The sequence below is a fragment of the Stappia sp. TSB10GB4 genome, assembly GCF_900185745.1.
Lineage (GTDB): Bacteria > Pseudomonadota > Alphaproteobacteria > Rhizobiales > Stappiaceae > Stappia.
In genome coordinates this window covers 56586-106197 of sequence record NZ_FYAV01000022.1, presented here as the reverse complement: position 1 = coordinate 106197, position 49612 = coordinate 56586, and the positions used below count along the sequence as shown (strand labels likewise).

General features: G+C 69.4%; 55 protein-coding genes (1 of these 55 running past the window's edge). 27 read left to right on the top strand and 28 right to left on the bottom strand.

The features are described from left to right. The first annotated feature begins 923 nt into the window (after positions 1–923). Both TSB10GB4_RS01960 and TSB10GB4_RS01955 read left to right on the top strand, forming a co-directional pair. Positions 924–1850, top strand: a complete 927-nt coding sequence (locus TSB10GB4_RS01960) for a sulfite oxidase heme-binding subunit YedZ (protein WP_186394336.1) — start codon at positions 924–926, stop codon at positions 1848–1850. Between the two features lie 169 nt (positions 1851–2019). Continuing rightward, the gene (locus TSB10GB4_RS01955) at positions 2020–2442 is read left to right on the top strand and encodes an organic hydroperoxide resistance protein (protein WP_186394335.1); all 423 of its coding nucleotides are present in this window, start codon (positions 2020–2022) and stop codon (positions 2440–2442) included. A gap of 8 nt (positions 2443–2450) precedes the next feature. Here the strand turns inward: TSB10GB4_RS01955 and TSB10GB4_RS01950 are convergent, their stop codons facing one another. Next, on the bottom strand, positions 2451–2975 hold the full coding sequence (locus TSB10GB4_RS01950) for a cyclic nucleotide-binding domain-containing protein (protein ID WP_186387594.1): 525 nt from the start codon (positions 2973–2975) through the stop codon (positions 2451–2453). Between the two features lie 186 nt (positions 2976–3161). Beyond that, a complete protein-coding gene (locus TSB10GB4_RS01945) occupies positions 3162–3845 on the bottom strand; it encodes a response regulator transcription factor (protein WP_186394334.1) in 684 nt (227 codons plus the stop codon). 165 nt (positions 3846–4010) lie between these two features. Here TSB10GB4_RS01945 and TSB10GB4_RS01940 point away from each other — a divergent pair, with 165 nt between their 5' ends. The 6 genes from TSB10GB4_RS01940 (at position 4011) to TSB10GB4_RS01915 (ending at position 10006) form a co-directional block, all read left to right on the top strand. Beyond that, the gene (locus TSB10GB4_RS01940; protein WP_186394333.1) at positions 4011–4583 is read left to right on the top strand and encodes a L,D-transpeptidase; all 573 of its coding nucleotides are present in this window, start codon (positions 4011–4013) and stop codon (positions 4581–4583) included. Positions 4584–4723: 140 nt separating this feature from the next. Further along, positions 4724–5641 (top strand): pirin family protein, encoded by a 918-nt coding sequence (locus tag TSB10GB4_RS01935; RefSeq protein ID WP_186394332.1) that lies wholly within the window; start codon positions 4724–4726, stop codon positions 5639–5641. 232 nt (positions 5642–5873) lie between these two features. Next, entirely contained in the window at positions 5874–6782 is a 909-nt protein-coding gene (gene dapF / locus TSB10GB4_RS01930) for a diaminopimelate epimerase (protein ID WP_186394331.1), read from the top strand. Then, positions 6779–8065 carry a tRNA (N(6)-L-threonylcarbamoyladenosine(37)-C(2))-methylthiotransferase MtaB gene (gene mtaB, locus TSB10GB4_RS01925; protein WP_186394330.1) on the top strand — a complete coding sequence of 429 codons (1287 nt, stop codon included), beginning with the start codon at positions 6779–6781 and terminating at the stop codon, positions 8063–8065. Before dapF ends, mtaB begins: the two co-directional genes overlap by 4 nt. Before the next feature lie 4 nt (positions 8066–8069). After that, positions 8070–9362: a signal recognition particle-docking protein FtsY gene (gene ftsY, locus TSB10GB4_RS01920; protein WP_186394329.1), complete on the top strand. Its 1293-nt coding sequence runs from the start codon at positions 8070–8072 to the stop codon at positions 9360–9362. Beyond that, positions 9362–10006, top strand: coding sequence for a septation protein A (locus TSB10GB4_RS01915; RefSeq protein ID WP_186387587.1), 645 nt, complete (start codon positions 9362–9364; stop codon positions 10004–10006). Before ftsY ends, TSB10GB4_RS01915 begins: the two co-directional genes overlap by 1 nt. A 28-nt stretch (positions 10007–10034) precedes the next feature. Here TSB10GB4_RS01915 and TSB10GB4_RS01910 read toward each other — a convergent pair whose 3' ends face one another. The 4 genes from TSB10GB4_RS01910 to TSB10GB4_RS01895 form a co-directional block, all read right to left on the bottom strand. Next, a complete protein-coding gene (locus TSB10GB4_RS01910) occupies positions 10035–11285 on the bottom strand; it encodes a S9 family peptidase (RefSeq protein WP_186394328.1) in 1251 nt (416 codons plus the stop codon). A gap of 87 nt (positions 11286–11372) precedes the next feature. Continuing rightward, positions 11373–11579 (bottom strand): DUF1737 domain-containing protein, encoded by a 207-nt coding sequence (locus TSB10GB4_RS01905; protein ID WP_186387585.1) that lies wholly within the window; start codon positions 11577–11579, stop codon positions 11373–11375. Between the two features lie 23 nt (positions 11580–11602). Beyond that, complete coding sequence (locus TSB10GB4_RS01900) at positions 11603–12496, bottom strand: CoA ester lyase (protein ID WP_186394327.1); 894 nt, start codon at positions 12494–12496, stop codon at positions 11603–11605. A 42-nt stretch (positions 12497–12538) separates the two neighbouring features. Then, positions 12539–13468 (bottom strand): DMT family transporter, encoded by a 930-nt coding sequence (locus TSB10GB4_RS01895; protein ID WP_186394326.1) that lies wholly within the window; start codon positions 13466–13468, stop codon positions 12539–12541. Between the two features lie 188 nt (positions 13469–13656). Between TSB10GB4_RS01895 and TSB10GB4_RS01890 the strand changes: the two genes are divergently transcribed. Next, a complete protein-coding gene (locus tag TSB10GB4_RS01890; protein ID WP_186394325.1) occupies positions 13657–14118 on the top strand; it encodes a GNAT family N-acetyltransferase in 462 nt (153 codons plus the stop codon). Between the two features lie 17 nt (positions 14119–14135). Here TSB10GB4_RS01890 and TSB10GB4_RS01885 read toward each other — a convergent pair whose 3' ends face one another. After that, positions 14136–15179: a DUF2125 domain-containing protein gene (locus TSB10GB4_RS01885; protein WP_186394324.1), complete on the bottom strand. Its 1044-nt coding sequence runs from the start codon at positions 15177–15179 to the stop codon at positions 14136–14138. Positions 15180–15335: 156 nt separating this feature from the next. Between TSB10GB4_RS01885 and TSB10GB4_RS01880 the strand changes: the two genes are divergently transcribed. Further along, complete coding sequence (locus tag TSB10GB4_RS01880) at positions 15336–15887, top strand: gamma-glutamylcyclotransferase (protein ID WP_186394323.1); 552 nt, start codon at positions 15336–15338, stop codon at positions 15885–15887. A gap of 9 nt (positions 15888–15896) precedes the next feature. Here TSB10GB4_RS01880 and ureG read toward each other — a convergent pair whose 3' ends face one another. Genes ureG through TSB10GB4_RS01830 form a run of 10 tightly spaced genes read right to left on the bottom strand, consistent with a single transcriptional unit; the run spans position 15897 to position 22515 of the window. After that, positions 15897–16526 (bottom strand): urease accessory protein UreG, encoded by a 630-nt coding sequence (gene ureG, locus TSB10GB4_RS01875; protein ID WP_186387579.1) that lies wholly within the window; start codon positions 16524–16526, stop codon positions 15897–15899. Positions 16527–16549: 23 nt separating this feature from the next. After that, the gene (locus TSB10GB4_RS01870; RefSeq protein WP_186394322.1) at positions 16550–17299 is read right to left on the bottom strand and encodes an urease accessory protein UreF; all 750 of its coding nucleotides are present in this window, start codon (positions 17297–17299) and stop codon (positions 16550–16552) included. Then, positions 17289–17864 carry an urease accessory protein UreE gene (locus tag TSB10GB4_RS01865; protein WP_186394321.1) on the bottom strand — a complete coding sequence of 192 codons (576 nt, stop codon included), beginning with the start codon at positions 17862–17864 and terminating at the stop codon, positions 17289–17291. The genes TSB10GB4_RS01870 and TSB10GB4_RS01865 overlap by 11 nt, the downstream gene beginning before the upstream one ends. Continuing rightward, a complete protein-coding gene (locus TSB10GB4_RS01860) occupies positions 17861–18469 on the bottom strand; it encodes a glutathione S-transferase family protein (RefSeq protein WP_186394320.1) in 609 nt (202 codons plus the stop codon). Before TSB10GB4_RS01860 ends, TSB10GB4_RS01865 begins: the two co-directional genes overlap by 4 nt. A gap of 42 nt (positions 18470–18511) precedes the next feature. After that, on the bottom strand, positions 18512–20224 hold the full coding sequence (ureC, locus tag TSB10GB4_RS01855) for an urease subunit alpha (protein WP_186394319.1): 1713 nt from the start codon (positions 20222–20224) through the stop codon (positions 18512–18514). 9 nt (positions 20225–20233) lie between these two features. Continuing rightward, positions 20234–20551 carry an antibiotic biosynthesis monooxygenase gene (locus tag TSB10GB4_RS01850; protein WP_186387574.1) on the bottom strand — a complete coding sequence of 106 codons (318 nt, stop codon included), beginning with the start codon at positions 20549–20551 and terminating at the stop codon, positions 20234–20236. A 3-nt stretch (positions 20552–20554) separates the two neighbouring features. Next, complete coding sequence (locus tag TSB10GB4_RS01845) at positions 20555–20983, bottom strand: lysozyme inhibitor LprI family protein (protein WP_244296410.1); 429 nt, start codon at positions 20981–20983, stop codon at positions 20555–20557. A 20-nt stretch (positions 20984–21003) separates the two neighbouring features. Beyond that, the gene (locus tag TSB10GB4_RS01840; RefSeq protein ID WP_186394318.1) at positions 21004–21309 is read right to left on the bottom strand and encodes an urease subunit beta; all 306 of its coding nucleotides are present in this window, start codon (positions 21307–21309) and stop codon (positions 21004–21006) included. A 15-nt stretch (positions 21310–21324) separates the two neighbouring features. Then, entirely contained in the window at positions 21325–21627 is a 303-nt protein-coding gene (locus tag TSB10GB4_RS01835; protein WP_158194080.1) for an urease subunit gamma, read from the bottom strand. Between the two features lie 39 nt (positions 21628–21666). Further along, positions 21667–22515, bottom strand: coding sequence for an urease accessory protein UreD (locus TSB10GB4_RS01830; RefSeq protein ID WP_186387571.1), 849 nt, complete (start codon positions 22513–22515; stop codon positions 21667–21669). A 440-nt stretch (positions 22516–22955) separates the two neighbouring features. Here TSB10GB4_RS01830 and TSB10GB4_RS01825 point away from each other — a divergent pair, with 440 nt between their 5' ends. Next, a complete protein-coding gene (locus TSB10GB4_RS01825) occupies positions 22956–24374 on the top strand; it encodes a D-alanyl-D-alanine carboxypeptidase family protein (RefSeq protein WP_186394317.1) in 1419 nt (472 codons plus the stop codon). A gap of 46 nt (positions 24375–24420) precedes the next feature. After that, positions 24421–25644, top strand: coding sequence for a GTP-binding protein (locus TSB10GB4_RS01820; RefSeq protein WP_208984350.1), 1224 nt, complete (start codon positions 24421–24423; stop codon positions 25642–25644). On the opposite strand, the gene tesB is transcribed toward TSB10GB4_RS01820, so the two are convergent. Further along, positions 25645–26520: an acyl-CoA thioesterase II gene (gene tesB, locus TSB10GB4_RS01815; protein ID WP_186387569.1), complete on the bottom strand. Its 876-nt coding sequence runs from the start codon at positions 26518–26520 to the stop codon at positions 25645–25647. Between the two features lie 128 nt (positions 26521–26648). On the opposite strand from tesB, the gene TSB10GB4_RS01810 reads away from it, so the two are divergent. The 9 genes from TSB10GB4_RS01810 to TSB10GB4_RS01770 all read left to right on the top strand — a co-directional run bounded on the left by TSB10GB4_RS01810 (position 26649) and on the right by TSB10GB4_RS01770 (position 33762). Beyond that, positions 26649–27878, top strand: coding sequence for a ubiquinone biosynthesis hydroxylase (locus TSB10GB4_RS01810; protein ID WP_186394316.1), 1230 nt, complete (start codon positions 26649–26651; stop codon positions 27876–27878). Between the two features lie 44 nt (positions 27879–27922). Next, on the top strand, positions 27923–28801 hold the full coding sequence (locus tag TSB10GB4_RS01805; protein ID WP_186394315.1) for an SDR family NAD(P)-dependent oxidoreductase: 879 nt from the start codon (positions 27923–27925) through the stop codon (positions 28799–28801). Between the two features lie 42 nt (positions 28802–28843). After that, entirely contained in the window at positions 28844–29041 is a 198-nt protein-coding gene (locus tag TSB10GB4_RS01800) for a twin transmembrane helix small protein (RefSeq protein WP_186394314.1), read from the top strand. A gap of 38 nt (positions 29042–29079) precedes the next feature. Further along, entirely contained in the window at positions 29080–29655 is a 576-nt protein-coding gene (locus TSB10GB4_RS01795) for a cob(I)yrinic acid a,c-diamide adenosyltransferase (protein WP_186394342.1), read from the top strand. 84 nt (positions 29656–29739) lie between these two features. Then, positions 29740–30438, top strand: a complete 699-nt coding sequence (locus TSB10GB4_RS01790; RefSeq protein ID WP_186394313.1) for a rhomboid family intramembrane serine protease — start codon at positions 29740–29742, stop codon at positions 30436–30438. 218 nt (positions 30439–30656) lie between these two features. Further along, positions 30657–31406, top strand: coding sequence for an electron transfer flavoprotein subunit beta/FixA family protein (locus tag TSB10GB4_RS01785; protein ID WP_186387563.1), 750 nt, complete (start codon positions 30657–30659; stop codon positions 31404–31406). A 25-nt stretch (positions 31407–31431) separates the two neighbouring features. Beyond that, positions 31432–32373, top strand: coding sequence for an electron transfer flavoprotein subunit alpha/FixB family protein (locus TSB10GB4_RS01780; protein ID WP_186394312.1), 942 nt, complete (start codon positions 31432–31434; stop codon positions 32371–32373). Between the two features lie 215 nt (positions 32374–32588). Continuing rightward, positions 32589–33470, top strand: a complete 882-nt coding sequence (locus tag TSB10GB4_RS01775) for a 3-hydroxybutyryl-CoA dehydrogenase (protein ID WP_186387561.1) — start codon at positions 32589–32591, stop codon at positions 33468–33470. A gap of 91 nt (positions 33471–33561) precedes the next feature. Beyond that, positions 33562–33762: a hypothetical protein gene (locus tag TSB10GB4_RS01770; RefSeq protein ID WP_186387560.1), complete on the top strand. Its 201-nt coding sequence runs from the start codon at positions 33562–33564 to the stop codon at positions 33760–33762. An 87-nt stretch (positions 33763–33849) separates the two neighbouring features. On the opposite strand, the gene TSB10GB4_RS01765 is transcribed toward TSB10GB4_RS01770, so the two are convergent. Then, positions 33850–34467 carry a TlpA disulfide reductase family protein gene (locus TSB10GB4_RS01765; protein ID WP_244296416.1) on the bottom strand — a complete coding sequence of 206 codons (618 nt, stop codon included), beginning with the start codon at positions 34465–34467 and terminating at the stop codon, positions 33850–33852. 106 nt (positions 34468–34573) lie between these two features. Here TSB10GB4_RS01765 and argH point away from each other — a divergent pair, with 106 nt between their 5' ends. The 4 genes from argH (at position 34574) to TSB10GB4_RS01745 (ending at position 40360) form a co-directional block, all read left to right on the top strand. Next, complete coding sequence (gene argH / locus TSB10GB4_RS01760) at positions 34574–35971, top strand: argininosuccinate lyase (protein ID WP_186394310.1); 1398 nt, start codon at positions 34574–34576, stop codon at positions 35969–35971. Between the two features lie 150 nt (positions 35972–36121). Then, a complete protein-coding gene (locus TSB10GB4_RS01755; protein ID WP_186394309.1) occupies positions 36122–36319 on the top strand; it encodes a lipoprotein in 198 nt (65 codons plus the stop codon). A gap of 71 nt (positions 36320–36390) precedes the next feature. After that, on the top strand, positions 36391–37665 hold the full coding sequence (gene lysA, locus TSB10GB4_RS01750) for a diaminopimelate decarboxylase (protein WP_186394308.1): 1275 nt from the start codon (positions 36391–36393) through the stop codon (positions 37663–37665). Positions 37666–37771: 106 nt separating this feature from the next. After that, positions 37772–40360, top strand: coding sequence for a TIGR02302 family protein (locus tag TSB10GB4_RS01745; protein ID WP_186394307.1), 2589 nt, complete (start codon positions 37772–37774; stop codon positions 40358–40360). 177 nt (positions 40361–40537) lie between these two features. Here TSB10GB4_RS01745 and TSB10GB4_RS01740 read toward each other — a convergent pair whose 3' ends face one another. Genes TSB10GB4_RS01740 through TSB10GB4_RS01730 form a run of 3 tightly spaced genes read right to left on the bottom strand, consistent with a single transcriptional unit; the run spans position 40538 to position 42531 of the window. Further along, complete coding sequence (locus tag TSB10GB4_RS01740) at positions 40538–40933, bottom strand: response regulator (RefSeq protein ID WP_186387554.1); 396 nt, start codon at positions 40931–40933, stop codon at positions 40538–40540. A 30-nt stretch (positions 40934–40963) separates the two neighbouring features. After that, a complete protein-coding gene (gene hpt, locus TSB10GB4_RS01735) occupies positions 40964–41506 on the bottom strand; it encodes a hypoxanthine phosphoribosyltransferase (protein WP_186387553.1) in 543 nt (180 codons plus the stop codon). Then, positions 41503–42531: an MJ0042-type zinc finger domain-containing protein gene (locus TSB10GB4_RS01730; protein ID WP_186394306.1), complete on the bottom strand. Its 1029-nt coding sequence runs from the start codon at positions 42529–42531 to the stop codon at positions 41503–41505. The genes hpt and TSB10GB4_RS01730 overlap by 4 nt, the downstream gene beginning before the upstream one ends. 242 nt (positions 42532–42773) lie before the next feature. On the opposite strand from TSB10GB4_RS01730, the gene ftsE reads away from it, so the two are divergent. Then, entirely contained in the window at positions 42774–43433 is a 660-nt protein-coding gene (ftsE, locus tag TSB10GB4_RS01725; RefSeq protein ID WP_186387551.1) for a cell division ATP-binding protein FtsE, read from the top strand. Beyond that, a complete protein-coding gene (locus tag TSB10GB4_RS01720; protein ID WP_186394305.1) occupies positions 43426–44448 on the top strand; it encodes an ABC transporter permease in 1023 nt (340 codons plus the stop codon). The genes ftsE and TSB10GB4_RS01720 overlap by 8 nt, the downstream gene beginning before the upstream one ends. Positions 44449–44581: 133 nt before the next feature. On the opposite strand, the gene rplS is transcribed toward TSB10GB4_RS01720, so the two are convergent. From rplS to ffh, 6 genes are all read right to left on the bottom strand, one after another. Beyond that, positions 44582–45043 carry a 50S ribosomal protein L19 gene (gene rplS / locus TSB10GB4_RS01715; RefSeq protein WP_208984349.1) on the bottom strand — a complete coding sequence of 154 codons (462 nt, stop codon included), beginning with the start codon at positions 45041–45043 and terminating at the stop codon, positions 44582–44584. Between the two features lie 280 nt (positions 45044–45323). Next, positions 45324–46019, bottom strand: a complete 696-nt coding sequence (gene trmD / locus TSB10GB4_RS01710; protein ID WP_186394304.1) for a tRNA (guanosine(37)-N1)-methyltransferase TrmD — start codon at positions 46017–46019, stop codon at positions 45324–45326. 612 nt (positions 46020–46631) lie between these two features. Continuing rightward, entirely contained in the window at positions 46632–47228 is a 597-nt protein-coding gene (rimM, locus tag TSB10GB4_RS01705; RefSeq protein ID WP_186394303.1) for a ribosome maturation factor RimM, read from the bottom strand. Between the two features lie 134 nt (positions 47229–47362). Then, positions 47363–47758 (bottom strand): 30S ribosomal protein S16, encoded by a 396-nt coding sequence (gene rpsP / locus TSB10GB4_RS01700; RefSeq protein WP_186387547.1) that lies wholly within the window; start codon positions 47756–47758, stop codon positions 47363–47365. A gap of 36 nt (positions 47759–47794) precedes the next feature. Then, entirely contained in the window at positions 47795–48112 is a 318-nt protein-coding gene (locus TSB10GB4_RS01695; RefSeq protein ID WP_186394302.1) for a chorismate mutase, read from the bottom strand. Continuing rightward, on the bottom strand, positions 48109–49612 hold the 3' portion of the coding sequence (gene ffh, locus TSB10GB4_RS01690; RefSeq protein ID WP_186394301.1) for a signal recognition particle protein. It continues 71 nt past the right edge of the window; only the last 1504 of its 1575 coding nucleotides appear in the window; the start codon falls outside the window, past its right edge — the gene reads right to left on this strand; the stop codon is at positions 48109–48111. The genes TSB10GB4_RS01695 and ffh overlap by 4 nt, the downstream gene beginning before the upstream one ends.

Here is a 49612-nt window from a genome sequence, read left to right as displayed (position 1 = left end):
CCACGCCGGCCGGGCTTGAGGGAGCGGCAAGCCGAGAGGGAGATGGAGCGTTCGATCGATCACGTGAGGCGGACACGCCGTGCGACCCGACCGGCCGTCGAGGCCGTGGTTCCGTTAGGCGCCGCCCACGCGCAACCCATCTTGGGCCATGGCGGTTCACCATGCCGCCGAAACAGGCCGGACATACGAACCGCTGTCGATCCGAGCGAGCCTCAACTAATCGCTTGCCCTCAGGGGGCCGTCCACATACGGGTCGCGCTTCGCTTGCCCGGGAGGACGCCGGGGGAGGTGTGCGTCTGGGAGGAAGACGGGAGGGTGCGCGTCGTCGCCACCGCTCTGGGAACGAATGGGCCCCGGCGCGCGGCTTCGCCTTGGCCGGGGTGACGGCCGAGGGGATGTGAGGCGGTGCCTCCCTCTCGGAGGTCATCCCGGTCCAGCGCAGCGCAGAACCGGGAACCATTGGTACCCTTGGCGGGCATGAGGCGGAAGCGCATCGCCACCTTCCCGGCTGTCACGCCTGCGCAGGCAGGCGTCCAGCATCCGCTGGGGCGGATAGTGGCGCGAAGCTAGCCGCCACCGGCGTTCCGGCGGCCGTCGGCGGCGCCGAGGCTCGACTCGAACCGCTCGTGGTTACTGGTTCCCGGTCTCCGGCTGCGCCGGAACCGGGATGACATCTTGCGGGTGGGGCGGACGTCGGAGGATCGCTTCCGCCGTTCCTGCGCTCCACCCTTTCCTGGCGCTCTACCGGCGGGTACGAGCGGGGCTTTTCCTCACGGCGGTGCAGGGCGGCTTCACCAAAGCTTGAACAGGCGTGCCGCGACCGGCACCCTGCAAGGGGATATGTCTCCCGTGACAGGCCCCGGACATGGGCCCGGGGTGGGGCTAGAGGCAAGCGGGTGGACGCGGCGCGAATGGACAGGCAGATGCAGGCTCCACACTCTGGCGACCGAGGATCGCAGGTCCAACGGCCGGGGCGGCCGCGATACCAGATCTCTCTCCCGTGGCGGGAGCGCAACGGGCGCTTCTCGCCGCTGGGGCTCGTCGTGCTGCTGGCGATCCTGCTGCCGGGCGCGCATCTCGCCTATGGCCTGCTCGCCGGCACGCTCGGCGCCAAGCCGGTGACCGCGGCGCTGCACGGGGCCGGCGATTGGGCGATCCGCTTCCTGCTGCTGTCGCTGCTGGTGAGCCCGCTGCGGCGGGTGACCGGCTGGGGGAAGCTCATCGGCATCCGCCGCATGCTGGGCCTTGCCGCCGCCGGATACGCGCTGGCGCATCTGAGCCTTTATGCGGCCGACCAGTCCTTCGATCTTGCCAAGGTGGCAAGCGAGATCGTGCTGCGCGTCTATCTCACCATCGGCTTCGTCGCGCTGGTCGGGCTGCTGCTGCTTGCCGCGACCTCGACCGACGGGGCGATCCGGCGAATGGGCCAGAGCTGGCACCGGCTGCACCGGCTGACCTACGGGATCGCCGTGCTGGCGACGGTCCATTTCTTCCTGCAATCGAAGGCGGATGTGACCGAGGCGGTGCTGATGGCCGGCTTCCTGACGGCGCTGTTCGCCTGCCGCATCGCCCACAGGCTGGGCTTGAAACTGACGTCGCCCTTGGTGCTGGCGGGGATCGCGGTCTTTGCGGGGCTCGCCACCGCCGGCATCGAATACCTGTGGTACGCGCTGGCAACGGGAATTCCGGCGGAGCGGGTGCTCGCCGCCAATCTCGACTTCCGCTACTCGATCCGCCCGGCCTGGTGGGTGTTCGGCGCGATGCTCACTGTTGCCGCCCTGCCCTTGGTGCTGAGGCTCGGGTCCTGGGCACGGCAGGCGGCCGCGCCAGGCGCGGCGGGGCGCGGCTGATCCTTCGCGCGGCGGATTTTCGTCATTTTTCCCGGAAAGGTTGCGAGTGGATCGGGTCAGAAAAATAAATCGTACACAATTATATTGTGCACGATCTAATTTGCGCCTATATAGGGGCGGCACCGAGCCACACTCGGCGACGCAGCAACGCACACGCAAGGAGACCGATATGGCCATTCTCTACACCGCCCACGCTTCCGCCACGGGCGGGCGCACCGGCAATGCCAAGTCCGACGACGGCCGCCTGGAGGTGACCCTGTCGACGCCGAAGGAACTCGGCGGCGACGGCGGCGCCGGCACCAATCCGGAGCAGATGTTCGCGGCCGGCTATTCGGCCTGTTTCCTCGGCGCGATGAAATTCGTCGCCGGTCAGCAGAAGCTGAAACTGCCCGAAGAGACGCAGGTCGCCGCCGATGTCGGCATCGGCCCGCGCGACGACGGCACCGGTTTCGGCATCGCCGTGACGCTGACCGTCACCATCCCCGGCCTCGACAAGGCCGAGGCGCAGGCTTTGGTGGAAAAGGCGCATGTGGTGTGCCCCTATTCGCACGCAACGCGGGGCAACATTCCGGTGACGCTCAACGTCGCCTGAGCGCGACCTCAGGTCCCGCCGTTGCCCTCGCCGTTCTGCGCGGCGCGGCGGGACTCGCGAAAGGCGCTGTGCTCGCGCTCCAACTGCTCCAGCACCGTGCCGACACGGGCCAGCGCCCCGGCGGTCGCGCGGAAGCGGCCCGCCCGCGCCTCGAACAGGCGGCGGGCGATCTCGGGAAATTCCTGCAACATGCGCTTGAACAGCGCCCGGCGGATGCGGATCACCTCGGTCGGGCCGACGGCGACCGCGCGGGCCGGGCGGCGCGTCTCGACCAAGAGCGCCGTTTCGCCGATCAGGCTGCCGGGGCCGAAGCTGCCGAGCTCCTGGCGGTCCTCGCCGTCGCCCTCCAGCAGCACCGCGCCGCTGGCGACGACCAGGCCGGCATCGGCGCGCTCGCCGGCGATGAACAGCACCTCGCCGTCGCGATAGGAGACATTCTCGGCCGAGAAGGCGAGCAGGCGCATCTGCTCGTCCGGGAATTCGGCGAGCAACGGCACCTGGCGCAGCAATTCCATATCCCGGGCGAGACTCATGTCTTGAGCATTACGCCGAAGCCGGCAATCTGCACAAGCCCGGAAACCGCTTCGCCCGGCGGCTGACCGGGTGGCCGGTGGACAGCCGGCCGGTGGACCGTGGGCCGGTGGACAGTGGGCGGGTGAACTGTCGGCCGGTGAACTGTCGGCCGGTGGACAGTCGCGCGGCGCGGCGTCCCGCGACGATCAGGGAACCAGCTTGTAGCCACCGGCCTCGGTCACCAGCAATTCGGCATTGGAGGGATCGCGTTCGATCTTCTGCCGCAGCCGGTAGATGTGGGTTTCCAGCGTGTGGGTGGTGACGCCGGAATTGTAGCCCCAGACCTTGGTCAGCAGCACGTCGCGGGTCACCGGTTGCTCGCCGGCCCGGAAAAGGAACTTCAGGATCGAGGTTTCCTTCTCGGTCAGGCGGATCTTGCTGCCGGCCTCGTCGGTCATCAGCTTCTGCGCCGGACGGAAGGCATAGCGGCCGATGGTGAAGACCGCGTCCTCGCTTTGCTCGTGGCTGCGCAGATGCGCCCTGAGGCGGGCGAGCAAAACGGCGAACTTGAACGGCTTGGCGACATAGTCGTTGGCGCCGGCCTCCAGCCCGAGGATCGTGTCGCTGTCGGTGTCGTGGCCGGTCAGCATGATGATCGGCGCCTTGAAGCCCTTCTTGCGCAGCAGCTTTACCGCCTCGCGGCCGTCGATGTCGGGCAGGCCGACATCCATCAGCAGCAGGTCGGTGTGGCCGTCCTCGGCCAGCTTGATGCCGGTGGCGGCATTGGACGCCTCGCGCGTCTCGAACTCCTCGTAGAGCGAGAGCTGCTCCACCAGCGCCTCGCGCAGATCGTCGTCGTCGTCGACGATGAGGATTTTGCGTGCGGGCATGGACGTGTCCTTTCCTGAGCGAAGGGCATGGCGCGGAATCTGCACCGGTTTTCCTGACATAAGCAAGCGGACACGATTGCGCGAGGGCGGATTGACGCAAAGCCCGGCTTGCGCCAACACATCCTGCTCACGCAACCTTGAGACCCGTGTGAGGACGCATCCGCCATGACGCTGGATCTTGTCGCGCCGCGCAGCCGCCCCGCCCTGTCGCGGGAGGGACAACGGGGCGAAACCTTGCGGGTCCGCACGCTTTCGGCGGGTGCGACGCGCGGCGTGCTGCAGTTCGGCGGGATCGTGGTGCCGTGTGCAATAGGGCGCGGCGGGATTTCCCGCTTTAAGCGCGAGGGCGATGGGGCAACGCCGGCCGGCCGCTTCGAGCTGCTACAGGTCTACTATCGGCCAGACCGGGGCGGGCGGCCGCGCTCGGCCCTGCCGGTGGCGGAGCTGCCGCGCGCCGGCTGGTGCGACGCGCCGGGCCATCCGCGCTACAACCGGCTGGTGCCGCTGCCCTGTGCCGCCTCGCACGAGGTGCTGTGGCGCGACGACCCGCTCTATGACATCGTCGTGGTGCTCGACTGCAACCTCAATCCGGCGGTCGGCGGCCTCGGCAGCGCCATCTTCTTTCACCTGGCGCGGCCCGGCTACACGCCGACGGAAGGCTGCGTCGCGGTGGCGCGGCCGGATATGGAGATCCTGCTTTCCGCCTGCGGTCCGGGCGCGGCCATCGAGATCGGCTGAACGGCGGGGAGCGATTGGTCTCCCAAGCTTGAACACTGCGTCCAGCGGCCGGGCACTGTTACGATGGGGCAGGGCGCCTATCTTTGGCGAAACGATCCGCAACGCCCGCCTTGCAGAGGGCGGGAGAAAGGCGAAGTCCCATGTCCGTCAGACCCGTGACCCATCTGGAGACGGCGAAGCCGACGCTGGAAGGCGCCGGCGTCAAGCTGCACCGCGCCTTCGGCTTCGGCGATCCGACTGCGCTCGACCCGTTCCTGCTGTTCGACGATTTCCGCAACGAGCGGCCGCAGGACTACCGGGCCGGCTTTCCCTGGCATCCGCATCGCGGCATCGAGACCATTACTTATGTTCTGGCCGGCACCGTCGACCATGGCGACAGTCTCGGCAACCAGGGCACGCTGGGGGCGGGCGACATCCAGTGGATGACCGCCGGCAGCGGCATCATGCATCAGGAGATGCCGAAGGGCGACGCCAAGGGGCGGATGCACGGCTTCCAGCTCTGGGCCAACCTGCCCTCCGCGCTGAAGATGACCAGCCCGCGCTACCAGGACGTGCCCTCGACCGAGATCCCGGAAATCACCGACGACGACGGCACCCATGTGCGCGTCATCTGCGGCGAGTTCTGGGGCAAGCGCGGCCCGGTCGACGGCATCGCCGCCGACCCGAACTATGCCGACATCTTCGTGCCGGCCGGGCGCACCAAGCGCTTCAAGGTCGACACCTATCGCAAGGCCTTCGCCTATATCTTCGAGGGCTCGGGCACGTTTCGCGATGCCTCGCAGCCCTTCGGCGTGCTGCTGGAGAAGGAGGTCGACGGCGAGGAGGTGCATGTGCGCGACGAGAGCGGCGACCGCACCCTGGTGCGCTTCGGCACCGGCGACGAGGTGACCGTGACCGCCGGGCCGAACGGCATCCGCTTCCTGCTGGTCTCCGGCGCGCCGATCCGCGAGCCGGTGGCCTGGCACGGGCCGATCGTCATGAACACCCGCCAGGAGCTGATCCAGGCGGTGAGCGAGCTGCAGAACGGCACCTTCATCCGCGAGGGTGCCCGGCGCTGACAGACGCGCCGGGGAACACGTCCGGGCGGCAGGCCCGCCCGGACGCTGCTGTCCCGTCCCGGCTTTCTGCGGCCCACCAGTGCGGCGAAACACGCGAAGACTGGAACCGCGCGGCCTTTTCCGCCATATAGACGGGAACGGCCGGTCGCGCCTTGCCCGATATCGGGTGGCGCGCCGCAGATGGCCTGCCCCGAGCGACAGGCGGCGGGCGGCGAGATGGACGATTTTCGCGATGAGCGAGCGCAGGATTCCCTTTCTGAAGATGAACGGGCTCGGCAACGATTTCGTTGTCTGGGATGCCCGTGAGGCCCCCGTGCGCCTCGACCCGCAAGCGATCCGCCGGATCGGCGCCAGGGACGGCGGCATCGGCTTCGACCAGATGATCACGGTGGAGCGCAGCCCCGCCGGGGCGGATGCCTTCATGCGCATCCACAACCGCGACGGCGGCGAGGTCGACGCCTGCGGCAATGCCACGCGCTGCATCGGCCGGCTCCTGATGGAGGAGAGCGGCGGCACGGCCGCGACCATCGAGACCAATGCCGGGCTGCTGAAGGCCCTGGCGACCGACAGTCCGCGCCGGGTCACGGTGGACATGGGCCGCCCGCGCTTTGCCTGGAACGAGATCCCGCTGGCCGAGGAATTCCACGACACGCGGGCGATCGAGCTGCAGATCGGGCCGATCGACGCGCCGATCCTGCACACGCCCTCGGTGGTCAATGTCGGCAATCCGCATGCGATCTTCTGGGTGCGCGATCTGGATGCCTACGATCTTTCGCGCATCGGGCCGATGCTGGAAAACCATCCGATGTTCCCGGAGCGGGCGAATATCTCGCTCGCCCATGTCCTGTCGGACAAGGAGGTCGAGATCCGGGTGTGGGAGCGCGGCGTCGGGCTGACAAGGGCCTGCGGCACGGCGGCCTGCGCCGTCGGCGTTGCCGCCGCGCGCGACCTGCGCACCGGGCGCAAGGTGCGGGTGCTGCTGCCGGGCGGGCCGCTCGACATCGAGTGGCGCGAGAGCGACGACCACATCCTGATGACCGGCGACACCGAGGTGGAGTTCGAGGGGCTGCTCGACCCGGAGACGCTGACCTTCGAGAAGACCGCGCCCGGCGACCGGCCGATCCTCGAGGTGGTCCGGTGAGCATCGACGTCGTCACGTTCGGCTGCCGCCTCAACGCCTACGAATCCGAGGTGATGAAGCGCGAGGCGGAGGCCGCCGGCCTCAAGGACGCGATCCTGATCAACACCTGCGCGGTGACGGCGGAGGCGGTGCGCCAGGCGCGCCAGACCATCCGCAAGGCGCGGCGCGACAATCCGGGCGCGCGCATCATCGTCACCGGCTGCGCCGCCCAGACCGAGGCGGAGACCTTTGCCGGCATGGCGGAGGTCGACCTCGTCCTCGGCAATTCGGAGAAGCTGGAGCGCGCCTCCTACGGCCGCGTCGCGCAGTTCGGCCTCGACGACAGCGAGAAGATCCGCGTCAACGACATCATGAGCGTGCGCGAGACGGCCGAGCACCTGATCGACGGGCTGGAGGGGCGGGCGCGCGCCTTCGTGCAGGTGCAGAACGGCTGCGACCATCGCTGCACCTTCTGCATCATCCCGTTCGGGCGCGGCAATTCCCGCTCGGTGCCGATGGGCGTCGTCGTCGACCAGATCGCACGGCTGGCGGACAACGGCTACCGCGAAGTGGTGCTGACCGGCGTCGACATCACCAGCTACGGTGCCGACCTGCCGGGGACGCCGAAGCTCGGCGATCTCGTCGCCAAGATCCTCAAGCTGGTGCCGGGGCTCGACCGGCTGCGGCTGTCCTCGATCGATTCCATCGAGGCGGACCCGGCCTTGATGCGGGCGATCGCCGAGGAAGAGCGGTTGATGCCGCATCTGCACCTGTCGCTGCAGGCCGGCGACGACATGATCCTCAAGCGGATGAAGCGGCGGCACCTGCGCGCCGACACGATCGGCTTTTGCGAGGAGGTGCGCCGGCTGCGCCCGGACGTGGTGTTCGGCGCCGACATCATCGCCGGCTTCCCGACCGAGACCGAGGCGATGTTCGCCAATTCGCTCGCCATCGTCGACGATTGCGGGCTGACGCATCTGCATGTCTTCCCGTTCTCGCCGCGCAAGGGCACGCCGGCGGCGCGCATGCCGCAGCTTCCGCGCCAGGTGGTGAAGGAGCGGGCCGCGCGGCTGCGCGACAAGGGCGAGGCGGCGCTGCTCGCGCATCTGGAAGCCGAGCAGGGGCGCGAGCGGCAGGTCCTGATCGAGCGCGAGGGGCTGGGGCGCAGCGAACAGTTCACCCAGGTGGAGTTCTCGCCCGAGGCCGCGGACGGCAAGGCGGCGGGCGACCTTGTCAGGCTGCGCATTGCCGGGCATACCGGGCGGCACTTACTCGGCGTAACCACCGGTCGACAGGCGGCATGACGGCATGAGCGAGCAGAAACGCGGGTTCCTCGGACGCCTGTTCGGCGGACGGGAGGCGCCACCGCGCCCCGAAGCGCCGGAAACGCCCGAAACGCCGGAGACGGGCGCACCCCTGCCGGCGACCGGGGCTGGCGCCGAGGCGGCGCCCGAAGCAGTGCCTGAAGCAGTGCCCGAAGCGCTACCCGAAGCCTTTCCCGAGGTCCGGCCGGACGATCTGCCCGATGCTGCGGCCGACGAGCCGGCGGCCGACGCGGCTGTTGAAGAGCCTGTCGAGGCGCCCGTCGAGGCGCTCGCCGAAGAGCCCGCCGAAGACCCCGAGACACAGTCGGAGCCCGAAGCCGGGCCCGAAGCCGAGCCCGAGCCGGCGCCGCGCCGCTCCTGGCTGTCGCGGCTGACGGCGGGCCTGTCACGCTCCTCCGCCTCGCTGACCGGGGGCATCTCCTCGCTCTTCACCAAGCGCAAGCTCGACGCGGCGACGCTGGAGGAGCTGGAGGACCTGCTGATCCAGGCCGATCTCGGCGTCGAGACGGCGATGGCGATCACCGAGCGCATTGCCGAGGGCCGCTTCAACAAGCAGATCTCGCCGGACGAGGTGCGCCGGATCCTGGCCGAGGAAGTGACCAAGGTGCTGGCGCCGGTGGCCCGGCCGCTGGTCGTCGAGACCGGGCACAAGCCGCATGTGGTGCTGGTGGTCGGCGTCAACGGCACCGGCAAGACCACGACCATCGGCAAGCTGGCGGCGAAACTGACCGCCGAGGGCCGCAAGGTGATGCTGGCGGCGGGCGACACGTTCCGCGCCGCCGCCGTCGAACAGTTGAAGATCTGGGGCGCGCGCACCGGTGCGCCGGTGATTGCCCGCGACACCGGCGCCGATGCGGCCGGCCTCGTCTTCGACGCGATGCAGGCGGCGCGCGCGGCCGGCTGCGACGTGCTCCTGATCGACACGGCCGGGCGGCTGCAGAACCGCGCCGAGCTGATGGCGGAGCTGGAGAAGGTGGTGCGGGTGATCCGCAAGCACGATCCGTCCGCCCCGCACAGCGTGCTGCTGACGCTGGACGCGACGACCGGCCAGAACGCCATGAACCAGGTCGAGATCTTCGGCCGCACGGCCGGCGTCACCGGCCTCGTGATGACCAAGCTCGACGGCACCGCACGCGGCGGCATCCTCGTCGCCATCGCGGCGAAACATGCCCTGCCGGTGCATTTCATCGGCGTCGGCGAGGGCATCGACGATCTCGAACCCTTTACTGCGGAGGAGTTTGCCTCCGCCATCGCCGGCAAGGAAACGGAGAGCTGATGGAATTCGAACAGGGACCCAACGCGCCGGGCCGCAAGGAGCTGTCGCCGCTCCTGAAGCTGGCGCTGGAACTGGGGCCGCTGGTCCTGTTCTTCCTCGCCAATGCGCGCGGAGACCTGCTCTACGAGCGGTATCCGGCCTTGTCCGTGCTGGGCGCGCCGATCTTTCTCGCCACCGCCGTGTTCATGGTGGCGATCACCGTGTCGCTGGCCGTCTCCTATGCGCTGACGCGGCGCCTGCCGGTGATGCCGGTGGTGTCCGGCATCGTCGTGCTGGTGTTCGGCGCGCTGACCCTGTGGCTGCATGACGAGCTGTTCATCAAGCTCAAGCCGACCATCGTCAACGCGCTGTTCGGCTCGGTGCTGCTCGGCGGGCTGCTGTTCGGCAAGGCGCTGCTCGGCTATGTCTTCGACAGCGTCTTCCGCCTCGACGACGACGGCTGGCGCAAGCTGACCTTCCGCTGGGGGCTCTTCTTCTTCTTCCTCGCCGTGCTCAACGAGGTGGTCTGGCGGGCCTTCTCCACCGACTTCTGGGTGTCGTTCAAGGTGTTCGGCGTCATGCCGATCACCATCGCCTTCACCCTGTTCCAACTGCCGCTGATCCAGCGCCACGCGCTGGAGGACGAGACGGACCGCGCCGGCTGAAAGTGCCGGCGGCGGCCTCGTCCCGCGGTCAGTTCAGGCTGTCGAACCAGATCTTCCATTGCGGCACGGCGCTGGCGAAGGTGCCGCGATGCGAGGTGGGGCCGGTGGTGACCGCCTCGACATTCGGATTGCCGGCGCCCATCGCCTGCTGATAGGTCATCGCCAGCCGGCCGAGACCGGTGGCGATCGCCTCGTCCGCCTCGCCGTAATAGGTGCGCACCGGCGTCGCGTAGAGCCAGCGATAGACCTCCGTCCCCGCGACCAGGCGGCCATAGGCCGAGGCGGCGAAGAAGCGGGCGTCGAAATAGTCCGCATTGAGCAGCTCGTGCAGGTCGGTCGGGATCTTCGTCGGATCGACCGGCTCGCGGGCATAGGCCTTGCGCGCCAGCTCGTAATGCGCGTCCTTGATCAGCGACCGGGCAAGGCCGGGCACGCCATAGTAATTCTCGAAAGAGAAGGCGGAGAGGATGAACAGGCTGTTGACCCAGTCGGCATCGTTGGCGCGCGGATAGCTGAGAAAGCCGTTGAGCGCGGCGAAGACGTCGATCGGCGCGCTGGCGGTGGCGGTCGCGTTCACCGAGGTGCCGGACTGCTCCAGCCGCTCCAGCATGGCGAGGGTGACGAAGCCGCCCTGCGACCAGCCGCCGAGATAGAGCCCGTCATCGGCAAGGCCGAGATGGGCGATCACCGCGCGGCCGGCGGTGAGCATGTCCTGCGTCGCCTGCTGGTGGCTGGCCTTAACCATGTAGCCCTCCGGCTCCGCCGAGGTGCCGAGGCCGAAATAATCCGCACCGATCAGCAGATAGCCCTGGCCGGCGAACTGGGCGATCATCAACTGGGTTTCCGGCGACTGGTCGGCAAAGGAGGGCACCTGCTCCTTTCCGTAGACCGTGCCATGCTGGTAGGAGACCAGCGGCAGGCGCGTCGCCTCGACCTCCGGCACCGCCAGCAGGCCGCTGGCCACGGTCGGCCGGTTGCCCTGTTCGGGGATCACCGAGCCATAGGTGACCCGGTAGAGGCGCACAGCATTGGTCGCCGGCGTGTAGGCGACGTCAACGCCGAAGAATTTCGGCGTGTCGACGCTCAGGATCGTGTTGAGCGCGTCGACATCGAGCCGGCCGACCAGTTGATAGCTGACGGTGGAGCTGACCTCGACGGGGGGCTCAAGAGGCGCCGCGGCGGGTTGATCGGCGCTGACGCCGGGCGAGGCGATGGCTCCGCCGAAGAGGAGCGCCAGGGCGGCGAGCGCGCGGCGGGGCAACAGGCGGGCAAGCTGCATGAGATCCGGTCTCCCGATAAGGCCCAAGCGGGCGCCTCATCGGTACACCGGATGTGCGAAGATATCGTTGCCGGCCGCGACGCGCGCTCAGTAGTCGCCGAGCTTCATCTCCGGCTCGTAGTCGACGCCGTCGACTTCCTTGATCACCGCCTGACCGCAGATCGTCAGCCCGCGCACCGCGTCGAAGGAGAGCTGCGGCGAGCCGTGCAGGTGCCAGCCCTTGTTGAGTGCGGCGGTGACCCGGTGGCAGAAGGCGCTGTCGTCGGGGCCGGTGATGAAGCGATAGAGTCTCATGGGGGGTGCTCCTTGCTGCTGGATCAGGCGTTGCGCGCGGCGATGGCGTCGGCAATGGCGACGAGGCGGGCGCCCATTTCGGCGTGAAGCCGCTCGACCATGCGGCCCTCGACCTGGATCGCGCCCTTCGACGCGTTTTCCGGCCGCTCGAACTCGGCGATGATGCGGCGCGCCCAGGCGATGTCGGCCTCCGCCGGGCTGAAGGCGGCGTTGCAGGGGGCGGCCTGCTTCGGGTGGATCAGCGTCTTGCCGTCCATGCCCATTTCCGCGCCCTCGCGGCATTCGGCGGCAAAGCCGGCCTCGTCGTCCAGCGTGTTGTAGACGCCGTCGATAATGTCGATGCCATAGGCTCTGGCGGCGGCGAGACAGGTCATCAGCCAGGGCCGCATCGGCGCGCGCCCCGGCACCAGGGCGGCGCGGGTTTCCTTCGCCAAATCGTTGGTGCCCATGACGAAGCAGGAAAGGCGCGTCTCGGGATTTGCGGCCGCGGCGGCAATGGCGGCGGCGTTCAGCATGGCGAGCGGGGTTTCCATCATCGCCCAGAGCCGGACGTTTGCTGGCACGCGCGCCGCGTTGAGCTTGTGCGCGACGCGCTCCAGATCGGCCGGCGAGGAGACCTTGGGCAGCAGGATCGCATCCGGCCGGGCGGCCATCGCCATGTCGAGATCGGCCGGCCCCCAGGGCGTCGACAGGCCGTTGATGCGGATCACCACTTCGCGGTGGCCGTAGCCGCCCTGCGCCAACGCTTCGCGGATCTGGTCGCGGCCGGTCTCCTTGGCGTCAGGCGCGACCGCGTCCTCCAGGTCGAGGATCAGCGCGTCGACGTCGAGCGTGCGGGCCTTGTCCAGCGCGCGGGCGTTGGAGCCGGGCATGTAGAGGACGCTGCGGCGGGGGCGGATCGTGGCGGGTGCGGTCATCGGGCCTCGTCTCCTCAAGGTGGCGCGGGTGAGCGTCTTCCTCTAGGCGCTGGTTTCCTCCTCCGCCAGCCGTCTTTTCGTCGGAGAGCGGAAGATCATGTCCTTTGCGGCGACCACCGCGCCGAGGGTGACGAGGGCGCAGGCGAGCGCCACCACGGTGGTGAAGGCGCCGAAGCCGAAGGCGATCAGCAGCAGGGTGGACAGCACCGGCGCGGCATAGGCGCCGGCGCCCAGCACCTGGATGTCGCCGCGCTTGACGCCGATGTCCCAGACGAAGAAGGCAAGGCCGACGGGAAAGGCGGCAAGCGCCAGCACCGCGCCCCATTCACTGGGGCTTGCCGGCCAGACGGTGGTCTCGAAGGCGAGATGGGCGGCGAGCGACAGGGCCGAGGTACCGAGGCAGAAGCCGGCGACCGCTTCCGTCGGCACCTTGCCGAGCCGGCGCGAGAGCACCGAATAGCTCGACCAGAACAGCGCCGAGGCGCAGGCGGCGAGATAGCCCGGCACATGGGCCGGATCGAGCGCCAGCCCCTTGCCGCCGGTGACCAGCAGCGCGGCGCCGGCAAGGCCCAGCAGCGTGCCGAGGAGGTGATGGGCCTTGAGCCTTTCGCCCGGCAGCAGCGCCGAGAACACGACGATCAGCAGCGGCCAGGTGTAGTTGATGAGGTTGGCATCGACCGGCGGAGCGTTGCGGATGGCGGTGAAGTAGAAGAAATGGAAGCCGAACAGGCCGAGCGTGCCGAAGGCCATCACCCCGAGCGACTGGCGCATCCGGGCGAGGCGGCCGGTCAGGCCAAGCCAGAGCGTCGCGGCAAGGCCGGACAGGCCGAAGCACAGCGCATTGAGCAGGAAGGGCGGCACCTTGCCGGAAGCGGCGCCGAACAGGCCGAGGGTCGACCACATCAACACGGCGGTGAGGCCGATCAGGGTGGCGCGCAGGCGACCGGAGGCGGCGAGGCTGGGCTCGGACATCGGGCGGGTTCCGGATGGAAGGTGGCAGGTCGGTGACTATTCGCAGCCGGCCGCGCCGACGTCAATCGCGCGCCTACGCGCTGTTACCATGCGGCGCATCTGGCAGTTGAAATCGCGGCGTCATTCGGGGCAAGGTGACGGCCCGGTCCGGCATGGCCCGGCAAACCAATCCCTGTTTCGGAGTGTTCATGAGCACCATCGCCATCAAGCAGCTCGGCCCGGATGACGCACCGGCGCTGGCCCCGCTGATCGCCGAATATGCACAGGCGCTGAAGCGCGGCGCGCCGCGCCGGCCCGACCAGTTCTACGCCGAGCGCATCCTTGGCGACCGGACGGCGGAAGTGATCGGCGTCGAATACGAGGGGCGGCTGGTGGGCTTTGCCATCTATTTCGACCTGCCGGAGATCATTTCCGGCCTGCGCACCGGCCAGTTGGACGAGATCTACGTGCATCCGGACACCCGCAACAAGGGGCTGGCGCGGCGGATGATCGAATGGCTGGTAGCTGAGGGCGCGCGGCGCGGCTGGTACGAGCTGCGCTGGATCGTGCCGGGCAAGAACGTGCCGGCCGTCACGCTCTACGATCAGATCGCCGAGCCGGCGGACTGGAAGGGCTATATCCTGGCGATCGACCGCGGCGGCAACGACTGAGCGCCGGCCGCCGCGCCTCAGCGCAGCGGCGGCAGGGTGCCGAGCGGGATGAAGCCGACGCGGGCCGTGCCGCCGGCAAAGGCGAGCGGCACGGTGACCGCCGGGCCGCCGTCGAGGGTTGCCGGCTGGCCGAGGGCGGCCAGCGCCCCGGCAAGCGAGGCCGGCACCTTCGAGCCTTCAGGAAAGAACGGGGCGAGCAGCGGCGGCAGGCCGGTGGCCCCGGCAACGGTGAGCGGCAGGGTGCCGTTGAGCCGTCCCGCCGCGTCGAGCCACAGGCTGCCGGTCGCCGACAGGGTGACCCCGCCCGAGGCAAGGCGCAGGTCGCGAACCGTCAGCGCGCCCTCGCTTTTCAGCAATGCGAGCGGGTCGGCGCCGCCGGGCGCCAGCAGCGCCGCGCCGCCGGCGAGCCGCACATTCGCCAGGACATCGACAGGCGCGGCCGTTCCCGGCAGGGCAAGCGCGTCGAGCCGCAGGGCGGCCTCCGCATCCTCGGCCGTGTCCGGCGAGCGGCGCAGGTGCAGGTTCGCCAGTGCGGCCGACCCCGCCACGGTGTCGTCGGCGAGGCTGAGCACGGGCGCGACGATCTCCACGTCGCTGCGGTCGAGCGCGGCGGTGCCGAGCCGCAGGCTGGCGCGGGCGGTGGTCCAGCCGGCCTTGAGGCCGGCGGCAAGGCCGTTGCCCTCGACCGCGACCGGACTGTCGGCCTCCAGGATCACATGCCAGGGATTGTAGGCAAGGGCGACGGCGCGGAAGCCCTCGACCTGCGCCCGCTCGCCGTGCGCGCCGGCCACCGACAGCGGCTGGCAGGACAGTTCGAGGTGGAAGGGATAGCCGCCGAGGTTCTGCCCGGTGCAGGCGATCTCGCCGCCTTCCGCGCGCGCCGCCATGCGGACATTGGTAAAGAGATCGGCGACCACGCCGCGGGCGATCGACCAGTAGCCGCTCCACAGGGCGATGACCAGGACGACGAGCGTCGCCAGCAGGATGTAGCCGCGCCGCGAGGTCGGCTTGCGAGCGGGCGTGCCGGTTTCGGACGGGGGGCGGTCCGTGCTGTCGGTCATGTGATCTGTCCCGTGATGTGGCGCCCGGCCGGGCGTGGTGATGCCTGTAAGCATGCCGGCGCGGCGGATTCAAGGCCGTTCGGCACGGTTGCCAGCGGCGAGCGCTGTTGCTAGGCGTCTGACCCGGACGGGACGACACGAGGCCGGATGCGAGCGATGCAGGATCTTTGGGTGTTCGGATACGGCTCGCTGATGTGGCGGCCGGGCTTCGAGTACGAGGAGGCGGTGCAGGGCGTGCTGCACGGCGCCCATCGCTCGCTCTGCATTTATTCCTGGGTGCATCGCGGCACCGAGACGCGGCCCGGCCTGGTGCTCGGCCTCGACCGGGGCGGCGCCTGCCGCGGCATGGCCTTTCGCGTTGCCGCCCGCCGGCGGGACGAAGTGATTGCCTACCTGCGCGAGCGCGAACAGGCGACCATGGTCTACCGGGAGGCGCATCGGCGGGTGCGGCTGGAGGGCCGCGCCGACCGGCAGGTCAGCGCGCTGACCTATGTGGTCGACCGGACCCACCCGCAATATGCCGGCGTGCTGTCGCTGGAGCGGCAGCTCGAACTGGTCAGCGGCGCCGTCGGCCAGTCCGGCGCCAATCCCGACTATGTGCTCAACACCGTCGACCACCTGGCGCAGATCGGCATCCGCGACCACGGGCTGGAAACGCTCGGCAGGCATCTGCGCCAGTCGATGGCGCCACGGCTCTCCGCCGGCTGAGCGGCTGCCTTACGCGACCGCCGAAGGCGCCAGCCCGCCGCGCGTGACGATGAAGTCGAGCACCGCGTCGACGCCCTTGCCGTCCTTGACATTGGTGAAGACGAAGGGCCGTTCCTTGCGCATCAGGCGGGAGTCCCGGTCCATCACCTCCAGCGAGGCGCCGACCAGCGGCGCGAGGTCCGTCTTGTTGATGACGAGAAGGTCGGAACGGGTGATGCCGGGCCCGCCCTTGCGCGGGATCTTGTCGCCGGCGGAGACGTCGATGACATAGATCGTCAGGTCGGCAAGCTCCGGCGAGAAGGTGGCGGCGAGATTGTCGCCGCCAGACTCGATCAGGATCAGGTCGAGGGCGGGAAAGGCGGCCTCCAGCTCGGCGACGGCGGCAAGGTTGATCGAGGCATCCTCGCGGATCGCGGTGTGCGGGCAGCCGCCGGTCTCCACGCCGCGAATGCGCTCGGCCGCCAGCGCGCCGGAGCGGGTCAGGAACTCGGCGTCCTCGCGGGTGTAGATGTCGTTGGTGATGGCGGCGATGTCATAGGTGTCGCGCAGCCGCTTGCACAGGGCGTCCATCAGCGCCGTCTTGCCGGAGCCGACGGGGCCGCCGATGCCGATGCGCAGGGGGCCGTTGGGGGAGGGCATGGGGATCTCCTTCGAAAAGCCGCTCAAGAGCGGAACAGCCGGGTGTACTGGGTCTCGTGCTTCATGGAGGCGATGTCGGCGGCAAAGGCGCAGCCGCCGATCTCCTCGAGCGGCGCTTGAAGCGCGGCCGCGGCAAGGGTGACGATCTCGTCCCCCAACCCGTTGACGACGCGCTGGCCGTCGGTCTGGCCGAGCGGCACGGCGCGCACCGCCGCCGAGACGAGGTTGGCGGCAAAGGCATGCAGGAAGGCGGTGGCGACCGGCCCTTCCGGCAGGCCCCAGGCCGCGGCGGCGGCGGAAAATGCCAGGGCATAGGTCCACTCCCCGCGCGCAAGCGCGGCCTCGCCTTGTGTCAGGCGGGCGAAAAGCCGCGTTGCCGCCGTGTCTCCGGAGGGAGGCCAGGCGCCGATGATGGCGGCGATGAAGGCATCGCCCTGCGCGCTCGCCTCCAGCCGGCGCTCCGAACTCGGCTGCAGGGCGAGCGACAGGTCTAGCAGCTCGCGGAACGCCGCCTCCTCGCCGAGGGCGGCCGCGCGCAGTCCGTGGACGAGCAGCAGCGTGTCGCTCCAGCCGGCGCCATGGCGTAGCACGCTGGTCACCCAGGCCCGCAGCGTCGCGGCATCGCGCACAGTGCCATCCTCGACCGCCCATTCCAGACCGTGGCTATAGGTATAGGCGCCGACCGGGAAGGACGGCGAGGTCCAGGCGAGCAGGGTGTGCAGCCCCGCGCCGGAAAGGCCGGCGCCGGACCCGGCGCTCGTCTCAGGAGCCATCCGCAGCGGGGCCGTCATGAGAGTGCGCGTGCGCGTGGGAGTGGGAGTGGGAATGGCCGTGAGGATGGTGGTGGCCGGCCTCATGGGAATGCGAATGGCCGTGGGAATGGGGATGGTCGTGCCCCTCGACAGTGCCGTGGCCATAGGCGCCGCCTTCCGGATCGAAGGGGGCGACGAGCGGGGTGATCGTGCCGCCGAGCCGGGCCACCATGTCCTCGATCACGTGGTCGCGGCGGATGCGCAGGGCCCCACGCAGGAGCTGGGTCGGCAGATGGCGGTTGCCGAGATGCCAGGCGATGCGCAGCAGGTCGTCGGCGGTCGCCGCCTCGATCTCGACAAGCTCCTCGCCGGCCGCGAGAACGGCGACGATGCGGCCGTCCTCCAGCAGCAGTCCGTCGCCGTGATGCAGTTGCACCGGGCGCGGCAGGTCGAGCAGCACGCGGGTGCCGCCGGCACAGTCCAGCACCGCGCGGCGGCGGTGCCGGTCCTCCCGGTCGAGCACGATGCTGTCGGCCGGCGCGCCTTCCCAGCGGCCGGCGGCGAGGATCTCCTGTACCCGGATCATGCGATGGCCTCGGCTCCTCGTTTCATGGCGGCGGCCAGGGCCGGCCGCGAACCGGCCCGCTCGAGATAATCGGCGAGGGGGCCGCTCTCCGGCAGGTCGAACTTCGCCAGCCTCGCCCAGTTGGCACAGTGGACGATCAGGATGTCGGGCAGGGTGAATTCCGCCCCCATGACGAACGGGCCTTCGCCCAGAAGGTGCTCGAGATGGCGCAGGCCGGCGGCGAATTCGGCGGCGCAGACGCGCTTGACCTCCGGCACCCGCAGCTCCTCCGGATGGATGAAGCTGTTCTTGGCGGCCGTCCACAGGGCGCCTTCCAGCACGTCGACGGTGAACTGGGTGATCCCGTCCTGGCGCGCCCGCTCCAACGTGCCGGCGGGACAGGTCAGCCTGCCGTGCTTGTCGGCGAGATACTGGCAGATGGCGACCGAATCGGTCAGCACTGCGTCGCCGTCCTTCAGCACCGGCACCTTGCCGGTCGGATTGAGCGCGGTGACCTCAGCGGCGTGCGGGGCCGCCGGGATGTAGTCGTAAGGTTCGCCCAGTTCCTCCAGCATCCACAGGACCCGCATGGCGCGGGTGCGCGGATAGCCGATCAGCGTGTACATGCAAGACTCCTCCGGTCGGTGACGGTTCCTCCGTCCTCGAACCTAGAACAGGAAATAGCGCTGGGCCATCGGCAGGACCTTTGCGGGTTCGCAGGTCAGCAGCTCGCCGTCGGCGCGCACCTCGTAGGTCTCCGGGTCGACCTCGATCACCGGGGTGGCGTCGTTCAGCACCATCGAGGCCTTGGAAATGCCCGAACGGGTGTTGGAGACCGGCAGCACCAGCCGGTCGAGGCCGAGCCGCTCGCCAATGCCGTCGTCGAAGGCGGCCTGCGAGACGAAGGTGACGCTGGAGGCGGTCATCGAGCGGCCATAGGCACCGAACATCGGCCGGTAGTGGACGGGCTGCGGCGTCGGGATCGAGGCGTTGGGGTCGCCCATCGGCGCGGCGGCGATGGTGCCGAGCTTGAGCACCAACTCCGGCTTGACGCCGAAGAAGGCGGGATCCCACAGCACCAGGTCGGCGAGCTTGCCGACCTCGACCGAGCCGACATGCTGCGAAATGCCATGGGCGATGGCCGGGTTGATCGTCACCTTGGCGATGTAGCGGCGGACGCGCAGGTTGTCGTTGTCGCCGGCCTCGCCGGCAAGGCGGCCGCGCTGGACCTTCATCTTGTGGGCGGTCTGGAAGGTGCGGATGATCACCTCGCCGACCCGGCCCATCGCCTGGCTGTCGGAGGCGATGATCGAGAAGGCGCCCATGTCGTGCAGGATGTCCTCCGCCGCGATGGTCTCCTTGCGGATGCGGCTTTCGGCGAAGGCGACGTCCTCGGGGATCGAGCTGTCGAGGTGGTGGCACACCATCAGCATGTCGAGATGCTCGTCGATGGTGTTGACCGTGTAGGGCCGCGTCGGATTGGTCGAGGAGGGGATGACATTCGCCTCGCCGCACAGCTTGATGATGTCCGGCGCGTGGCCGCCGCCGGCGCCTTCCGTGTGGAAGGCGTGGATGGTGCGGCCCTTGAAGGCGGCGGTGGTGTTTTCCACGAAGCCGCTCTCGTTGAGCGTGTCGGTGTGGATCATCACCTGGATGTCATAGGCATCGGCGACCGCCAGGCAGCAGTCGATGGCCGCCGGCGTGGTGCCCCAGTCCTCGTGCAGCTTCAGCGCGCAGGCGCCGGCGAGGATCTGCTCCTCCAGCGCCGCCGGCAGCGCGGCATTGCCCTTGCCGGCGAAGGCGAGGTTCATCGGGAAGGCCTCGGCGGCCTGCAGCATGCGCTCCATGTGCCAGGGGCCGGGGGTGCAGGTGGTGGCGTTGGTGCCGGTTGCCGGGCCGGTGCCGCCGCCCAGCATGGTGGTGACGCCGGACATCAGCGCCTCGTCGATCTGCTGCGGGCAGATGAAGTGGATATGCATGTCGAGGGCGCCGGCGGTGACGATCTTGCCCTCGCCGGCGATGGCCTCGGTGCCCGGTCCGATGACGATGTCGACGCCGGGCTGGATGTCCGGGTTGCCGGCCTTGCCGATGCCGGAGATGCGCCCGCCGGTCAGGCCGATATCGGCCTTGTAGATGCCGGTATGGTCGATGATCACCGCATTGGTAATGACCGTGTCGACGGCGCCTTGCGCCCTGGTGCGCTGGGACTGGCCCATGCCGTCGCGGATCACCTTGCCGCCGCCGAACTTCACCTCCTCGCCATAGATGGTGAAGTCCTTCTCGATCTCGATGACAAGGTCGGTGTCGGCAAGGCGGAGCCGGTCGCCGGTGGTCGGTCCGAACATGTCCGCATAGGCGGCGCGGCTGATCTTGAAGGGCATGGCCTTACCTCAATAGGTGACGATTTCCGAGTAGCTGGCGATGTCGGCCTCGACGCCGAGGCGGCGATAGAGCGCACCGGGGTCGGAACCGCGGGCTTCGTAGAGCTTTCCAAGCGCCTCGCGCGCGGCGGCGAGATGGCCGGCGCTCTCCCAGCGGGCGAGGTTGACGAGATTGAACCGGCCGGGGCCGCCGGCCTTGCGGTAGAGGGCGCCGGACAGGAAGCCCGGCTGGGCCGCCAGGAACGCCCGGTGCTCCGAGAACTCGTCGAGAAACGCCTCGACCGCCTCCTCGGGAACCACGAACTTGTTGATCACGGTGACGCCCATCGCTCAGTTCCCCAGACCCTCGGTCAGTTGTTCCAGTTCCTGGGTGCGCTGCTCGGTCAGTTCGGCAAGGCAGGAATAGATAAGCATCGGCTCCATCGAGCCGCCGCGGGCGAGGAAGCCGGCGGCGGCGCAGGCCTTGTCGCGATAGGGGACCCAGGCGCGCTGGGCCTCCTTCAGCGCCTCGGCGGCGCCCTTGAGGTCGGCGGAGAGATCGGCGTCCATGGCGCGCATCGCCTTCATCGCCGCCGCGTAGGCGGTGTTGAGCTCTTTGTCGGCGGCTTCCCAGTCCTTCTCGGCGCAGTAAGTGAGCTCCATCTGAACAGTGGCGTTCTCGCAATCGATGCCCGGATCCTGCTGGGCACTGGCGGGAGCGGCCGGCAGCCACAGGGCGAGCAGGACGGCGGGGGCGGTCAGGAATGCTGGGCGGGTCACGTCGGGTGTCCTTCGGTTGGTCAGAGCGTGCCCATCACCTTGCCATTGAAACCGTAGACCGCGCGATCCCCCACATAGGGAACGAGGCTGATCTTGCGCGTCTGGCCCGGCTCGAAGCGGATCGCCGTGCCGGCGGGAATGTCCAGCCGGTGGCCGCGCGCCGCCACCCGGTCGAAGGCGAGCGCCGGGTTGGTCTCGGCGAAATGATAGTGGGAGCCGACCTGCACCGGACGGTCGCCGGTGTTGGCGACCTCGATCTCCAGCACGCGGCGGCCGGCATTGAGCTCGATGTCGCCCTCGGCGGGCATCAGTTCACCCGGGATCATCCGGCGCTCCTTCTGTCAGCGAATCGGCTGGTGGACGGTGACGAGCTTGGTGCCGTCGGGAAAGGTCGCCTCCACCTGCACGTCGTGGATCATCTCGGCGATGCCGGGCATCACCTGGTCGCGGGTCAGCACCTGGCCGCCGGCGCTCATCAGCTCGGCGACGCTGCGCCCGTCGCGGGCGCCCTCGACGACGAAGTCGCTGATCAAGGCCACGGCCTCGGGATAGTTGAGCAGGACGCCGCGGGCGAGCCGCTTGCGGGCGACCTCGGCTGCCATGGCGATCAGCAGCTTGTCCTTTTCCCGCGGGGTCAGTTTCATGGCCTGGTCCTCATCTGCATCTGCGGTGCGTGCCTGTCCTCAGCAATACCATGTGCGCGGCAGGCGCGTGCCGCGCCAGGTCTCCAGGAAGGAGACGAGGCCGGCGCGCAGGTCCTGGCCGCTGTCGGCGAGAAAGCGGAAGACGAGAAGGTCGGGAAGGGCGCTGACGCCGCCGCGCAGCCGCTCGCCGAGCAGCGGGCCCATCGCCTCGCGCGCCCGCTCCAGCAGGCCGGAGACGCCCTCGCGGCAATCGACCAGCGTGGCGAAGGCGCGGCTGCCGGCCGCCGTCGCCGAGCCGGAGAGAATGTCGGTGGCATCGCCCTGGATGCGGGCCTCGTCGGCGAAGATCAGCCGGCCGTCGCGGCGGATGCGCCAGCGGTCGCGGAAGCCGAGGGCGTGCACATCCTCGCCCATCGCCTCGCGCCCGAGCACCAGGCTCTCCACCGCCAGCAGCCGGGCGCCGGGGGCAAGGTCGACGGTGAGCGAGCGCTGCAAGGAGGCGCGGTCGAACAGGATGGTCTCCTGCGGCAGCCATTCCAGCACCGCGTCCTCCTCCGCGCGCAGGGCGCTCGCCACCTCGGCCGGGCCGTCGATGCTGCGATAGACCCGCTCGGCCGCCTGGGTGGTCAGCACCGCATGGGCGCCGGGGCCGGCGGTGGCGTCGAACTCGATGCGGTCGCCGCCGGTCAGGCCGCCGGCGGTGTTGAGGAAGACGGCGACCGGCGGGGAGCCGTGGGTCTTCGGCAGGCGGATCTTGGCGGAGCCGCTCTGGCCGAGCTCCTTCAGCCGCGTCGCGTCGCCCTGCCGCGCGAAGGTGACATGGGCGTGCCCGTGCGCGCGCTGCATCGCGGGGGACGGGATCGCCGGGGCTGCGGGTTCGACGGTCATTCGGCTGTTTGGCCTCGCTCGAATAGTCATGGGAATCCGGAGCTTACGCCGGACGTTCGAGAGCCGCGAGAGGGTCGCGGCCGGTCGTCGCGCCCCTGTCGCAGGGGCGTCGGACGCTGCCAAGCAAGAGCGGGGCCAGTCGCGACCGGCCGCGGCCGGGCGGGCGGCGGCGGCTTCCCGGCGCGGCGGACGGGAGCGACTGCCTCAATCTTCGGCAAATGCCGCTTGCGCGGGCAGGGGCGGTTGCCGCGCATAAGGGCGGGCGGCGGACAGGGGCGGAAAACTTGCAGGTTTTGCATTCCGCCCGCAGGATCGGTTACATATATCCGGCATGGACATTCGGGCATGGACGGGGCCTCCCACGGGCGGCCCGTCCCGGCGCGGACAATTCGATGCGGCGGCTGGAGCTGTGGCGGGCGGACCTGCGGAGGCATTCTGACGTGCTGGCTGACGTGCTGGACTTTACCGGACGCCCCTTGCGCAAGCACCTGGGCAGGCATTTGCGCGGCCTCGCGATCGCGGCAGCGCTCGTGGTCGGCGCCCTGCTGCAGACCGGCGGGACCGCCCGCGCCGACATCGGCGCCTGGATCGTCATCGATGCGGAGACGGGGGCGGTGCTCGACCACAAGGACGCGCTGCGCCAGTGGTATCCGGCTTCGGTGACCAAGCTGATGACCGCCTATCTCGCCTTCAAGGCGGTGCGCGAGGGGCGCGCGACGCTGGACAGCGCCGTGGCGATCAGCACCAATGCCCATGCCCAGCCGCCCAGCAAGATGGGCTTCAAGCCCGGCACGCAACTGACGCTCGACAGCGCGCTGAAGATGCTGATCGTCAAGTCGGCGAACGACATCGCCGTGGCGATCGGCGAATCGATCGCGGGCTCCGAGCCCGCTTTCATCGACATGATGAACGCGGAAGCGCGGCGTCTCGGCATGAGCGCCACGACCTTCGCCAATCCGCACGGGCTGCCGGACAACCGGCAGGTGTCCTCGGCCCGCGACCTGGCCGTGCTGGGACGGGCGGTGTGGCGGGAGTTCCCGCAATATCAGGGCTATTTCAGCCTGCCGGCGATCCAGGTCGGCAAGCAGACGCTGCGCTCGGCCAATCGCGAATACCTTGCCCGGGTGCGCGGCGCCAACGGCATGAAGACCGGCTATATCTGCAATTCCGGACTGAACGTGGTGGCGACGGCGAGCCGGGGCGGACGCACCGTGCTGGTGGTGATCCTGGGCGCCTCGTCCGGCGTGGAACGGGCCGCCAAGGCCCGCGTGCTGGTCGATGCCGCGTTCAGCCAGCGGCCGGGGCGCACCCTCGACAGCATGGCCGGGATTGCCGGCGGGCCGCCGGCGGACGGATATTGCAAGCGCAATCCAAGGCCGACCGCCGAGGAATTGCTCGCCGCCTACGGCACCGGCGGTCTGCGCGGCTCCAGGACGCTGTCCTATGCGCAGGCCGGCCCGGCGTCCGACGGCGTGCGCCAGGCGATCGTCGCCCAGTCGCCGCAACAGGTGGTCTCGGCGGATGACGACGCGCCGGCCGGGGACGACGGCAAGACCGACTGGGGCAAGGTGATGGACCAGATCATCGGCCCGCGCGCCCGCGCCGACCAGGCGCTGCAGGTCGGCCTCGGCGTGCCCAAGGGCGGCGCGGCGCCGGCCGAGGCGAAGGTCGCCGCGCTGACAACCGTGCCGATGCCGCGGGAAAAGCCGGCGACGGGCGCGGTCGCGGCGACGCCCGCCCTGCTGCCGACGGCCGCCGCCGCTGCGCCGGCGCCGCAGGGCGAAGCCAAGCCGGGCGCGATCTTCCGCGGCGAGCCGCTCTTGATCCTGCCGCGCCCGTCCCCAAATCCTCGCCCATAGACCGGTGCGTCGGCCGAGCGGCCGGCGTCCGCGAAAGGACCGTGACGTGACCGAGACCGACCAGACCGGCAAGCGCCCGCGCGGGCCGAAGCCGCCCATTCCGCTGACCGTCATCACCGGCTTTCTCGGCGCGGGCAAGACGACGCTGCTCAACACCCTGCTGAAGGATCCGGCGCTGGCCGACGCGGCGGTGATCATCAATGAGTTCGGCGAGGTCGGCCTCGACCACCTGTTCGTGGAAGGAGGCGAGGAGGGCATCGTCGAGCTGTCCTCCGGGTGCCTGTGCTGCACCATCCGCGGCGATCTGGTGACGACGCTGGAGGATCTGCTGCGCCGGCTCGACAACGGCCGCAGCGAGCGGCTGTCGCGGGTGGTGATCGAGACGACGGGGCTCGCCGATCCGGCTCCCGTGCTGCACACGGTGATGCAGCATCCCTATCTGGTGATGCGCTACCAGCTCGACGGGGTGGTGACCCTGGTCGACGCGGTCAACGGGCTCGCCACGCTCGATGCGCAGGAGGAGGCGGTGAAGCAGGTGGCGGTGGCCGACCGCATCGTGCTGACCAAGACCGATCTTGCGGAGGGCGCGGCGGCGCTCGATCCGGCGAGCCCGCTGCGCCGGCGCATTGCCCGGCTCAACCCGGCCGCCCCGGTGATCTTGGCGGCCAGCGGCGAGGCAACGGCGGCCCGGCTGGTCGGCACCGGGCTCTACGATCCGGCGACCAAGACGGCGGATGTGGCGCGCTGGCTGAACGAGGAAGCCTATCGCGACGGCCATTCCCATTCCCACGGCCATCACCATCATGATCACCACGATCACGGGCATCACGATCACGGGCACCACGATCATGGGCATCACGATCATGGGCACGACGTGAACCGTCACGGCGATTCGATCCGCGCCTTCTCCCTGTCGACCGACCGGCCGATCCCGGCGGCGGCGCTGGAGATGTTCCTCGATCTGTTGCGCTCGGCGCATGGGCCGAAGCTGCTGCGGATGAAGGGGGTGGTGCAGCTCGCCGAGGATCCGGACCGGCCGGTGGTGCTGCACGGGGTGCAGCACGTGTTCCATCCGCCGGCGACGCTGCCGGCCTGGCCGGACGCCGACCATCGCAGCCGGCTGGTGTTCATCACCCGCGACCTGCCGGAGACCTTCGTGCGCAAGCTGTTCGACGCCTTCACTGGGCAGCCCGCGACCGACACGCCGGACGCGGCGGCGCTGTCCGACAATCCGCTGGCGATCCGCGGCTTCAGCGGCAGCTTTCGCTGATCAGGCCGGCGACCGGTCGGCGCGCACGCGGATGAGCCCTTCCTGCGCGACGGAGGCGACCAGCCGGCCGTCGCGCGAATAGAGCGAGCCGCGGGTGAAGCCGCGCCCGCCGGAGGCCGACGGGCTGTCCTCGGCATAGAGCAGCCACTCGTCGGCGCGGAACGGGCGATGGAACCACATGGCGTGGTCGAGACTTGCTACCTGGAGCCGCGGGTCGAACACGCTGGTGCCATGGGCGAAGAGCGAGGTGTCGAGCAGCGTCATGTCCGAGGCATAGGCAAGCACGCAGGAATGGACGCGCGGATCGTCCGGCAGGGCGGCGCTGGCCCGGACCCAGACGTTCTGCGACGGGGTCAGCTTGCGGCGGCTGAAATAGTGGGTCATGTCGACGGGGCGCAGCTCGATCGGCCGGTCGCGCTCCCAGTAGCGGCGCACCGGCTCCGGCGCATGGGCGAGGAACTGTTCCTTCAGCTCCGCCTCGCCGGGCAGGTCCTCCGGCATCGGCACGTCGGGCATGGCGACCTGGTGGTCGAGGCCTTCTTCGAAGGTCTGGAAGGAGGCGGCCATGGAGAAGATCGGCTCGCCGTGCTGGATGGCGACGACGCGGCGGGTGGTGAAGCTGCCGCCGTCGCGGATGCGGTCGACCTCGTAGATGATCGGCACGGCCGGATCGCCGGGGCGCAGGAAATAGCCGTGCAGCGAATGGACGGCGCGGTCCTGCGGCACGGTGCGGGAGGCGGCGACCAGCGCCTGGCCGATCACCTGGCCGCCGAAAACCCGCTGCCAGCCGACCTGCGGGCTCATGCCGCGGAAGAGGTTGTGTTCCAGCGGCTCGAGATCGAGTATCGAGAGGAGGTCGTCGACGGCTGAGCGCATGCGGCACCTGTTCGCAGGGACGGAAAGGGTGCGTGAGCCTTCGGGGCGCCGGACGGCATTGTCAAGACTGACCCAGGGGCAGCCGTCCCGGGTCGTGTGAACGAGCGTGCAAACACGGGAGCGACAGGATGGGCATCCAGGCGGACGGGCTCGACGTGCTGGTCGGCGGCGGCGGTTATGTCGGCCTGTCGCTGGCGGTGGCGCTGAAGCAGGCCGATCCGGGCCTTCGCGTCGCCGTGGTCGATATGCGCCCGCGCGAAGCGCTGGAGCAGGACCCGCGCGCCTCCGCCGTCGCGGCGGCGGCGAGCCGCATGCTGGACCGGCTCGGCGTGTGGGAGCGGATCGTGCCGCATGCCCAGCCGATGATGGAGATGATCGTCACCGATTCGCGGCTGCGCGATGCGGTGCGGCCGGTGTTCCTGACCTTCGACGGCGAGGTCGAGCTGGGCGAGCCCTTCGCCCATATGGTGCCGAACGGGCACATGGTGGCCGTGCTCGCCGAGCGGGCCGAGGCGCTCGGTGTCGAGCTGATCGCACCGGACACGGTCGCCGGCTTCGCGACCGGACCGTCGGAGGTGGAGATCCGCCTTGCCTCGGGCGGGGTTCGCACGGCGAAACTGCTGGTCGCCGCCGACGGCGTGCGCTCGAAGCTGCGCGAGCTTGCCGGCATCGGCACGGTGCGCTGGGAGTATGACCAGTCCGGCATCGTCACCACCGTTGCCCATGAGCGGCCGCATCAGGGCCGCGCCGAGGAGCATTTCCTGCCCTCCGGTCCCTTCGCCATCCTGCCGCTGACCGGCAACCGCTCGTCGCTGGTATGGACGGAGCGGCGCGTCGAGGCCGAGCGGCTGGTGACGGGCGACGACTTCACCTTCGAGCTGGAGCTGGAGCGCCGCTTCGGCCATCATCTCGGCAAGCTGGAGCTGGCCGGACCGCGCCACGCCTTCCCGCTCGGTCTGACGCTGGCGCGCGACTTCGTGCGGCCCAGGCTGGCGCTGGCGGGCGATGCCGCCCACGGCATCCATCCGATTGCCGGCCAGGGGCTCAATCTCGGCTTCAAGGACGTGGCGGCGCTCGCCGAGGTGCTGGTCGAGGCGCGGCGGCTCGGCGAGGATATCGGCGCGCTCGACGTGTTGGAGCGCTACGAGCGCTGGCGGCGCTTCGACACGTTCCGCATGGGAGTGGTGACCGACGTCTTGAACCGACTGTTTTCCAACGATATGGATGTGGTGCGCGCGGCCCGCGATGTCGGCCTCGGCCTTGTCGACCGCATGCCCTCGCTGAAGCGCTTCTTCATCCGACAGGCGGCGGGGCTGGAGGGGCCGGCGCCGCGGCTGCTGGTCGGCGAAGCGATCTGACCGCATCGGAACGGGCTGGGACGGGACGGGAGAAGACCTGAGACATGGCCGGGTCACTGACAGCCGCATATGTCCGGCCGCAGCGCATCATTCTCATCACCGGCTGCTCCTCCGGGATCGGCGCCGCCGCCGCCCATACGCTGCGCGGCCGCGACTGGCGCGTCTTCGCCACCGCGCGGCGGGCGGAGGACGTGGACCGGCTGCGGGCGGAAGGCTTCGAGAGCTTCCGCCTCGACTATCAGGACGAGGCGAGCCTCATCGAGGGGGCGGCGGAACTGTTCGAGCGCACCTCCGGCCGGCTCGACGCGCTGTTCAACAACGGCGCCTATGCCATTCCCGGCGCGCTGGAGGACATTCCGTCCGAGGCGCTGCGCGGGCTGTTCGAGGCGAATTTCCTCGGCTGGCACACGCTGACGCGGGCGGTGCTGCCGCATATGCGCCGGCAGGGACACGGGCGCATCGTGCAGTGTTCGTCGATTCTCGGCTTCATGGGCATGCCCTATCGCGGGGCCTACAATGCCTCGAAATTCGCGCTGGAAGGCTATAGCGACACGCTGCGGCTGGAGCTCGCCGGCGCCGGCATCCATGTCTCGCTGATCGAGCCGGGGCCGATCGCCACCCGCTTCACCCAAAACGCCATGGCGAATTTCGAAAGGGTGATCGGCGAAGAGGGGGCGGCCGGCTCGCCCCACCGGGAGATCTACGAGCGGCGCCTTGCCCGTATGCGGGCCGGCGAGCCGTCGCTGTTCAAGCTGCCGGCGCGGGCGGTGGTCAAGCGCCTGGTGCATGCGGTGGAGGCGCCGCGGCCGCGCCCGCGCTACCGGGTGACCGTGCCGACCACCGTGATGGCCGGCCTCAAACGCCTGCTGCCGACCCGGGGCTTCGACTGGGTGCTGTCGCGGGCGGCGCGATCCGAGGAATAGGACGCCGGCGCCTGCCGCGCCCCTGCTGAGAAAGGACTTCCGATGGCCGACTTCCTGCGCATGACCATACCCTTCGCCGTCGGGGCGGTGGCGGTCGTGCTGCTGCTGGGCTTGTGGAACATGATGCGCGGCGGCTCGTCGTCGCGCTCGCAACTGCTGATGCGCTGGCGCGTCGGGCTACAGTTCCTCGCCGTGGTCCTGGTGATGGTGGTGCTCTATCTGAGCGGCGTGCGGCCGTAAGGCGCGGCCGGGAAACGAATTTCGTGGAAGGACATGCCATGGTGGTGCTGAACAAGATCTACACCAAGACGGGAGATGCCGGCACCACGGCGCTTGCCTCCGGTGAGCGGCGGCCCAAGCACGACCTCAGGGTCGAGGCCTATGGCACGGTCGACGAGACCAATGCGGTGGTCGGCCTGGCGCGGCTGGAGACGGCGCGCGCGCATCCCGAGCTCGACGCGGTGCTGGCGCGGATCCAGAACGATCTGTTCGACCTCGGCGCCGATCTCGCCACACCGGAAAGCGACACGCCGCCGGCCTATCCGCCGCTGCGCGTCACCGAGGCGCAGGTCTCGGCCATCGAGGCGGCGATCGACCGGTTCAACGCCGACCTGTCGCCGCTGCGCTCCTTCGTGCTGCCGGGCGGTACGGCGGCGGCGGCGCAGCTCCATCTTGCCCGCACGGTGTCGCGCCGGGCCGAGCGGCTGATGACCGAACTGGCGGCGCGCGAGACCGTCGGCCGGCCGGCGCTGGTCTACATGAACCGGCTCTCCGATTTCTTCTTCGTCGCCGCGCGCTGGGTCAACGACAAGGGCGCCGCCGATGTGCTGTGGGTGCCGGGCCAGAACCGCTAGGGCCAAGACCGCCCCTTGACGACGCACTTGACGCCGGGGCGCGCAGGCCGGAAAGCTGCGACGACGCAACAGGACGGCCGGCCGATGTTCATTCCGCTCTACGATCACAAGCCGCTCGTGCATGTGCGGCGACAATTTGTCACATGGGGGCTGATCCTCGCCAATGTGGCGATCTTCCTCCTGGTGCAGCAGGGCGGGCTGTCGGAGCCGGCGATGCAGGCCTCAAGCCTCTCCTACGGGCTGATCCCGGCGGTGCTGTTCGACCTGCGCGACCTGGCGCCCGATCTCGTGGTGTTTCCCGAACCGGCGGCGCTGGTGACCTATGCCTTTCTGCATGGAAGCTGGATGCATCTGGGCGGCAACATGCTGTTCCTGTGGGTCTTCGGCGACAATGTCGAGGACGCGATGGGGCATTTTCGCTTCCTGGTGTTCTATCTGCTGTGCGCGGCCGCGGCCGGGCTCGGCCACGCCCTGATCGAGCCGGGGTCGATCGTGCCGCTGATCGGCGCCTCCGGCGCGGTGGCCGGCATCATCGGCGCCTATCTGGTGCTGCATCCCAAGGTGCGGGTCTGGGTGCTGGCCTTCGGCCGGCTGCCGCTGCGTCTGCCGGCCGCCTGGGTGCTGGGGGCGTGGATCGCCTTCCAGGTGGTGATGGTGCTGGGTCCGGCCGAGGATGGCGACACTGTCGCCTGGTGGGCGCATGTGGCCGGTGCCGCCGCCGGCGCCCTGCTGGTGGTGCCGATGCGCCGGCGCGGCGTGCCGCTGTTCGACAGGGGGGTGTAGGGGGCTTCGGGCGGCGTGGGGAAGCGGGCGTCGCTCCTGCGACGGCAGGGTTCCCTTACGTGGCGTTGACAGCCACCAAGCGCGTCAGTACGGTCCCGGCCCGACGACACGGAACCTGCGAAAAAGCCGCGGTTTCCGGCTGTCCTGAGGCGTTGCGGATACGAAAGGCGACCGGCGGCGGTAACTTGCGGTCGCGTCAGCGGGAGGTTGAAAAACCAATGAAAATCCTTGTGCCCGTGAAGCGGGTGATCGACTACAACGTCAAGGTGCGCGTGAAGGCCGACGGCTCGGGGGTCGATCTGGCCAACGTCAAGATGTCGATGAACCCGTTCGACGAGATCGCCGTCGAAGAGGCGATCCGTCTGCGCGAGGCCGGCAAGGCCACGGAGATCATCGTGGTCTCGGTCGGCCCGCAGCAGGCGCAGGAGACGCTGCGCACGGGTCTGGCCATGGGTGCCGACCGCGGCATCCTGGTCAAGACCGACGCCACCACCGAACCGCTTGCCGTCGCCAAGATCCTGAAGAAGGTGGTCGAGGACGAGCAGCCCGGCCTCGTCATCCTCGGCAAGCAGGCGATCGACGACGACTGCAACCAGACCGGACAGATGCTCGCCGCGCTGCTCGGCTGGAGCCAGGGCACCTTCGCCTCGAAGGTGGACCTCGGCGAGGGCACGGTCGACGTGACCCGCGAGGTCGACGGCGGCCTGCAGACCGTCAAGCTGAAGCTGCCGGCCATCGTCACGACGGACCTGCGCCTCAACGAGCCGCGCTACGCCTCGCTGCCGAACATCATGAAGGCGAAGAAGAAGCCGATCGACGAGAAGTCTCCGGAAGACTGCGGCGTCGACGTCACGCCGCGCCTGGAAGTGCTGAAGACCGTCGAGCCGCCGGCACGCCAGGCCGGCGTCAAGGTCGCCGACGTCGCCGAGCTTGTCGCCAAGCTCAAGACCGAAGCCGGCGTGCTGTGATCGGACGGACAGGGAGACACTGACGATGACCATCCTTCTTGTTGCCGAACACAGCAACACCGCGCTGAACGATTCCACCCACAAGGCGATGACCGCCGCCGCCGCGATGGGCGGCGACGTGCATGTGCTGGTCGCCGGCAAGGGCGCGCGCGCGGCCGCCGAGCAGGCCGCCAAGATCGCGGGTGCCGCCAAGGTGCTGCTCGCCGATGGCGACGGGCTTGCCCAGCAGCTCGCCGAGCCGATGTCGGAGCTGATCGTGTCGCTGGCCGGCGGCTATGACGCGATCGTCGCGCCGGCCACCGCCAACGGCAAGAACATCCTGCCGCGCGTCGCCGCGCTGCTCGACGTGATGCAGCTTTCCGACGTCACCGCCGTCATCGACGGGTCGACCTTCGAGCGGCCGATCTATGCCGGCAACGCCATCCAGACCGTCAAGTCGAACGATCCCAAGAAGGTGGTGACCGTGCGCACGGCGAGCTTCGCTGCCGCCGAGGAGACCGGTTCGGCCGCGATCGAGGAGATTTCGGCGACCCAGTCGGATCTGTCGACCTTCGTCGGCCAGGAACTGTCGAAGTCCGACCGCCCGGAGCTGACCTCGGCCAAGGTGATCATCTCCGGCGGCCGCGCGCTCGGCTCCAAGGAGAAGTTCGAGGAGGTGATGCTGCCGGTCGCCGACGCGCTGGGCGCGGCTGTCGGCGCCTCGCGCGCGGCGGTCGATGCGGGCTACGCGCCGAACGACTGGCAGGTCGGCCAGACCGGCAAGGTCGTCGCGCCGGACCTCTATATCGCCTGCGGCATTTCGGGCGCCATCCAGCACCTTGCCGGCATGAAGGACAGCAAGGTGATCGTGGCGATCAACAAGGACGAGGAAGCGCCGATCTTCCAGGTCGCCGATTACGGTCTCGTCGCGGACCTGTTCGAGGTGCTGCCGCAGTTCAAGGCCGCCGTCGAGGCCGCCAAGGGCTGACGGCACCGCGCCGCGGCGCGGGGGAGACGATTGCGAAGGGCCCGTCCTCGGCGGGCCCTTCCGCGTTGCCGGGGACGGTTGGCGCCATGGCGCTGCTGCCTTGCGAAAAAGCGCCGCCGGGTCCTTGCGGCGGGCTCGCGAAGTTGCCATGAATAGCCCTCACTTTCCCCAAGGGTGCGCCGCGCGGTGGCACCGAAACGAAATCGGGACGGACGATGGTGGTCGAGATCAAGAAAGTCGGCGTGATCGGCTCGGGCCAGATGGGCAGCGGCATTGCGCATGTCTGCGCCGTCGCCGGCTTCGAGGTGCAGCTCAACGACATTTCCCGGGATCGGATCCAGTCGGGACTGGCCTCGATCAACGGCAACATGGCCCGCCAGGTGTCCAAGGGGCAACTGACCGAGGACGAGCGCACGGCGGCCCTGTCGCGGATCGTGCCGGCCGAGAGCATGGACGAACTCGGCGATGTCGACCTCGTCATCGAATCGGCCGTCGAGAACGAACAGATCAAGCGCAAGATCTTCAGCCAGCTTTGTCCGCTGCTGAAGCCGGAGGCGATCCTCGCCACCAACACCTCGTCGATCTCGATCACCCGCCTCGCGGCGACCACCGACCGGCCGGAGCGCTTCATCGGCATTCATTTCATGAATCCGGTGCCGCTGATGGAGCTGGTGGAACTGGTGCGCGGCATCGCCACGGAGGACGAGACCTTCGAGGCGGCGCGGGTGTTCACCCGCAAGCTCGGCAAGACCATCGCGGTTGCCGAGGATTTCCCCGCCTTCATGGTCAACCGCATCCTGCTGCCGATGATCAACGAGGCGATCTACACGCTCTATGAGGGCGTCGGCTCGGTCGAGGCGATCGACACGGCGATGAAGCTCGGCGCCAACCATCCGATGGGCCCGCTGCAGCTCGCCGACTTCATCGGCCTCGACACCTGCCTGTCGATCATGCAGGTGCTCTACGAGGGCCTCGCCGACACCAAGTACCGCCCGTGCCCGCTGCTGGTGAAATATGTCGAGGCCGGCTGGCTCGGCCGCAAGACCCAGCGCGGCTTCTACGACTATCGCGGCGACGTGCCGGTTCCCACCCGCTGAGGCGTGCGGGTACCCGCGCAGGTTGCCCGGATTAACCCGTCGTTAATGCTGGTCGTGCGAGGGGTGGGAAGGCTCGAACCGGGAGGCTTTCATGTCCAGTGTTGCCGCCGCCATGGTCGGCATGTCGCAGGCGCAGACCCAGACGCAGCTTGCCGCGACCTTCATGAAGCAGAATGCCGATGCCACGGCCGCGCTCGCGGCCATGCTGGAGCAGAATGCCGACTATGCCGCCGCCGTGGCCAAGGCTCCGACGCCGGCGGGCGTCGGCGGCAGGCTCGACATCTCCGCCTGATCTTTTCCACGACCTGCCGCAAACCATCAAGCGCCGGACGCATCCGGCCGGCGCTTTTGTCGTTCGGTTTCCGTCGAGCCGGGCGTCTTAGCTGCCGGTCCCTTCAGGAGCTGCCTTGCGCTGGGCGTCGATGGCCGCGCGCACCAGGGCCTTGGCGTCGTCCGAGGCCCATTCGGCCGGTCCCATCAGCGCGCCGATCTCGCAGCCCTCGCCATCGACCAGCAGCGTCGTCGGCAGGCCCGGCGCGCGGCCGCGCGAGCGCACGTCCTGGAAGATCTTCATGCTGGGATCGGCATAGAAGGCGAGATTGCCGACGCCGATCTCCTGCAGGAAGGCACGCGGCTTTTCCTCGCCGGTCTGGTCGACGCTGACGGCGACCACCTCGAAATCCTCGCCGCCCAAGTCCGCCTGCAATTCGTCGAGCGCCGGCATCTCCTTGCGGCAGGGCGCGCACCAGGTGGCCCAGAGATTGACCAGGACCACCCTGTTGCGGAAATCGCCGAGGGTGATCGGCTCGCCCGCGTCGTTGCGGAAGGCAAGGTCGGAGAGCGCGTTCGGGTTCTTCGCCGGCAGGAACGCAGCCACCTCGCCGCGGGCGAGCGGCGCGATCTCGGCGGCAAGGCTAGCCGCGGCGCTGCAGGCACCGGCCTGCTGCCGGTTGCCATCGGCCCCGCCGATCACGTATATCCCCGCCAGTCCCGCCATCAGGGCCACGGCGGCACCTCCGAGAAGGAGCGTGCGCCGGGGAGGCCTGGTTCCGTTGGTCATCGATCCATTACCCGTTCCTTAGGGGCGCCAGAAAGGCACGTTCATGAGCAATCGCATGTGGGGAGGCCGGTTCTCGGATGGGCCGGACGCCATCATGGAGGAGATCAACGCCTCCATCGACTACGATCGCAAGCTCTACCGGCAGGATATAGAGGGTTCGAAGGCTCATGTCCGCATGCTTGCAGCGCGCGAAATTGTCGCCGCCGAGGATGCCGAGAAGATCGCTCACGGTCTAGACACGATCCGGTCAGAGATCGAGGCGGGCGACTTCGCCTTCTCGCGGGCGCTCGAGGACATCCACATGAACATCGAGGCGCGCCTGGCCGAGTTGATCGGCCCGGCCGCCGGCCGCCTGCACACGGCGCGCTCGCGCAACGACCAGGTCGCCACCGATTTCCGCATCTGGGTGCGCGACACGCTGGACACGCTCGACGAGCAGCTCACCGAGCTCCTGCAGGCGCTGAGCGAGCGGGCGCTCGCCCATGCCGGCGACGTCATGCCGGGCTTCACCCATCTGCAGTCGGCCCAGCCGGTGACTTTCGGCCACCACCTGATGGCCTATGTCGAGATGTTCGCCCGCGACCGCTCGCGCATGCGCGATGCCCGCAAGCGGATGAACGAATGCCCGCTCGGCTCCGCCGCGCTGGCCGGCACGTCCTTCCCGATCGACCGGGAGATGACGGCGGCGGCGCTCGGCTTCGACCGGCCGACGGCCAACTCGCTGGACGGGGTGTCGGATCGCGACTTCATCATCGAGGCGCTGGGGGCGGCCTCGATCTGCGCCATGCACCTGTCGCGGCTTGCCGAGGAAATCGTCATCTGGTGCTCGGCGCAGTTCGGCTTCGTCACCCTGTCCGACCGCTTCTCGACCGGCTCCTCGATCATGCCGCAGAAGAAGAACCCGGACGCGGCCGAACTGGTGCGCGCCAAGACCGGCCGCATCTACGGCTCGCTGACGGCGCTGCTGGTGATGATGAAGGGCCTGCCGCTGGCCTATTCCAAGGACATGCAGGAAGACAAGGAACAGGCCTTCGACGGGCTGCCGAGCCTGTCGCTGGCGCTGGCCGCGATGACCGGCATGGTCCGCGACCTGACCGCCAACACCAGGACGATGAAGGCCGCCGCCGGCTCGGGCTACTCGACCGCGACGGATCTGGCCGACTGGCTGGTGCGGGTGATCGGCATGCCGTTCCGCGAGGCGCATCACGTCACCGGGCGCGCCGTCGGCCTTGCCGTGGAGCGCGGGGTGCCGCTGCACCGGCTGCCGCTGGAAGACCTGCAGGCGATCGAGCCGCGCATCACCGAGGACATCTTCACCGTGCTGTCGGTCGACAAGTCGGTGCGCTCGCGCACCAGCTATGGCGGCACGGCGCCGGCCAATGTCCGCAAGCAGGCCAAGCGCTGGCTGAAGGCGCTGGAGCGCGAGGCCGCGCGGCGTTAGAGACCTGCGGCAGCAAGGCGGGCCCAAGGTCCCGACCCTGGGGACTTGCGGCAAACGCCGCCGCATGCGAGGAAACGGCAGGGGCCGGCCGGGCCGGCCCGCTTCGAACGGACGTCAACAGGAGCGACGCTCACCATGGCGAAAGCTGGCATGTCTCGGGTCCTGAGCGGCGGCGTGCTGATCGCGGCCGTGCTGGCGCTGACGCTGGCCGGCTGCGGCCGTCGCGGCGCCCTCGATCGTCCAGATCAGGTGGATCCCGCCGTCTCCGCGCCCGGTCAGGCGGCTCCGGCGCAGGCGCCGGCGTCGGCGCGCCCGGACCGACCCTTCATCCTCGACGCCATCATCTGAGACGTCGCGTTTTTTCATGCCGGCAGCCGGCGGCGCCACCGCCACCGGTGCCCTCTGGTCAGGACAAGGCCTTGCATCACTTCCACTATGTCGATGGCCGGCTGTTTGCCGAGGACGTGCCGGTCGAGACGATCGCCGCCGAGGTCGGAACTCCGTTCTATTGCTATTCCACCGCCACGCTGGAGCGGCACTACCGGGTGTTCAGCGAGGCTTTCGCCGGCATCCCGACGCTCGTCTGCTACGCGATGAAAGCGAATTCCAACCAGGCGGTGCTGTCGACGCTGGCGCGGCTCGGCGCCGGCATGGACGTGGTCTCGGAAGGCGAATTGCGCCGGGCGCGGGCGGCCGGGGTGCCGGCCGACCGGATCATGTTCTCCGGCGTCGGCAAGACGGCGGAGGAACAGGCGCACGCGCTCGACGAGGACATTCTGTGCTTCAATGTCGAGAGCGAGCCGGAACTGGTGCAGCTTTCGCAGGTGGCGAGCCAGAAGGGCCGCACGGCGCGGGTCTCGATCCGCATCAACCCGGATGTCGACGCGCGCACCCACGCCAAGATCGCCACCGGCAAGGCGGAGAACAAGTTCGGCATTCCCTGGGGCCGGGCGCGCGAGGTCTATGCCCATGCGGCCGCCCTGCCGGGGCTGCAGGTGTCGGGCATCGACATGCATATCGGCTCGCAGATCACCGAGCTCGAGCCCTTCGACACGGCGTTCTCGCGGCTCGGCGGGCTGATCGCGGACCTGCGCGGCGACGGCCATGCCATCGACCATGTCGATCTCGGCGGCGGGCTCGGCATTCCCTACCGGGACAACAACGAGCCGCCGCCGCACCCGGAGGCCTATGCGGAGGTGGTGCGCCGGCATGTCGAGCATCTCGACTGCAAGGTGATCTTCGAGCCGGGGCGGATGATCGCCGGCAATGCCGGCATCCTCGTCACCCGCGTCCTCTATGTGAAGCAGGGCGCGGCGAAGACCTTCGTGGTCGTCGACGCGGCGATGAACGACCTGATCCGCCCGACGCTCTACGATGCCTATCACGAGATCCGCACGGTGGTCCTGCCGGCCCCCGACCATCCGCGGGTGATGGCCGACGTGGTCGGTCCGGTCTGCGAGACCGGCGACTATCTCGGCCATGATCGCGACATGCCGGCGGTTGTGCCGGGCGACCTGCTGGCCGTGCATTCGGCCGGCGCCTATGGCGCGGTGCAGGCCTGCAGCTACAACAGCCGGCTGCTCGTTCCGGAGGTTCTGGTGAAGGGCGACGCCCACGCGGTGGTGCGTCCCCGGCCGACCTACGAGGAGTTGATCGGCCTCGACAGGCTGCCGTCCTGGCTCGACGAGAGCTGAGCCGCGGGGCGCCTTTGCCCGGCGCGGCCTTGCCAAAGCGGACGAAACGCCCCACCCTAACGGAACGGGGGCGGGTGACCCAAGGGTCGGGCCGCGGAGACAGACAGTGACAGACGCGACGACACCGGCCGGTTCCGGAGCGGAACCCGGCCCAGCCGTCCCGCCGCCGGGCGACGAGGCCCGGCGCGCGCGCGCGCGCCTCGAACGGGCGGTTCTGCGCACGCGCCTGTCGCTGCTTTGGGAGCGGGTCTGGCCGCCGCTGCACTCGGTCCTGATCGTTGTCGCCCTCTATGTCGGCCTGTCCTGGCTCGGCCTGTGGTCGATGCTGCCGTCCTGGCTGTCGGCGATCGCCGCGCTCGGCGTCCTGGCCGCTGCCGTGTACGCCGCCCTGCCGCTCGCCCGTGCCGGTTCTCCCTCCCGCGCCGAAGCGCTGGCTCGGATCGAGCGTGTCTCGGGCCTCAGCCACCGGCCGCTGGCGGCGCTGGACGACCGGCTGTTCGACGGCGGCGAGAGGGCCGAGACGCGGGCGCTGTGGGAGGTGCACCGCCGCCGCGCCAGCGCCGCTCTGGCCAGCGTGCGCACCGATCTGCCGAGCCCGCAGGCCTTCCGCCGCGATCCCTTTGCCCTGCGCGTGCTGGCGGCGATGCTGCTGGTGGTCGGCTATTTCGCGGCCGAGGGCAGCCATCTGTCGCGGCTGTCGCCGTTCGGCGGCGGCGCGCCGCAGGCAGCCCCCCTGTCCGCCCGGATCGATGCCTGGATCGCGCCGCCGGTCTATACCGGCCGGGCGCCGGTGTTCCTGACCGGGGCGGCGGCCGAATTGCGCGACCCCAGCAAGGCGATCAGCGTGCCGCAGGGCAGCGAGGTGATCGTCCGCGCGCAAGGGGTCGGTGCGCTTGCCGTGCTGCTGGTCACGCCGCAGGAGACGGTGAACCTGGCCGAGGCCGGCGGGGGGAGCGGCGACGAGGGCGCGGCGCCGGCGGCTGTCGCAGGCGGTTTGCGCAGCCGGCTCGAGACATCCGCGGCCATCGAAATCCGCGACGGCGAAGCGCTCGTGCATGCCTGGCAGGTGGCGGTGGAGCCGGACGAGCCGCCGACCATCCGCCTGCTCAACGATCCGGAAGAGCAGCTCAGCGGCGCGGTCAAATTCACCTATCTGGCGCAGGACGACTACGGCATCGTCGGCGCGCGCGCCGACATCCGCCCGGCGCAGCGCCGCAACCAGGACAGCGGCGCGGCGATCCGCCCCCTGGTCGAGGCGCCGAGCTTTCCGCTGTCGCTGGCCGCCGGCGAGCGGCGCACCGGGACCGGCGAAACGATTCGCGACCTGACCAGCCATCCCTGGGCCGGCTCCGAGGTGGACGTGGTGCTGAGCGCCAGCGACCATGCCGGACAGACCGGCTATTCCGAGCCGCACCGCTTCACCCTGCCGCAGCGGCGCTTCGCCAAGCCGCTGGCGCGTGCGGTGGTCGAGCAGCGCCGCAGCCTGGCGCTCGACGCCAATGCGCAGGTGCGCGTGCTCGACGCGTTCGACGGCCTGATGCTGGCGCCGGAAGTCTTCGGCGAGAAGCTGCGGACCCATCTCGGCATGCGCTTCGCCCGTGGCCAGCTCGTTGCCGCGCAGTCGGACGACGAGCTGCGCGATGTCGTCGACCTGCTGTGGGAACTGGCGCTGAACATCGAGGACGGCGACCTGTCGACCGCCGAGCGGGCCTTGCGCGACGCGCAGGAAGCGCTGCGCCGGGCGCTGGAGGAGGGAGCGTCCGATGAGGAGATCGCCCGGCTGACGGAAGAGCTGCGCCAGGCGCTGAACGAATACATGCAGGCGCTGGCCGAGCAGTTGCGGCAGAACCCGCAAGCGATGCAGCCGCTCGATCCGAATGCGCAGAACCTGCGGCCGCAGGACCTCAACGAGATGCTGTCGCGGATCGAGGAACTGGCGCGCAGCGGCTCGCGAGATGCCGCGCGCGAACTGCTCGCCCAGATGCAGCGGATGCTGGAGAACCTGCAGGCCGGCCGGCCGCAGCAGATGCCGGACAGCATGACGCAGGAGATGATGCAGGCGCTCAACGAGCTCGGCCGGATGATCCAGCGGCAGCAGGAGCTGATGGACCAGACCAACCGCTTCAACCAGCAGCAGGAGCAGGGTCGTCAGCAGGGCCAGCAGGGTCAGCAAGGCCAGCCGGGACAAATGACGCCGGAAGAGCTTGCCGAGGCCCTGAGGCAGCTTCAGGAAGGGCAGGGGCAACTGGGCGAGCGGCTGCAGCAGCTTCTCGACCAGATGGCCCGCAACGGCATGCCGTCGAACGACGACCTCGGCCGGGCCGGCGAGGAGATGGGCAATGCCCGCGACAGCCTCGGCCAGGGTCAGCCGGGCGATGCCGTCGGACAGCAGGGCAATGCGCTGGATGCGCTGCGGCGCGGGGCGCAGGGCATGGCGGAGCAGATGTTCGGACAGCCGGGGCCGGGCGACGGGCCCGGCATGGCCGGACGCCAGGGCAGCCCGATGGACGAGGACCCGCTCGGGCGGCCACGCCGCACGGAAGGGCCGGATTTCGGCGACCGGGTGCGGGTGCCGGACGAGATCGACGTGCAGCGGGCGCGCCGGATCCTGGAGGAGTTGCGCCGGCGCTTCTCGGACCCGACCCGGCCGATGATCGAACTCGATTATCTGGAGCGGCTGCTGCGGCGCAACTGAGCGGCGCCTTGCGGGCGTGCGCTGCGATTTCGGGCTCGCGCGGGACAAGCGCGGGCCCGTTGCGTTTCAACGGACGATTGGGGGGAAGAAGGAAGCCGGCGACAGCGCCGGAGCGGGAGACGACGGCTCGCCTCCGTGAAGGAAGGGGCTGCGGCCGAGGCGCAGGCCGCCACGCGGTCAGGCGTAGCGGCGGGTCTCTTCGCGGCAGATGCCGAGCAGGGCATCGCTGACGGCGCGGCGGATTTCCGCCAGCGAGAACGGCTTGGTGACGACGTCGTGGATCAGCGCGTCGAGCCCGTTCGCCCGCTCGCGCTGGTCGGCGAAGCCCGTCATCAGCAGGATCGGCACGGCCGGATAGTCGCGGGCGGCGATCAGGGCGAAGGCGATGCCGTCCATCACCGGCATCTTGATGTCCGAAAGGATGAGGTCGAAGGCGCCCTTTTCCTTCGCCAGCGTCTCGGCCGCCGCCGCACCGTCTTCCAGGGCGACCACGGCGTGACCGTCCAGCTCGAGGGCGCGCTTGACGAAGCTGCGAACGGCTTCGTCATCTTCGGCGATCAGAATGCGGGCCATGTCCCCCTCCGTTGTTGAACCATCCGCGCGCTAGGCCGGTGCATCCTGGACGACGTAGCCGATGAACGGGAGCTGGCGCCACTTGTGGCCCATGTCCATCCCGTAGCCGACAACGAACTTGTCCGGACACTCGAACCCGACATAATCCGCGGAAATGGCGGTTTTGCGGCGCATCGGCTTGTCGAGCAAGGCGGCGATGCGCACAGAGCCTGCGCCGCGCTCGCTGAGTCGGTCTCGCGCAAAAGCCAGCGTGCGGCCGCTTTCCAGGATGTCATCCACGAGAATCACATCCCGGCCGGCAACATCGCTCTCCACATCGCGCAACACGCGGATTTCCCTTGACTCGGTGCCCGCGCCATAGCTCGACAGGTGGATGAACTCCATCTCCGGCGTCAGGCCGGCCCGATGCATGGCCCGCACCAGATCGGCGGCGAACATGAAGCTGCCCTTGAGCACGGCAACGACGAGCAGTCCCTGCGGCCGCGAGGCCGCGATCTCGCGGGCGACCTCCTCGACCCGGGCGGCGATCGCGGCTTCGTCGAAGAGGGTTCGGATATCGACAGTGTCGTTCATTGCAGCCTGACCTGGCGTTCTTTGCGCTCCACGAAGCGCACCTGGATGTCCGCCGCCAGATCGGGCGGGGCCGACAGGCGGGTGCGAAACCGCGTCGTGCCACCGACATCAAGCCGGCGCAAGCGCGGTTCCATGGTCCAGGCGTAGATTTCCTGGGCATCCTCGCTGCGCAGGGCGAGGCGAATGGCCGGGATCGGCACCGCTTCCCGCTCGACATTGACGATCGTGCCTTCGATCACCAGCACGATGGCGCCGTCCTCGATCTCCCGGAAGGTGCGCAGGTCGCGGAATTCCAGCCCGCGCAGGTTGACCTCCAGCCCGGCGAGGGCGAACAGGCCGGCCAGATCCGGCATGCGGGCGACGATCGGCGTGCGGAAGGTGACCGCCAGCGCGCACAGGGCGATGGCGCCGAAGAACATCATCGTGCCGACCACCCGGCGGGGACGCAGCCGGCGGGCGCGCTGGCCGATCCTGGCGAGCAGGCGGCCCAGCACCGGCTCGCTGCTGCGCGGCTTGACATAGATCTTCGGCTTGCGGGCGAGGCTTTCGATGTCGACCGGCTTGGCGCTTGCCGCTGCCCCATCCGCCTCGGCCGCCGCCGCGGCTACCGGAAGAGCCGCGGGCTCGACCCGTTTGGCCGCTTCCCAGCCGTCCTCGGCCTGGTCGTCCTCATCCTCCAGACCGTCGTCGCGCGGCTCCGACGCGGCGGAGAAGACGTCCTCGTCCCGATCCGCAGGGTCCTCCTCCCGGTCGTCGCCCCACTGCGCGCCGTCGCTGTCGTCCTCGTCGGCCTCGGCCGGGGAGGCGTCGTCACGGCCGGCCATCGCCGCTGCCGGTTTGCGCGCGGCCCGTGCCTCGGTATCGGCGTCTTCGGGCAGTTCGGTCTCGATGGAGGCGGTGTCCGGATCGGGAAGCGCGTGCCAGCGCGTGCCGCAGCGGGCGCATTTGACGTCGCGGCCCTCCGGCCCGAGGGCGGCGGGGCTGACCCGATAGGCGGTTGCGCAGTCCGGACAGGTGATCTTCATTGTGGACGCGGCCTCGTCTTGCCCGCAAATACCGGCCGGAAAGGCGTATCGACACCCGGAGAGCCGGTTCGCAAAGCGGGTAGTTTCCGGCGAAGACCGTAAACATGCCGCAAACGGCGAAACGATTGATCGTCGCGCCGGCCGCTTTCCGGGTGTTCTGGCTCCATCACGCCTGGATATCGTTAATGAAGCGTTAATGCCGAGGCGATACTGTCCGGCCAATGTCTTAACGAGAGGTTGCCGTGATCCGATTCGAAAATGTCGGTCTGCGCTACGGCATGGGGCCGGAAGTCCTGCGCGACCTGACCTTCGAGATCAGGCCGCAGTCATTCCAGTTCCTTACCGGTCCGTCCGGTGCGGGCAAGACCAGCCTGATGCGCCTGCTGTTCCTGTCGCTGAAGCCGACGCGCGGGCTGATCCGCGCCTTCGGCAAGGACACCTCGGCGCTGAACAAGAGCCAGATCCCGGCGCTGCGCCGGCGCATCGGCATCGTCTTCCAGGATTTCCGCCTGCTCGATCACCTGACGACCTACGAGAATGTCGCCCTGCCGCTGCGCGTCATCGGCCAGGAGGAAAGCCAATACCGCTCCGACGTGGTGGAACTGCTGAAATGGGTGGGGCTCGGCGAGCGCATGCATGTGCTGCCGCCGGTGCTCTCGGGCGGCGAGAAGCAGCGCGCGGCGATCGCCAGGGCGCTGATCACCCGGCCGGAGATGTTGCTGGCGGACGAGCCGACGGGCAATGTGGATCCGCCGCTGGCGCGGCGGCTGCTGCGGCTGTTCATCGAGCTGAACCGGCTCGGCACCTCGGTGGTGATCGCCACGCACGACCTCGCCCTGATGGACCAGGTCGACGCGCGGCGCATGGAACTGGGCGAAGGACGGTTGCAGATCCATGACTGACGACGACAGGAGCCAGAGGGCCGGGCGCGGCCCCCGTCCGGCCGCTGGCCGGCCAGCCGCCCCGCGCCGGGCAAAGGCCGCACCCAAGGCACGCAAGCGCGGCGCCGCCGGCGAGCTGCGCCCCTCCGCCCCGATCGTGCCGCCGCAGGCGGTCGCGGGGCGCGCGCTGACGCTGGTGGTGGCGATCATGAGCTTCCTCGCCTGCCTGACCATCGGCGCGGTGACCGTCATTCACGAGGCGGCCAGCGCCTGGTCCAACGACCTGCTGCGCGAGGTGACGATCCAGATCCGCCCGGCGGAAGGCGTCGACATGCTGCGCGAGATCGAGAAGGCGACGGCGGCGGCACGGGCCCAGGCCGGCGTCGGCACGGTGCGGGCGCTGTCCGACCAGGAGACGCGAAACCTGTTGCAGCCCTGGCTCGGCGCCGGGCTCGACCTGGAGAGCCTGCCGGTGCCGCGGCTGATCCAGGTGCAGGTGGCGGCGCCGGCGGCGTTCGACCTCGGCGCGCTGCGCCTGGCCGTCAGCGCCGAGGTGCGCGGGGCGAGCGTCGACGATCACAGCCTGTGGACCAGCCGGCTTGCGGCCATGGCCAATGCGGTGGTGCTGGGCGGCATCGCCGTGCTGCTGCTGGTGCTCGGCTCGATGGTGCTGTCCGTCGTCTTCGCGACGCGGGCGGCGATGGCCGGCAATCGCGACGTGGTCGAGGTGCTGCATTTCGTCGGCGCGGAGGACAGTTTCGTCGCCCGCGAGTTCCAGCGCCACTTCCTGCTGCTCGGCCTGCAGGGCGGGCTGGCCGGCGGCGTCGCCGCCTGTCTGGTGTTCCTCGTCCTCGGCTTCCTCGCCGACGAGCGCAGCGGCCTGCAGGGCCTTGCCCGCTCGATGGACATGTTCGGCGGCGTGTCGGTCGGCGTTGGCGGCTATCTCGGCGTGCTGGCGATCATCTTCCTCGTCACCGTGCTGACGGCGGCGACCTCGCGCCTCGCGGTGCGCGCGCATCTGCGGCGGATCGAGTAGCGGAGCGGCGCCGCTCCGCAAGCGAAGTGCCACCAACGAGACGCCTCAAATGAAAAACCCCGGAACCTGAGGCTCCGGGGTTTTCGCATTCGGCAGACGCAGATCCGGGCGCGGGCGCCGGACCTTCAGCGTCTTATTCGGCGCTCTCGCTGGCAGCGGCGGCCTGCTCGGCCTCCTTCGCGGCCTTGGCGGCGGCGACGTCGGCCTTGACCTCGTCGTTCAGACGACGGGCGCGCACGTTGGTCGCCTCGACGATACGGGCCGACTTGCCGCGACGGCCGCGCAGGTAATAGAGCTTGGCGCGACGCACCTTGCCGCGGCGCACGACCTCGACGCCCTCGAGCATCGGCGAGAAGATCGGGAACACGCGCTCCACGCCTTCGCCATAAGAGATCTTGCGGACGGTGAAGTTCTCGTTGATGCCGCCGCCGGAACGGGCGATGCACACGCCCTCATAGGCCTGGGTACGGGTGCGGTTGCCTTCCGTCACGCGGACGTTGACGCGGATCGTGTCGCCGGGAGAGAAGCTCGGCAGCTTGCGCTGGGCTTCGACCTTCGCCATTTCCTCGGCGTTGAGCTGTTCGATGATGTTCATGGCACTGCCTTTTGGTTCGTCTCGGTCAGAGCGTCCGCTGGCGGTCGAGCCGCAGGGGCGAATTCACCGGGTTTTGGCCAGGCCGGACAGGTCCGGCCACGGAATTCGACCGGGGCCGCCGCGCTCGCGAGATGCGGTGCCTCCGCGCCCGCGATCCGGGGCAAAGGCAAACGACAATCGTCACGGCTTGCGCCGGCAGGCGCCCGAGTGGCCGCTGTCTAGCGCAACTCACAGCGTTTGTCATGCCCTTTTGCGCCCGTTCGGCGCAGAAACCCGCGCCTCACTCGCCGGTATGACGCTGCCACAGGTCGGGCCGGCGCTCGCGGGTCAGCCGCTCGGCCTCCTCCCGCCGCCAGCGGTCGATGCGGGCGTGATCGCCCGAGGTCAGCACCTCGGGAATGCCGGCGCCCTCGAATTCGCGCGGGCGGGTGTAGTGCGGATGCTCCAGCAGGCCGGTCTCGAAGCTCTCGAAAGCGCCGCTCTCGGCATTGCCCATGACGCCGGGCAGCAGGCGGATCACCGCGTCGAGCAGGACCATGGCGGCGAGTTCGCCGCCGGAGAGGATGTAGTCGCCGATCGACACCTCCTCCAAGTCCCGCCCCTCGATCACCCGCTGGTCCACCCCCTCGAAGCGGCCGCAGACGATCACCGCGCCGGGGCCCTGCGCCAGTTCGCGGACCCGGCCCTGGTCGAGCGGCCGGCCGCGCGGGCTCATCAAGAGGCGCGGCCGCGGATCGCCGGCCGGGCTCGCCGCATCGATGGCAAGGGCGAGGATATCGGCGCGCAGCACCATGCCGGCACCGCCGCCGGCGGGGGTGTCGTCGACGGAACGGTGGCGGTCGGTGGCGTGATCGCGGATCTGGTGCAGCTCCAGATCCCAGTCGCCGCGCTCCAGCGCCCGCCCGGCCAGCGAGGTGCCGAGCGGACCTGGAAACATCTCCGGATAGAGGCTGAGGATCGACGCCCGGAACGCCATCGTTTGCTCCTTAGATGTGGTGAACCTGGTTGCGCGGCCATATTGTTGGCCGGATTTGCGCCGATGCACGGAGCGTTGCCGCCGCTTGATGAGCGATGCAACCCCCGCTTAAGGCTTTCCCGCGTAGCAAGGAAGGCGCAATCCCCCGGAGTTCTTCATGCCGCAACCGGTTGCCCGCCTTGTCGATCTCGTCCGCTCCCTGGCGCGGCGGCACTATCTCGACCTGTCGCCGGCCCAGGTGTGGCCGCTGGCCCTGCTCGTCGCCTACGGGATCGTCGCCGGGTTCATCTACAATCCGGGCATCGACCACCCTTGGGACAAGCTGCAGCACCTGGTTTTCTTTGGGCTTCTGACCCTGGCGGTGCATGCATTTTTCTGTTGTCGGCTGCGGATTTCGGCCGCCGTCGCCACCGGGCTGGGGGTGGCCGGGGAACTGGTGCAGTCGCTGTTTCCCCACCGGGAATTCTCGATGGGCGACATCGCCGCGAACCTGATCGGCGTCGCTCTCGTCGTCGCCGCCATCGCGCTGCTGCGCTCGGAAACGAGAGCCGCCCTTGTCGGCGGCAAGGTGTCCGCCGCGGAGCCGGCCGAGACGGCTGAGGCCCCGCAGGCTCAGTCCACCGTGTCTTCGTCCCCGTCCTCGTGCCCGTCCTCGTGCCCGTCCCCGTCGTCGTCGCGCGCACCGTCGTCCCGAGCCTCGTCGTCTTCCGTGCTTTCGGGCACGACGACGGTCACCTTGCCGGCGGCCAGGTCGATCTCCGGCACCGCCTCGCGGGTGAAGGGGACGTAGAAGGACGCCGCCCCTTGCGGGCGGATCTCGACCAGCGTGCCGGCGCCGAAATCGGGTAGCGCGACAATCCTGCCGATGGTCTGCCCCTCCGTCGAGACCGCCTCGAGGCCGAGCAGGTCGGCGTGGTAGAACTCGTCGTCGTCCTGGAGTTCCGGCAGGGCGTCGCGCGGGACGTAGAGATCGAGGCCGTTCAGCGCCTCGGCGGCGGTGCGGTCGTCGATCCCTTCGAAACGGGTCACCACCATCGCCTTCTGCAGGCGCGCGGATGTCACCACCAGCCGGCGCTTGCCGTCGGCGGTCTCCAGCGGTCCATAGTCGCAGAAGGACAGGGGGTCGTCGCCGAACGGCTTGACGCGAACCTCGCCGCGCACGCCATGGGCGGCGCCGATCCGGGCAATCAGAATGCGATCCTTGCTCACGCGGCCGTGCTCCTGACGGGGAGGGCGGGTGTGCAGTCCCCGGGTGGTATCCGGTTCAGGGTCGGGACCTGAGGGCCCCAGCGGATCCGCGCCGGGAGGCGCGGATCCTGAAGGTGCTCGAAGGGCCGTGCCGATTACTCGGCAGCAGCTTCCTCGCCGCCGCCGGCAGCCTCGGCAGCGGCCGCGGCGGCCTCTTCGGCAGCCTGGCGCTTGGCAGCGAGACGCTCCTTGGCCTTGGTGCCCGGCTCGGCCTTCTTCGGGTTGCTGCGGGCCTCGCGGCTCAGCACGCCGGCGGCATCGAGGAAGCGCAGGACGCGGTCGGTCGGCAGGGCGCCGTGGCTCATCCAGTGCTGGATGCGCTCGACGTCGAGGACGATGCGGTCGGCATTGTCCTTCGGCAGCATCGGGTTGTAGAGGCCGACCTTCTCGATGAAGCGGCCGTCGCGCGGCGAGCGGACGTCGGCAACGACGATGCGGTAGAACGGACGCTTCTTGGCGCCGCCGCGAGCAAGACGAATTTTCAGGGCCATGGTAGTCTCCTTTGGTACTTCAGTGCGACGCCGGGTTCAGCGGCGAATGGCTTCATGGTGTCGGATCACTTCCCTGACGATGAAGTTCAGGAATTTCTCCGCGAAATCGGGATCGAGGTTGGCGTCCCGGGCAAGCGCGCGCAGCCGCGCGATCTGCCGTTCCTCGCGCGCCGGATCGGCGGGCGGAAGATTGTGGGTGGCCTTCAGCAGGCCGACCTTCTGCGTGCACTTGAAGCGCTCCGCAAGCATGTGAACCAGCGCGGCGTCGATATTGTCGATGGAGCCGCGCAGGCGCAGCAACTCGTCCATCGCGGTGGACGTCGGCTCGAGGATCTCCTCGGCGCTGTCGGTCATTTCTTCTTCCCCCGTCCCAGGCCCGGAAGGCCGCCGAGACCGCCGGGCAGCTTCGGCCCGCCCAGTCCGCCGAGGCCACCGAGGCCACTCAAACCACCAAGCCCGCCGGGCAGACCCGGCATCTGGCCCGGCATCTGACCTGGAAGCCCGCCGGGAAGCTGACCGGGAAGTTGACCGGACTGGGCCATGCGCTCCAGTTCCTTCGGGTCGATGTTCGGCATGCCGCCGCCGGGCAGGCCCATGCCGCCCATCATCTTGCCGAGCAGGCCTTTGCCCTTGCCCATCTGCTTCATCATGTCGGCCATCTGCCGGTGCATCTTCAGCAGCTTGTTGACGTCGGCGACGTCGACGCCGGAGCCGGTGGCGATGCGCTTCTTGCGGCTGGCCTTGAGAATGTCGGGCTTGCGGCGCTCCTGCGGGGTCATCGACTGGATGATCGCGACCTGGCGCTTGATCACGCGGTCGTCGATATTGGCCGCGTCGAGCTGCTTCTTGATCTTGCCGACGCCGGGCATCATGCCCATGATCCCGGACATGCCGCCGAGCTTCTCCATCTGGCGAAGCTGCTCGGCAAGGTCCTCCAGGTCGAAATTGCCCTTCTGCATGCGGGCGGCCATCTTGGCCGCCTTTTCCTGGTCGAGCTCGCGCGCCGCCTTCTCCACCAGCGAGACGATGTCGCCCATGCCGAGAATGCGGTCGGCGATCCGCGCCGGGTGGAATTCCTCCAGCGCATCCGCCTTCTCGCCGGTGCCGACGAGCTTGACCGGCTTGCCGGTGACCGCGCGCATCGAGAGCGCCGCGCCGCCGCGGCCGTCGCCGTCCATGCGGGTCAGCACGATGCCGGTGATGCCGACGCGCTCGTCGAAGGAGGTGGCGAGGTTGACCGCGTCCTGGCCGGTCAGGCTGTCGGCGACGAGCAGGATCTCGTGCGGATTGGTCGCCGCTTTGATCTCGGCCATCTCGACCATCAGCGGCTCGTCGATATGGGTGCGGCCGGCCGTGTCGAGCATGACGATGTCGTAGCCGCCGAGCCGCGCCGCGGTCATGGCGCGCGAGGCGATCTGCACCGGCGTCTGGCCGGCGACGATCGGCAGGGTGTCGATGCCGGTCTGCTCGCCGAGCACCTTGAGCTGCTCCTGCGCCGCCGGGCGGCGGGTGTCGAGCGAGGCCATCAGCACCTTGCGGCGCTCGTTCTTGGTCAGGCGCAGGGCGATCTTGGCGGTCGAGGTGGTTTTGCCCGAGCCCTGCAGGCCGACCATCATGATGGCGAAGGGAGCGGCCGCGTTGAGGTCGATCGGCTCGCCGGCGCCGCCCAGCATCTCGACGAGCTGGTCGTGGACGATCTTGACGACCTGTTGGCCCGGCGTCACCGATTTGAGGACTTCCTGGCCGACGGCCCGGCTCCGCACCTTGTCGGTGAAGGACTTGACCACGGGCAGCGCCACGTCGGCCTCGATAAGAGCGCGGCGCACCTCGCGCAGCGCCTCGGAGACATCGGCC

Coding starts and splice junctions, on each gene's coding strand:
- TSB10GB4_RS01910 (WP_186394328.1), bottom strand. CDS start 11,285: ATGCAGCTTGCCCGCCTGTTGCCCCGCCGCGCGCTCGCCGCCCTGGCG.
- TSB10GB4_RS01695 (WP_186394302.1), bottom strand. CDS start 48,112: ATGACCGACAGCGCCGAGGAGATCCTCGAGCCGACGTCCACCGCGATG.
- dapF (WP_186394331.1), top strand. CDS start 5,874: ATGAGCGAGCGCAGGATTCCCTTTCTGAAGATGAACGGGCTCGGCAAC.
- tesB (WP_186387569.1), bottom strand. CDS start 26,520: ATGCGCTCAGCCGTCGACGACCTCCTCTCGATACTCGATCTCGAGCCG.
- TSB10GB4_RS01955 (WP_186394335.1), top strand. CDS start 2,020: ATGGCCATTCTCTACACCGCCCACGCTTCCGCCACGGGCGGGCGCACC.
- TSB10GB4_RS01880 (WP_186394323.1), top strand. CDS start 15,336: ATGCAGGATCTTTGGGTGTTCGGATACGGCTCGCTGATGTGGCGGCCG.
- TSB10GB4_RS01740 (WP_186387554.1), bottom strand. CDS start 40,933: ATGGCCCGCATTCTGATCGCCGAAGATGACGAAGCCGTTCGCAGCTTC.
- TSB10GB4_RS01755 (WP_186394309.1), top strand. CDS start 36,122: ATGTCTCGGGTCCTGAGCGGCGGCGTGCTGATCGCGGCCGTGCTGGCG.
- TSB10GB4_RS01905 (WP_186387585.1), bottom strand. CDS start 11,579: ATGAGACTCTATCGCTTCATCACCGGCCCCGACGACAGCGCCTTCTGC.
- TSB10GB4_RS01800 (WP_186394314.1), top strand. CDS start 28,844: ATGGCCGACTTCCTGCGCATGACCATACCCTTCGCCGTCGGGGCGGTG.
- TSB10GB4_RS01840 (WP_186394318.1), bottom strand. CDS start 21,309: ATGATCCCGGGTGAACTGATGCCCGCCGAGGGCGACATCGAGCTCAAT.
- TSB10GB4_RS01895 (WP_186394326.1), bottom strand. CDS start 13,468: ATGTCCGAGCCCAGCCTCGCCGCCTCCGGTCGCCTGCGCGCCACCCTG.
- rpsP (WP_186387547.1), bottom strand. CDS start 47,758: ATGGCCCTGAAAATTCGTCTTGCTCGCGGCGGCGCCAAGAAGCGTCCG.
- TSB10GB4_RS01775 (WP_186387561.1), top strand. CDS start 32,589: ATGGTGGTCGAGATCAAGAAAGTCGGCGTGATCGGCTCGGGCCAGATG.
- argH (WP_186394310.1), top strand. CDS start 34,574: ATGAGCAATCGCATGTGGGGAGGCCGGTTCTCGGATGGGCCGGACGCC.
- hpt (WP_186387553.1), bottom strand. CDS start 41,506: ATGAACGACACTGTCGATATCCGAACCCTCTTCGACGAAGCCGCGATC.
- rplS (WP_208984349.1), bottom strand. CDS start 45,043: ATGAACATCATCGAACAGCTCAACGCCGAGGAAATGGCGAAGGTCGAA.
- TSB10GB4_RS01950 (WP_186387594.1), bottom strand. CDS start 2,975: ATGAGTCTCGCCCGGGATATGGAATTGCTGCGCCAGGTGCCGTTGCTC.
- TSB10GB4_RS01885 (WP_186394324.1), bottom strand. CDS start 15,179: ATGACCGACAGCACGGACCGCCCCCCGTCCGAAACCGGCACGCCCGCT.
- TSB10GB4_RS01915 (WP_186387587.1), top strand. CDS start 9,362: ATGGAATTCGAACAGGGACCCAACGCGCCGGGCCGCAAGGAGCTGTCG.
- TSB10GB4_RS01765 (WP_244296416.1), bottom strand. CDS start 34,467: ATGGCGGGACTGGCGGGGATATACGTGATCGGCGGGGCCGATGGCAAC.
- TSB10GB4_RS01890 (WP_186394325.1), top strand. CDS start 13,657: ATGAGCACCATCGCCATCAAGCAGCTCGGCCCGGATGACGCACCGGCG.
- TSB10GB4_RS01805 (WP_186394315.1), top strand. CDS start 27,923: ATGGCCGGGTCACTGACAGCCGCATATGTCCGGCCGCAGCGCATCATT.
- TSB10GB4_RS01900 (WP_186394327.1), bottom strand. CDS start 12,496: ATGACCGCACCCGCCACGATCCGCCCCCGCCGCAGCGTCCTCTACATG.
- TSB10GB4_RS01785 (WP_186387563.1), top strand. CDS start 30,657: ATGAAAATCCTTGTGCCCGTGAAGCGGGTGATCGACTACAACGTCAAG.
- TSB10GB4_RS01830 (WP_186387571.1), bottom strand. CDS start 22,515: ATGACCGTCGAACCCGCAGCCCCGGCGATCCCGTCCCCCGCGATGCAG.
- TSB10GB4_RS01790 (WP_186394313.1), top strand. CDS start 29,740: ATGTTCATTCCGCTCTACGATCACAAGCCGCTCGTGCATGTGCGGCGA.
- TSB10GB4_RS01720 (WP_186394305.1), top strand. CDS start 43,426: ATGACTGACGACGACAGGAGCCAGAGGGCCGGGCGCGGCCCCCGTCCG.
- TSB10GB4_RS01945 (WP_186394334.1), bottom strand. CDS start 3,845: ATGCCCGCACGCAAAATCCTCATCGTCGACGACGACGACGATCTGCGC.
- TSB10GB4_RS01870 (WP_186394322.1), bottom strand. CDS start 17,299: ATGGCTCCTGAGACGAGCGCCGGGTCCGGCGCCGGCCTTTCCGGCGCG.
- TSB10GB4_RS01810 (WP_186394316.1), top strand. CDS start 26,649: ATGGGCATCCAGGCGGACGGGCTCGACGTGCTGGTCGGCGGCGGCGGT.
- TSB10GB4_RS01770 (WP_186387560.1), top strand. CDS start 33,562: ATGTCCAGTGTTGCCGCCGCCATGGTCGGCATGTCGCAGGCGCAGACC.
- TSB10GB4_RS01795 (WP_186394342.1), top strand. CDS start 29,080: ATGGTGGTGCTGAACAAGATCTACACCAAGACGGGAGATGCCGGCACC.
- trmD (WP_186394304.1), bottom strand. CDS start 46,019: ATGGCGTTCCGGGCGTCGATCCTCAGCCTCTATCCGGAGATGTTTCCA.
- TSB10GB4_RS01865 (WP_186394321.1), bottom strand. CDS start 17,864: ATGATCCGGGTACAGGAGATCCTCGCCGCCGGCCGCTGGGAAGGCGCG.
- ureC (WP_186394319.1), bottom strand. CDS start 20,224: ATGCCCTTCAAGATCAGCCGCGCCGCCTATGCGGACATGTTCGGACCG.
- ftsY (WP_186394329.1), top strand. CDS start 8,070: ATGAGCGAGCAGAAACGCGGGTTCCTCGGACGCCTGTTCGGCGGACGG.
- TSB10GB4_RS01780 (WP_186394312.1), top strand. CDS start 31,432: ATGACCATCCTTCTTGTTGCCGAACACAGCAACACCGCGCTGAACGAT.
- TSB10GB4_RS01940 (WP_186394333.1), top strand. CDS start 4,011: ATGACGCTGGATCTTGTCGCGCCGCGCAGCCGCCCCGCCCTGTCGCGG.
- TSB10GB4_RS01860 (WP_186394320.1), bottom strand. CDS start 18,469: ATGTACACGCTGATCGGCTATCCGCGCACCCGCGCCATGCGGGTCCTG.
- TSB10GB4_RS01850 (WP_186387574.1), bottom strand. CDS start 20,551: ATGGGCGTCACCGTGATCAACAAGTTCGTGGTTCCCGAGGAGGCGGTC.
- ureG (WP_186387579.1), bottom strand. CDS start 16,526: ATGCCCTCCCCCAACGGCCCCCTGCGCATCGGCATCGGCGGCCCCGTC.
- TSB10GB4_RS01935 (WP_186394332.1), top strand. CDS start 4,724: ATGTCCGTCAGACCCGTGACCCATCTGGAGACGGCGAAGCCGACGCTG.
- TSB10GB4_RS01960 (WP_186394336.1), top strand. CDS start 924: ATGCAGGCTCCACACTCTGGCGACCGAGGATCGCAGGTCCAACGGCCG.
- TSB10GB4_RS01730 (WP_186394306.1), bottom strand. CDS start 42,531: ATGAAGATCACCTGTCCGGACTGCGCAACCGCCTATCGGGTCAGCCCC.
- TSB10GB4_RS01835 (WP_158194080.1), bottom strand. CDS start 21,627: ATGAAACTGACCCCGCGGGAAAAGGACAAGCTGCTGATCGCCATGGCA.